This window comes from Microvirga terrae, from assembly GCF_013307435.2.
Lineage (GTDB): Bacteria > Pseudomonadota > Alphaproteobacteria > Rhizobiales > Beijerinckiaceae > Microvirga > Microvirga terrae.
In genome coordinates this window covers 3138358-3194523 of record NZ_CP102845.1, presented here as the reverse complement: position 1 = coordinate 3194523, position 56166 = coordinate 3138358, and the positions used below count along the sequence as shown (strand labels likewise).

Genomic DNA, 56166 nt, shown 5'->3' with positions numbered 1-56166 from the left:
GCTGCCGGACCTGGTAGTTCCGTTCAAGCGCGCCGTCTACGAGCACGTGGCTCGTGAATTCGCGCCGTTCGCGTCCCCGTCCTGAGATGCGCTTTCCAACGAGCGGAGCATCGGGCCTAAAACCGGGTCCGGTGCTCTAGGGCTGCTGACGGAGCAGCGCCAGCACGCCGTCGATGATGAACTGCACCGCCAGCCCGGCGAGGATCACCCCGAGGAGGCGCGTCAGCACCACGTTGCCGGTGACGCCGAGCCAGCGGGAGACGCGGTCGGCCGCGGAGAACACCACGAGGCAGCTCAGGATGCCAAGGGCAATCAGGATCAGCAGCGCCGTCAGATAGACGAGGTTGCCGTCCGCCCGTCCGGCGAGCAGAATCACGGCCGTGATGGCGCCCGGGCCGGCCATCAGCGGGATGGCGAGCGGGAAGGCCGCGACATTGCGGATGTGGTCCTCGGTGATGGCGATGTCGGCCGTGTGCTGCTTGCGCTCGTTGCGGCGTTCGAACACCATCTCGAACGCGATCCAGAACAGCAGAAGGCCGCCGGAGATGCGGAAGGCCGGGATGCCGACGCCCAAGAGCCGCAGCAGAACCTCGCCGCCGAGCCCGAAGAAGGCCAGGATGCCGAAGGCGATCAGGCAGGCGCGCACGGAAACGCGGCGGCGCTCCGCGGCGTTCATTCCCCGTGTCAGCGACACGAAGATCGGCGCCAGCGCCACCGGGTCGAGGGTGACGAGAAGAGTCACGAGGGCAGCGGAGATGTAGTCGAGAAGCATCGGCTGGACCTTCCTGCAAGCTTTGCTTTATGGGGTGATCGAACCGGTTTGACGAGGGGCGATGCGACGATGTTCACGGTTATGGATCGGATCAGCCGGCCGGGCCACCCGGCCAAGCCCAACGAGGATATCTGCGGCGTCTCGGGAGATTGGGCCTGGGTGATCGACACCTCGATCTTTCCGGGCACGACGCCCGTCATGCGCGGGACGAGCGACGCCGCGTGGCTGGCGACATTCGCCGACGAGCGTCTCTCGAACCTCGCCCCGGCCGCCCAGGACGGCGTGGCCCTCCTGCGCCACGTGATGGAGGAGGCGCGCACCGCCTACCGGGCGGTTGCGCCCAGGGAGCGGCACGAGGATTTCATCACCTGGCCGCTTGGGGCCATGACCCTGGTTCGCCGCAGGGGCGACGTTCTCGACGCCTGGACCTTCGGCGACACCACGGCCTATGTCCGGCAGCCCGACGGCTCCGTCGCGACGCTTGGCGACGCTCCCGGCCTGCGCGCTGCCGAATCGTCCAAGGCGGCGGAGCTGATCGGGCAGGCGGGATCCCGCCCCACGACCATCCTCGATGAGCCCGTTTTCCTCGCGTGGCTCGGCGAGCGTCGGGAGCGGCAGCGGAAGAGCGGCATCCCGGCCGCTCTTCTGAGCTTCAATCCTGACGCCGCCGACCGGCTGCGGCACGAGACGGCGCCGTGCCGCGACGGCACCGCGATCCTCCTGGCCTCGGACGGGTTTTCGGCCCTCGTCGATCTTTATCGGGCCATGGACGCACCGGCCCTCATGGCGGCCGCCCTGTCGTCCGGACTCGAACCTCTCGTGACCCTGGCGCGCGAGATCGAGACGGAGCGCGATCCGGACGGCCGGCTTTATCCCCGGTTCAAGGCGAGCGACGATGCGACGGCGATCCTGCTGAGGGCCTAGTCCGGTTGTCGTCCCTGCCCGGGTCAGATGGCCTCCCGCTCCGGGACGGCCTCCGCCACGCCGGGGTTTGCGACCTGCAGCACCGTCAGGCGCCGCGATTCGCCCGTGCGCGTCGTCCAGCCGATGGACTGCCCGACGGGCAGGCCGATCAGGGCGGTTCCGATCGGCGTCAGCACCGAGATCCTCCCCTTCGAGATGTCCGCTTCATGCGGATAGGCCAGGGTGACGGTCTGCACCCGCCCGGTCGTGTCGTCCCGGAAATCGACCGTGCAGCCCATATGAACCGCGTCGGGGCGGAGCCTCCCTTCCGCAAGAACATGTGCCCGGTCGAGCTCCGCGCTCAGGTCCCGTGCCACCTCCGGCATGGTGTGCTTGGCCGCCTCGGCGAGGGTCGACAGCTTCTCAAAATCGGACGAGGTCAGGGTGATCCGCGGCTTTGCGCCGGCTGATGCTTTTCTGGTCATGGGTGTCTCCTGGATTTGAGGATGCCGCAGAGCGGGATGCTGCGGCGGAGCCGGGATCAGGGATCCCGTTGGCTGGTGAGGGGCATGGCGCGTCGTGTGGGTGGAGGCCTCACGGCGCGCCACGACGAGGAGCCCTGGTGACTGGCGGCGCGGACGGGATTCGGCTTTTCAACGGGATCCAGGACCTGAACGGCGATGACGCGGCGTGGCGCCGGAGGAGCCGGCGTTCTGCCTCACAGGATGTCCGGATGCGCAGCTGTCTTGAAGCGCCCCGAGCCCGGAACGCCGACGCGCGTTGAGCTCGGGGCTAATGGCCCGCGATGAGGTTGCCTGCCCGATGCAGGCCGCGACGGTGCGTTAAGAAGCTCAACATGACCCGGGGAGGCTCCTACACCCGGCGGGCTTTGTCAAATGACGGCAAGGCTGCGCGGCAGTCGTCGCAATCGCTGGTCCCACACTCACAGGCCTCCGGTCATGGGACGGCGCCCTCCCGTGATCCCATCCTCCGCCTGTGCCGGCCAGCCACCACGTCATCACCGGGCTTGTCCCGGTGATCTCGATTGCTTGAGGTGAGGCGCTTTTCCGATCGGGATGGCCGGCACAAGGCCGGCCATGACGTGGCAGGGTCGGATGACGGTGAGTTGATCTGTGCGCTGTCAAAGAGCAGCACCTGTGGGCCCGCAGCTTGCGCTGCGAGCCTGTCAGGATGATCGAGGGTGGCGCGAGTGGCAGCCCGGCTCGATGTCTGAGGTGATAAGCGAGAGCCAAGCTGCTCGTCGCGCACGGTTCTTTTCAGGCGGACCAGCTGGACGGAGCCCAAGGTCGGCCTCCTGCGCGCCCAGGGGTGCGAAGCCTGTCGCAGGACCGTGCCGGCTCCCACACTTGCGACGCCTCGCGAGCGCGCCCCTCGCAGGAACCGATCTGTCCAACGATATAGCTTAGCTTGGCACCCCTGTCAAGAACAAAGTGAGAACACATCGTTGCACAGACCCTGCCACGTCATCACCTGCCTTGTGCCGGTGATCCCGACCCGTAAGGCACACTGCTCTTCCAATCGGGATGGCCGGGACAAGCCCGGCCATGACGTGATGGGTGCCATGACGGGCGGAGGGTGGCCATGACGTGGTGGGTGTCAGGACGAGCGGGGGTCAAGAAACGGCCGTTGGAAAACGGGAGAGGGTGCCGGCCATGAGAGCAGCGCGTCCGTTCCGAACGAAGCTTTGCTTTTTTCGTCTAACGGACAGAATTCCTGTCGGCATTAACGGAATAACGACAACTCGTGCCGAATGGTGACGGAGAGCGTCGCGTGGAATGAATCGAAGCCCGTTGTGCCGGATTATGTGATCATCTCTCTCAGCATCGTGACGGCGGTGGCCGGGATCCTCGGCGCGTTCTTTCTTTTCGTGCGCGGGTACAACGACGATCTCGCGCAGGCCGAGGCCGATCTGACGAACCTCGCGCTCGCGCTCCAGGAGCGGACGGACGGAGTCTTCCAGTCCACCGAGAACGTTCTGCGCGACGTGGTCAGCCGCATCCCGCAGGCCTGCCTCCAGGCGCACGAGTTCGACGGTTTCGCCGCCGCGCAGACGACCAAGGCCACCTTGGTGGGCGCGTGCCACTCGCTGCCCCAACTCGTCCGGATCGACCTCGTCAATGCCCGCGGAAGGATCGTCGGCTCCTCGACGCCGCGCCCCATGTCCGATCCGATCTATCTGAAGGACACGTCCTATTACCGGGCGCTCGCGACCGAGCCGGCCCTGACCCTGTATCTCGGCGAGCCGATGAGAATCCGGGCGATGGACAAGAAGGTTCTCTCGCTGGCCCGGAAGATCCTGGATGCCGACGGCAATTTTCTCGGCGTCATCGTGGCCACGATCGACCTCGATCATTTCGAGAGGATCTTCAAGGATCACCTTCGCACACACTCCCAGGCAATCACGCTCTATCGCCGCGACGGCATCATCCTGGCGCATTGCCCGGTTTCCGAGAGGGCGCTCGGCCGGCGGGTGTGGAGGCCCAACACCCCGCTGCAGCGCCTGATCGCCAAGAACATCCCGACTCTCATCCGCGACGTCAGCTGGATCGACCGGAAGGAGCGCGTCATGGCTCTCCATCCGCTCGCCCATTATCCGGCCGGCCTCGCGGTCAGCCGGACGGTCGCGGAGATGATGGCCGGACGGCGCCTCGAGAGCCGCGTGGTCGCGTTCTTCGCCTATCTGATGGATATCGGAATCGAGGCCGCCACGCTGCTCGGCCTCCGGCATGTGCGAACCGGCATCCTGCGTGCGGCGAGCGAAAGCTACCTGTCGCGGCACGACGTGCTGACCAAGCTTCCCAACCGGTTCCAGTTCGTCGAAGATCTCAAGCGGACGTTCCTCGCGTCCCAGCGATCGAGCACGGACTTCGCGCTGCATCTCGTCGACCTCAACCGGTTCAAGGACATCAACGACAGCTTCGGCCACGCGGTCGGCGACGAGATCGTCCAGGCCGTGGCGCGGCGCCTGCGCGAGCGCTTGCGGAAGACCGACCTCATCGCGCGCATCGGCGGCGACGAGTTCGCGATCATCCAGCGGCCGATCCGCAACCGCCAGCAGGCCATCGATCTCGCGACGGCCATCCAGTCGGCCATGCGGATCCCGTGCACGGCCGGCAACACGGAGATCGAAGTCGGGCTCTCCATCGGCATCGCCATCGCGTCGACCGACGGCAAGACCTCCAACGAGATCCTCAAGGCCGCCGACATCGCGCTCTATGCGGCGAAGTCGGATTCCAGCTGCAGCTACCGGATCTTCGATTCCGGCATCAAGGACGCGCGGGCGGAACGCCGCGCCCTCGAAGGGGCGCTCAAGGCCGCTCTGGAGAACAAGGAGCTCGACCTGTTCTATCAGCCGATCCTCGACCTTGCGACGAACCAGATGTGGGGCTGCGAGGCGCTGGCGCGCTGGAAGCACCCGACCAAGGGCATGATCTCGCCGCTGCAGTTCATCCCCACGGCCGAGGAATCAGGCCTCATCGGCCCGATGGGCGATTGGATTCTCGAGGAGGCCTGCACGACGGCCATGACCTGGCCGCAGCCGCTGAAGGTGGCGATCAATCTCTCGCCCGTGCAGTTCCGCAGCCGGGATGTGGTGGCGAGCGTCCGCACCGCCCTGGAGATCTCCGGCCTGCCGGCCCACCGCCTCGTCCTGGAGATCACGGAATCCGTCAAGCTCACCGAGGAGGCCACGGCGGCGCTCAAGAAGCTCAAGGCGCTCGGCGTTTCCATCGCGCTCGACGATTTCGGCACCGGCTACGCGTCGATGAGCTATCTCAGCAGCTTCCCGTTCGACAAGATCAAGATCGACCAGTCCTTCGTGCGCAACATGCTGACCTCCGCGGACAGCCGCGCGATCATCAAGGCGACCATCGGCCTCGCCAAGGACCTGAACATGAGCACGACGGCCGAAGGGGTCGAGACGGAGGAGCAACTCAATGCCCTGCGTCTCGCCGGCGCCTCCCAGGCCCAGGGCTACCTCATCGCCAAGCCCATGTCCCGCGAGGCCATTGCATCCTTCATCGCGGACGTCCCGAAGCCGCTGGCGAGGAAGCGGGACGAGTCGTCCCGCGCCGTGGCGTAGCGGCTGCGCCATCCCGTTCAGCGTCGCCATCAGCCCAGGGGGCTGGCCCTTTTTGCGGTGCAGCAACCCTTTCCCGCCCCGGGCGTTCCCCGTCTGCAAGCAGAACGGAGATTGCGGATGCGCATCGTGGAGACAGCCGTCGACCTGAACTCATCCGGCCGTCATGGCTATGACGGTGATCGGACCGTCATGCCGGACCCGGTGCGTGATCAGGATCCGGCCTCCCACGGGCCGGATCGGAAGCCGGACAATGCCCGCGGGTCGATGACAGGGGGCGCTGGCAGGGCACCGCGCTGGCTCGTGCCTGCGCTTGCGAGCGCCGCCGCTCTGGGAGCAGCGGCCCTCTACAACCGCCGGCGGGCCCAGGAGGCCGAGCGCCGGTACCCGCCGATCGGCCGTTTTCTCGACGTGGACGGCGTGCGCCTGCACTACATCGACCGCGGGCGGGGCAGCCCGCTGGTGCTGATCCACGGCAACGGCACCATGATCCAGGATTTCACCGTCAGCGGCCTCGTGGACCGACTCGCTGACCGGTACCGGGTCATCGTCATCGACCGTCCCGGCTATGGCTACAGCGCGCGGCCGCGGCAGCTCTGGACGCCCCGGGCCCAGGCCCGGCTGTTCAGGAGCGCCCTGGCCCGGCTGGGGGTCGAGCAGGCGGTGGTTTACGGACATTCCTGGGGCACCCTGGTCGCGGTGGCCCTCGCGCTCGAATCCCCCGAACTTGTCCGTGGCCTCGTCCTGGGCTCGGGCTACTACTACCCGACCCTGCGGGCGGACACGTTCCTGCTCTCGCCGCCGGCCATCCCCCTGGTCGGCGATGTCATGCGCTACACCGTCTCGCCGCCAGTGGCACGAGCCATCCTTCCGGGCATGATCAAGCGCGTGTTCCAGCCGGCGCCGGTGCCGGAGCGCTTCGAGCGCGAGTTCCCGAAGGCGCTGATGCTGCGGCCCCTGCAGCTTCGCGCAGCCGCCGAGGATGCCGCTCTCATGCCGCCGTCGGCGATGGACCTGGAACGGTATTATGCCGAACTGAGGGTGCCGCTCACGATCATCACGGGCGCCGACGATCAGATCGCCGATGTGGGCCGCCAATCGGCACGTCTGCACCGGGAACTGCCGCACAGCGAGTTCATTGTCCTGCCCGGCCTTGGGCACATGATCCATCACCTGTCCTCGGGGGCCGTCGCCGATGCGATCGACCGCACGGCCCAGCAATCCGCCCGGATGTGGGCCTTCTGATCCCGGCAAGGATCGTTCCGGCCCGCACCGCCGTGCGCCGCCCCGCGACGGCAGCCGTTAACGGAGCGCTCACCATGTCGAGCGGAAGTCCCGATCGGGTGTGAACGCCGCCTTTCCTTTCGGAGTTAGCCAGCCGAACTCCGAAAGGAAAGGGCGTCGCATGAACCTGATCCCGACACGCTGGTCGAGAGCCTCCCAACCCGAGTACACGGGCTATGAGGCGGGCCCAATCTGCATTCTCGTGGTGGAAGATGATCTGATGATCGGCGCTGCGGCGGCGGGAGCCCTGGAGGATGCCGGGTTCCTGGTGTTGACCGCCGCCAGCGCCGAGGAAGCGGAGGTCATCCTCGGCCAGGAGGTGATCGACGTCCTGTTCACGGACATCGACCTGGGAGGACGGGACGGCTGCGACCTCGCTCACAGAGCACTCAAGGCACAGCCCGGCCTTTCGGTCGTCCTGGCCTCCGGGCGTTCGCGAAGGTGCCACGGTGACCGCATCCCGGCCGGCGCTCGCTTCCTCCCCAAGCCCTACCGCCTGTCCCAGATGGTCGGCGAAGTGCATCTGGCCGCACAGGAAAAAACGGCCCCGTAACCGTCAGGCCCGCAATTGCCGGACCCGGGTCCGGTCCCATCGACATCCAGGAAGGAAACATCCATGCGCTATGGTCTCGCCGCTCTCGCCGGTTCCATTCTGATGACCACCTCGTCTCTCGCTCAGGCGCCAGCGGAGGTCGAGGCCTGTCGACTCTCCGGGCTGGCGGCTCTCAAGGAGCGCTCGCCGTCCCTCGAACACCTGACCTTCGACATGGAGTCGCTGGCCATCTCGAAGGCAGCCACCCGGGTGGAGGATACGCCGATCCGCATGGTGGTCATGGGCGAGGCTTATCTTCAGCGGGAGAAGAGCGACAAGCCGAACCGCTTCGTGTGCCTCGTCAGCGACAAGGGCAAGGTTGTCCTCACCTTCTTCACCGAGCAATGAGGACAGACGTCCGGTAGTGACGGGGCTGATGCCGGGAACGGCCGTTGCAAGGAGCGGCCCGCGCCGCAACGGGCGGGCCGGTCAGGCCCGCGCGAGCACCAGGCAGTCGAGCACGGCGCCATAATGGCAGCCGGCGGCAACGAGAACGAAGGCGTGCCAGATCGCATTCTGAAAGCGCAGGCTCTCCCACAGATGGAACACCACGCCGGTCGTGTAGAGAATGCCCCCGATGGCGAGAAGCCAGAGGGTCGAGGCGGGGAGGGTGCCGAACACCGATTCGTAAGCCATGACGCCGCTCCAGCTCAGGAGCAGGTAGAGCAGGATCGAAAGGCGGTCGAAGCGTCCCGGGAATCGGAGCTTGAGCGTGATGCCGACCATGGAGGTGAGCCACACGCCGGCCAGCAGCGCCAGGGATTCGGCGCTTGCCTTCATCTGCGTGATGAACGGCGTATAGGTGCCGGCAATCAGGAGGTAAATGGCCGAATGGTCGAACCGCCGCAGCATCCATTTGACGGGCGAGACCGGCCAGAGGTTGTAGAGCGCCGAGACGGTGAGCACCGTCAGAAGACCGATCCCGTAGATGAGCAGGGACGTGAACTCCCAGGCTCCGACGGCGGGAGCCGCCACGACGAGCAGCGCCGCGATGGAGACAACCCCGATCGTCACGCCGACAACATGCACGATGCCATCGGCAATGATCTCCTTCACGTCATAGTCCCATCTCAAAGCCGTCATCCTTGGAAGGTTGGCGCAGGCGACGCCCACAGAGCAGGACGTCCATACTCGGTCCGGCCTAGTGGTCGGACCATCGAACCAAAATTGTAGTGCCGCCGCACTCCGGAGCCAGGGCCTGCGACAGCCTTGCAGCCCGGCTTTCTCCCGAGCCACCTCGGCCGGTAACAGCCTCCCCAGGGGGATTTGCACCCGCTAAGAGGCCGGCGTGCTGGTGACCTAACGTTAATCTATGTTAGTATGCCGCAGACTAAGGTGATGGGGCCGGCTTCGTTCGCTGTGCGGTGCCGGAGGGCTCTGGGGACTCTGCGAAGGAGCTCACGATGGCCGGGAAAGTCGTGTTTCCGTCTTCAGGCATCCACATGCCGGTCTCGCGAGATGCATCATCCGGCGGGCGGACCCTTCCTCCGGGCTATATCCATCTTGGGGTGGCCCGGGAAATCGAACCGATGTTGCGCGAGTTCGGCCTTGACCCTGATCCGATCATCCGCGAGGCCGGGCTCGACCCGCGCCTGTTCGAGGATGGCGCGAACGTGATCCCGCACGCGGCCCTTGGCCGGCTGCTCTCCCTCAGCGTGAGCCGCACGAACTGTCCCCATTTCGGGCTGCTCGTCGGCCAGCGCGCGACGATCCTGTCGCTTGGACTGGTCGGCCGCCTGATGCAGCAGTCGGACACGGTGGGTGACGCCATGCGTGGGCTCGTCTCCAACCTGAGCATCCAGAACCGGGGCGCCGTCCCGTCGCTCACGATCGTCGGGGACACGGCCCTGTTCACCTTCTCGGTCTACCAGCCCGAGGCCCAGAGTGCCGGCCAGATCTCGGACGGGTCGCTGGCGGTGTCGGTCAATGCCCTGCGGGCCCTGTGCGGGTCCGAATGGAACCCGAGCGAGGTTCTTCTGCCCCGGGCCGCCCCGGCGGATCAGGAGCCCTACCGTCGGCATTTCCGCGCGCCCGTCCGGTTCAACCAGGAGAGCGCCACGATCGTCTTCCCGGCCCGTGACCTGGAGATCCGGATCGCCGGAGCCGATCCGGTCTTGCGGGCCATGCTGGAGCAGCGAATCCAGCAGATGAAGGGGGCTCCGGACTCGGCCTTCTCCGATGACATCCGGCGGCTGCTGCGCACGCGGCTGACCAGCAATCACTGTTCGGCCGACGACATCGCGCATCTCCTGGCGATGCATCGCCGCACCCTGAGCCGCCGCCTGAAGGACAGCGGCATGGGCTACAGGGCGATCACCAACGAGATCCGGTTCGAGATCGCCCGGCAATTGCTGACGGACACGCAGGTGCCGCTTTCCCAGATCGCCGCCGCCCTTGGCTATTCCGAGGCCAGCGCCTTCACCCGCGCCTTCCGGCGCTGGTCTGGCCAGACGCCGACCGCCTGGCGCGGCGATGGCCATTGAGGCTGATGAACGATCGATCGGTAGGGAACGGACGGTCGTCGCTCAGAAGTCGCGCTGCACGCGCAGGCGGCCTTCCCATGCATCCTCCGAACCGGTCGGCCGGAAGGTGCCGGTCGGTTCGCCGGAAGCGGTCGTGAGCGGAATCGCCATCCGCTCGCGTGGATCGACCCGGATGTAGAGCGCCTCGACACCGATGAGGAAATCCTTCACCGGCGTCCAGATCACGTTGGCGCCGACGCGAATCTCGTCGAAGTCGACGAGGCCCGTCGTGGTGCCGGCCGAACCATTGGCCAGCGTCGCGACCGTCGTGGGCACCACGTATTGCGCGACACCGGGCGCATCGAAGCGCATCCAGGAGCCGAACACGTTCGTCTGCCAGGTCGGGCTCCAGTTGTGGTTGAGGCCGCCGGCGATGGCATAGGCCTTGTTGGTCTTGTACTCGCCCGTGAAGATATCCACGAAGGCATCCGTGAAGGGCATCGCCAGCGAGCCGGCGCTGACGAAGCCGTTGCTGATCGCGCTGGTCTGTCCGGTGTTGAGATAGCCGATCGCGCCATCCGTGTAGGTGGCCATCATCCAGACGGTATCGCCAACCCCGAGGGCAGGCACGTTGACGTAGCCGAGAGCCGCCAGGGCGAACCCGTAATCCGTGTCCGCATGGGTCGGATTGGGCAGTCCCGTGATCGGGTTGATCACGGGCGTGGTCACGCCGTCGACCGTCGTGAGACCCGCCGCCACGTCGCGGATCTGGTGCAGGGCGCCCGACAGCTGCACTTCGCCCCAGGTACCCTTGTAGCGGATGTTGGCCACCACATCCGGCACGATCTCGCCCGCGTAGGTCGAGGCGATCGGCGCAAAGACCGAGGTCGAACCAACTCCGAACAGGGGGAAATCAAGCTCGTTGTTGATCCGGCGGCCGATCCCGTCCTCGAGCGACAGGGTGGCCGAGAGGCCGTTGCCGAACGAGAATGTGTAGGCCAGAAGGTTCACCTCGGCGTTCGCGGGGTCGTCGAAGCGCAGGTCACCGAAGTTCGGGGCCGGCAGGTCCGGGCTCGTGAAGAACGACACCGCACGACCGGCCGTCAGGCCGCCGAACTGGACGAAGGCCTGCTTCACGAGGGCGCTGTCGCTGCCATAGACGCCGGTGTTGTGGGTCAGCTCGAAGCGGATGTAGGTGCGCAGCATGCCATATTCGGTGGCGGTGCGCGCATCTAGGTTGATGCGGCCGCGGCCGCGGAACCCGATGGAGTCGTCCTCCCGGTCGGCAGGTTCGATATAGGCGTACTCGGCCCGCACACGCCCGCCGACGCGCAGGCAGGTTTCGGTGCCGGGGATGTAGAAGAACCCGTTGCCATGAGTGGAGCAGACCCGGACATAGTCGACCGGAGCTGCGGTCTTGGCCGGCAGATCGGCGGCCTGCGCTCCGCCGGAAAGGATCGCCGCGCATCCAAGCAACAGGGTTCGCACAGACGCCATGATACACGCTCCACGACAAAGCCCAGCCCTATGATGAAAGATTGTGCAGACGCGAGCGGTACCGTCAAGCAGACCGCGACGGACGGCTCCATGGCAGCGCCCAAATCCAACCCGGTGTGGCCGGCCGGCATCATGTCGAGGGCTCGTCTCAACTCAGCAGAACCTGAACGGCGATGATCTTGACGATGGTCATGCTCGGGAAGCAGATCGCATAACCGATGTCCGTCCGCTCGGTCGGAGCGAGGCGTCCCGCCGCAACCACGATGGCAGGGTTGCCGGTCGAGCCGGCGCAAACGCCGAGCAGATCATCGAAGGGTATGCGCAACAGGTAGCCGACCACCAGCACGATCAACACGAGGGTCAGAAGAACGAGCGCACCGCCAAGGAGGATCTGGACACCGTTGGTAGCCACGGTCTGGACGAACGGGCTGCCTGCCCCGATGGCGACGGAGCCGATGAACACCGACAGGCCGAGATTCCGCAGGACCAGATTGGCGACGACCGGGATCCGCCAGCCCATCGGGCCGGTGCGACCGAGCCAGCCCAGGACCAACGCCATGACGAGGGGACCGCCGGCGACGCCGAGGCTGAAGGTACCGCCCCCCGGCAGCGGCACGGGAATCATTCCCAGCAGGAGACCGAGCGCGATCCCGACGCCGACCGACACGAAGGACAGCTCGGCGTTGCCCTTGACGCTGTCGCCGAAGTGACGCTGGAGGTCTGCCTTCCGGTTCGACGGGACCGCCGCCACCAGCAGGTCGCCGAACTCGAGCGTCAGGTCGGACGACGCCATGATGTCGACGTCACCCCGGCGGACATGGGAGATGACGACGGGAAAATCCGGAAGCGGAATATCGTGGACGCCTTTGCCGACGAAGGCCGCCTTCGACACGTAGACCCGCGCCACGTCGTAATTGGCCCGGTCGCGGCTGATGCGCCCGGGTTCCTCGTAGCCCACGGCCGCCTTCGCCTTCTCGATGCTGGCCGGGTTGCCGACCAGCAGCAATCCATCGCCTTCGTGCAACCTCGTTCCGGCAATCGGCGGTGCATTCACGTGATGCTGACGGACCGCGACGATCTTCAGGTCCGATGGGAGGATTGCGGAGACCTCCTCGACCGTCCGATCCTCGCAGGCGGATTCGAGGGTCAGCTCGGCCACTCGGACGCTCTGGGACGGGGCCTTGAACGTGGGTTTGACCCAGGCGGCCATGATGGTCATCAGGATGATCGGCCCGACGACGCCGAACGGATAGGAAACCGAGTAGCCGATGGCCGGATCCTGGTTGCCCGCAGCCGCCAGGGCGGCCTGCAAGGTCGGCGTGCTGGTGCCGGAGCCTGCGAACAATCCGGCCGCCGTTGCTATCGAGATGCCGAGCGGGCCGGCGAGCGACATCGCGACGATGAGCGAGGCGATCACCGCCGCGGCCGACAGCGCGATGTACTTGAGGCCGGGTCCTTTGAGGCTTGAGAAGAATTGCGGCCCGTACTGGATGCCGACACCGTAGACGAACATGACGAGGCCGAGGGTGCCAACCAGTCCGGGAGGCGCCGACTTCGGAGCGATGGCCCCGATGATCAATCCGGTGAACAGCACCGCACCGGCCCCGAAGGAGACGCCGGCGATCGAGATCTGTCCGAGCGCATAGCCGGTCGCAATGGCGAGGAACAGCGCCAGCAGAGGCGAGGCTTCAAGCAGTGTGCGGACGATATCGACCATCGGTTTCCCTCATCTTGCGCGGCAGCCGGCATCGCGAAATTGGTTCAGGACCCTCTCCACCAGCGCGGGCGACGGGGAGGGCGTATCGGAGAGCTCGTAGTTCAGGCCCATGGCGTTCCACTTGAAGGCACCCATCTGATGGAACGGGAGGACTTCGACCCACTCAACGTTGCGCATCGGGGCGACGAACCGGGCGATGCCCTCGACATTGTCCGGATCATCGGTCAGCCCCGGGACGAGGACGAACCGGACCCAGACCGGCTTGCCGAGGGCCGCCAGCCGCTCCGCAAATTGCAGGGTCGGCTTGATGTCCTGGCCCACGGCCCGGCGGTAGGTCTGCGGATCCCAGGATTTAATGTCGAGCAGCACGAGATCCACCTGGCGCAGGTACTCGTCATCGGCCCGCGCGCCGAGGAAGCCCGACGTATCCAGGGCCGTGTGGAGGCCCATCCCCTTGGCGGCCGCGAAGAGCCGCTTGGTGAAGTGCAGTTGGACGAGGGGTTCCCCACCCGATATCGTCAACCCGCCATCCATGGCACGCAGCGGCGCCGCGTAAGCTTCGAGCGCGGTTCTGGCGCGCTCGAACGACACCCGCGTCCCGTCCTTGAGATGCCATGTATCCGGATTGTGGCAATACAGGCAGCGCAGCAGGCAGCCGCTCATGAACACCACGACCCGGATTCCCGGCCCGTCGAGGGTGGATCCCGTCTCGTACGAGTGAATCCACCCGACGTCGCCCCGAGGGTCGTTGAACGAGGCCGTGTCAGGTGCGTCCGGGGAGCGCGCCTGCTGCAGGTCGTACCGGCTCTTGGCCCAGGACTCATCGGCCATGACGTCACGCCTCACTCACCGTGGAATGTCCGGCTGATCACATCCATCTGCTGTTCCTTCGTGAGGCGCACGAAGTTGACCGCGTAGCCGGAGACCCGAATGGTCAGTTGCGGGTACTTGTCGGGATGCTCCATGGCGTCGAGCAGGGTGTCCCGATTGAGGACGTTGAGGTTCATGTGGAACCCGCCCTGGCCGCAATAGGTGTCCATGACCTTCACCGCCTGCTTGATCTTCTCGCCCTGGTCGAGACGGTTGAGGCTCGGCGTGATGGACACGGTGTAGCTGATCCCGTCCTGCGCATCCGCATAGGGGAGTTTTGCCACCGACAGGCACGAGGCGAGCCATCCATGGCTGTCGCGGCCATGCATTGGATTGGCCCCGGGGGCGAAGGGTTCCCCGGCTTTGCGGCCATCCGGCGTATTGCCCGTGTTCCTGCCGTAGACGACATTGCTCGTGATCGTGAGCACGGATTGCGTGTGAACGGCATTCCGGTAGGTCGGATGCTTGCGGATCTTCCTCATGAAGGAGGAGACCAGATCGGCCGCAATGGTGTCGACCCGGTCGTCGTTGTTGCCGTATTTCGGGAAGTCGCCCGTAATCTCGTAATCGACGATCAGCCTGTCCTCGCGCCGGATGGGTTTCACCTGCGCGTGCTTGATCGCCGACAGGCTGTCGGCGACGACCGACAGGCCGGCGATGCCGAAGGCCATCGTGCGCAGGATCTGCTGGTCGTGCAGCGCCATTTCAAGACGCTCGTAGTAGTACTTGTCGTGCATGTAGTGAATGCAGTTCATGGCATGGACGTAGGTTCGCGCCAGCCATTCCATCATGGCGTCGAACTTTCCCATGACGTCGTCGTAGTCGAGGACGTCACCTTGGACGGGCGTTACGGTCGGACCGACCTGCTCGCCGCTGACTTCGTCCCGGCCGCCGTTGATGGCATAGAGCAGACACTTGCCGAGGTTCACCCGTGCCCCGAAGAACTGCATCTGATTGCCGATGCGCATGGCCGAGACGCAGCAGGCGATGCCGTAATCGTCTCCCCAGTAAGGGCGCATGAGATCATCGTTCTCGTACTGGATGGACGAGGTCTCGGCCGACACCTTGATGCAGTAGCGCTTGAAGCCGTCCGGCAGCTGTTTCGACCAGAGCACGGTCATGTTGGGCTCCGGCGCCGGGCCGAGATTCGTCAGCGTGTGCAGCATGCGGAAGCTCGTCCGGGTCACCAGAGGGCGGCCGTTGAGATCCATGCCGCCGACGCACTCGGTCGCCCAGTAGGGGTCGCCCGAGAAAAGCGCGTCGTAATCGGGGGTGCGCAGGAAGCGGACGATGCGAAGTTTCTGAACGAGCTGGTCGATGAGTTCCTGGGCGCCCGCCTCGTCCAAAGCTCCGCTCTTCAGATCGCGCTCGATGTAGATGTCGAGGAAGGACGAGATGCGGCCGATCGACATGGCCGCGCCGTTGGCCTCCTTGATGGCACCGAGATAACCGAAATAGGTCCACTGCACAGCTTCGCGGGCGTTCGCTGCCGGACGGGTGATGTCCAGGCCGTATATCTTGCCCATCTCGGCCAGATCGGCCAGAGCCCGCATCTGCTCGGACAGCTCCTCGCGCTCGCGGATGACATCGTCGCTCGGCCACTTCGCGTCGAGCAGGGCCCGCTCGGCGCGCTTGGCGGCCAGCAGTTTGTCCGTCCCATAAAGAGCCACCCGGCGGTAATCGCCGATGATCCGGCCGCGGCCGTAGGCATCGGGCAAGCCCGTAATGATATGGCTGCGCCGGCAGGCCATGATTTCCGGCGTGTAAGCATCGAAGACCCCGTCGTTGTGGGTCTTGCGATACTTGGTGAAGACCTCGTGCACGATCGGATCCGGCTCGAAGCCGGCCGCCTTCAGCCCGGCCTCGACCATGCGCAGCCCGCCATACGGCATGATGGCGCGTCTGAACGGAGCATCGGTCTGAAGCCCGACGATCACCTCGTTGTCACGGTCGATATAGCCGGGTCCATGGGAGGTCAGCGACGAGGGGGTCTTGGCGTCCACGTCCAGAACACCCTTGCGGATCTCTTCCTTGAAATACGGCTGCAGCTTGCTCCAGACGGCCTTCGTGCGCTCGCTCGGGGCCACCAGGAAGCTCTCGTCTCCGTCGTAGGGCGTGACGTTGCGCTGAATGAAATCGCGGACGTCGATGGCGTTCTGCCAGCGACCGGGCGCGAATCCAACCCATCCCTCCGTGCGATCAGCGGCCTCGGAGGCGTCGGCCCGCGGGCGGGCTCCGGCCTTCTGTCCCGCCTGTTGCTCCGGTGTATCGGCGTATCTCCGGGTGGCAGTGGCTTCATCGGGCATGACGGCCTCCTCCCACGACATCCGTGGGACATTCCTGCGACAGGTCAGCGGCCGCTCACACGCGCCCGCAGGGCGGTTCAGCAGAGCACGAGGTTCTGGGCGAGGCCGGCCTCGCTCGTCTCCTTGTATTTCGGGTTCATGTCCTTCGCGGTGTCGGACAGCGTCTTGATCGTCGTGTCGAGATCGACCCGGTGCCGGCTCGCGATCTCGTTGGTGGCGATCATGGCGGCCGCCCAGGCTTTCACCGCCCCGAAGGCGCAGCGCTCGATGCAGGGAACCTGCACATAGCCCGCGACGGGATCGCACGTCATGCCGAGGTGGTGCTCGAGGGCCGACTCGGCGGCATTCTCGATCACGTGCGGCGGCTGGTTCAGCACCTGCGTGATCAGGGCCGCGGCCATCCCGGACGCGACGCCGATCTCGGCCTGGCATCCGCCTTCGGCGGCGGCCAGCGTCGCGTTGTGCTTGCACAGGTAGCCGACGGCCAGGCCGGCCAGCAGGCCCTGGCGGATCTTGTCCAACGGCACCGCGCGTCCGCTCTGGGTCAGGGCGTAGACGATCGCCGGCATCACCCCGGCGGACCCGCCGGTCGGCGCCGTGATGACGAGGTGCCCGCGGGCATTCTCCTCGGAAGCGGCCAGGGCAAAGGCCGAGACCAGCCCGATGGCGCGGTCGCTCATGTAGGTGTCATCCATCGCCCGCTCGTAGACCGTGGCCGCCTTGGAGTGGAGCTTGATCGGCCCGGGCAGAACGTCGTCCTTGTAGGACAGACCGGTCTTCACCGTGGCGATCATCGCATTGGCGATCTTGTCCAGGAAGGCGTTGATCTCTTCCTCGTTCTTTCCGGATACGGCAATCTCGTTCGCCATCATGACGTCGGCAATCGAGAGATTATTCTTCTCCGCGTGCTGGCGCAGTTCCTTCATGGTGGCATAGGGGTATTTCGGCGCTCCCTTCTTGGGAGGCTCATAGCCCTTCCACTCGATGAAGCCGCCGCCGACCGAATAATACTCCTGCTCGTAGAGCACCTTGTCGCCCGCCATGAGGCGGGCCGTCATGGTGTTCGGGTGCGGGAAGTCCCCTTTGGTCGCGTCATAGACGATATCGGCAAGGGACAGGTTGAACGACTTGCTTCCGACCTTCACCGGATAGGTCTGATCCGGCTTGGCGATCATCTCGTCGAGAAAGCGCGGATCGACGGTCGCCGGCTCCTTGCCGACAAGGCCGGCGAGGGCCGCGCGTTCGGTGCCGTGGCCCTTGCCCGTGGCGCTCAGGCTGCCGAAGAGATGGACCTTGAGGCCGGTGGCCTGTGCCAGTTGATCCGCGGGCAGCTTCGTGACGCGCTGATAGAAGTCATAGGTGATCCGCATCGGCCCGATCGTATGCGAGCTCGAAGGGCCGGGGCCGACCTTGTAGAATTCGTCCGCCACCGTCATGACCGGGCCCTTCGACGACTTGACGACGTCGAGATCGGGCGAGAGGGCCGAGCTCATCTTGAGGCCGGCATCGCCGCCTGCGGCTTCCTTCTTGGCCTGCTGCGCGGCGGCTTCCGTCGCGGCCTGCTGGGCGCGAGCCTCAGGCGCCCAGGTGGTGCCGGTCATCACGGCCGCCGCGCCGATCGCGGCATGGCGGACAAAGAATGTCCGGCGGTCGATGCCTGCGGGCAGACTGGCCGGATCGGGCGGTGTGGAAAGCAGCTCGTCATCCTTGCTGGAGCGAGTCATGGCGTGTCCTCCTATTCGGATTTAGGAGGCGCCGCGGGATCGGCGCGCATCTCCGTTTCCGTTCTCGCCGGAAGGGTTTCCTTCCCTTGGGCATCATCTTAGGATTCCCGGATGGCAGTGCTTGACTGAAAGGGACAATCTCTTGACACTTTGAGATGCCTGATCGCGGATCGACGAGACCGGCCGGGCTCCAGCCAAGCCGAAATTTTGATGTTGCTGCAGTCGATCTGACGCGTGTCCGGGGAGGTGGCCCAGCGTGATGCGGGATGTCGTCGCCGCGGACGGCCTGCGGCGTAAACTGTCAAGAGATTGTCCAGACTGGTCAAGCATCCCATTCCCGCTGGCCTAGAATGCTTCCGCGCGCCGTCGACCCGGCAGGGCGGAACTCGGCCGTTCCCGTGACGTCGCGTGCAAGAATGCCCAGATGGGATCACACCCGTGCTCTGTGGATTGTTCGCGGGGATGAACGGTACAAGAATGGTGCAGGAAAGGGGAAGGAGCGATGGAGATGTCGTTCACCCGCCGGGCAGACGAAGCGCCCTCGGCCTCTGGACTCGACTCCCTCACCGAAGACCTTCGCCGGGTGCTTCGGATTGAACTGTTCCGGGACACCTGTTCCGCGGTGAGCATCGCGCGTCTCTTTTCCATGCACCGCCGCACCTTGAGCCGGCACCTGCGCAATGAAGGCCTCGCCTTCCGACAGGTGGCGAACGAGATCCGGTTCGAGATCGCGTGCGACCTTCTGAAGAATACCGACATGCCGCTGAGCCAGATCGCGGCGGTCTTGCGGTACTCCGAGTTGAGCGCGTTCACGCGCGCCTTCCGGCGCTGGTCGGGACACACGCCTTCGGCATGGCGCAGCGATCACCCCGGTCTTCGGAAGGCGCCGCGAATCCACAGGCGGCGCGACCGAGAGTCCAGCATTCCGTCAACCCGCCGCTCGGGCGACCCCTCCTGACATGGCCGTGCGGGATGGCCGGTCATTTCGGGACGGCAGTCCAAAACTGTCAACACGATGGCCCAACAGGTCAAGCAGCGCGGGTTGAAACGGCCATACTCCCACCTCCGGCAACCAGTGGCGACCGTCAATCGGGAGCAAAGAGCGGAGGCCAGCATGACGGTTGCGGTTCAATCCCAAGATGTGTCCCAGGATCGACGGCGGCATGACAAGTACGATCGGCTTGTGGCAGTCGCCCAGTCCCTCCCGAAGTTGAAAGTCGCGGTGGCTCACCCCTGCGATGCAGCCTCCCTGGGGGCGGTGTTCGAGGCAACCGATCTCGGCCTGATTGAGCCGATCCTGGTCGGGCCGCAGGCCCGGATCGCGGCCGCCGCGGCGGCGCTCGGCAAGGATGTGTCCACGATGCGCATCGTCGAGGCCCGGCACAGTCACGCGGCCGCGGAGGAGGCCGTCAACCTCGTACGGTGCGGTCAGGCGGAAGCGCTGATGAAGGGCAGCCTGCACACGGACGAGCTCATGGGCGCCATCGTCCGTCGCGAGGGAGGACTCCGCACCGCCCGCCGGATCAGTCACTGCTTCGTCATGGACGTTCCAACACACGAGACCGCGCTGATCATCACCGATGCGGCGGTGAACATCGCACCGACCTTGGAGGACAAGGTTCACATCGTGCAGAACGCCATCGACCTCGCCCGGGCCCTGCGCGTCGACCCCGTGCGGGTGGCGATCCTGTCGGCCATGGAGACCGTGAACCCGAAGGTGCCTTCCACCATCGAAGCCGCGGCGTTGTGCAAGATGGCCGACCGCGGGCAGATCACCGGCGGCATTCTCGACGGACCTCTCGCGCTCGACAACGCCATCGACCTCGGCGCCGCCAAGATCAAGAAGATCGAGTCCCCCGTCGCAGGGCAGGCCAATGTCCTGGTGGTGCCGGATCTCGAAGCGGGCAACATGCTGGCCAAGAGCCTGACCTTCCTGGCCGACGCCGATGCCGCCGGCATCGTGCTCGGCGCCCGCGTGCCGGTCATCCTCACCAGTCGGGCCGACTCGACCATCACCCGCCTGGCCTCCTGCGCGGTCGCTTCGCTGGTCGCCGACGCGCAGCGCGCGAAGCTCGCCATCCCGGAGGTCTGAGCCATGATCCCCGTCCTCATCGTCCTCAATGCCGGATCGTCGAGCCTCAAGTTCCAGGTCTTCGACATGGTGGACGATGCGGAGCCGCAACTCGTCTGGAAGGGCTTGTATGAGGGGCTCGGAGGATCAGCGCACTTCGTCGTCAAGGACAATGACGGGGCGGCCCTCGACGAGATGACCTGGAGTTCCGGTGACCGGATCGGGCACGAGGAAGCGCTGATGCATCTCGTGTCATGGCTGCGCTCCCATCAGGAGGGACGAAAGCTTGCCGCCATCGGACATCGGGTGGTTCATGGCGGGCAATCCTTCTCCGCTCCGGTGCTGGTCGACGATTCCGTCGTCGAGGCCCTCGAGGCTCTGGTGCCGCTGGCTCCGCTGCATCAGCCCCACAATCTCGAGCCGATCCGGATCGTCCGCCGCCGGCTGCCGGGGCTGCCGCAGATTGCCTGCTTCGACACGGCCTTCCACCAGACCCAGTCCGACATCGCGAGCCTGTTCGCACTGCCGCGGGAGATGCGCGATCTCGGCGTGCGGCGCTACGGCTTCCACGGATTGTCCTACGAATACATCGCATCGACCCTCCGCGATTACGACCCTCGTCTGGCCGACGGCAAGGTCATCGTCGCCCATCTCGGCAACGGCGCGAGCCTGTGTGCGCTCAAAGGCGGGGTCAGTGTCGCGACGACCATGGGGTTCTCCGCGCTCGACGGTCTGCCGATGGGCACCCGCTGCGGCGCTATCGATGCGGGCGTCGTCTTTTTCATGCTCCGCGAGATGAAGCTCTCGCCGGAGGAGGCGGAGCGCATGCTCTACACCAAGTCCGGCCTTCTCGGGGTGTCCGGCATCTCGAACGACATGCGGGTTCTTCGCTCCAAGGCGGCGAGCGACCAGGATGCCAGGCGCGCCATCAACCTTTTCGTCTATCGCATCACCCGCGAGATCGGCTCGCTCGTGGCGGCGCTCGGCGGCATCGACGGGCTCGTCTTCACGGCCGGCATCGGCGAGAACGACGTGGCGACCCGCGCCGAGGTCATCTCCGGCCTGTCCTGGGCAGGGTTCAGCCTTCATGAGGCGGCCAACAGCGCCGGGGGACCCCAGATCACATTCGGTACCGGGCCGACCGCGTGGGTCATTCCCACCAATGAGGAGCTGGTGATCGCACGGCAGACGGGCCGCGTGCTCGACGCGACCCGTGAGCGGCTCGCATCTTGAACAGGGAGATCGATGTCATGGAAACGCTGAACACCAAGCCGGACGAAGGCAAGACCCAGGATCAGCTTGGGGACGAGACGTTCATGTCCGCCGCGGACCTGCGCAACTACATGACCGAGATGAAGACGGCGAAAGCGTCCAAGTCTACGGAAGGCATGGACCGGGCCGAGAAGGCGCGTCAGGATCTGATCAAACGGATGTCGGAGCCGCTGGAACTGACTACCGAGCAATTGAGGGACATCCTCGTGCCGCTGAAGGCGAAGCTGCGCGCTGCGGCGGAGCGCGGCCAGACGGAGCTGATGGTCATGCGGTTCCCCAATGACCTCTGCTCGGACCATGGGCGGGCGATCAACAATGCCGACCAGACCTGGCCGGAAACGCTGACCGGACGTCCGCGCCAAGCCTACGAGCTGTGGCGAGACCAGCTCCGGGATGCGGGCTTCAAGCTGAACGCGATGATCATCGAGTGGCCGGGCGGAATGCCGGGCGATGTCGGCTTCTTTCTCAAATGGGGCGAAACCAAGCGGTGACCCCCGACTGAGGCCCTCCCGTGCGGAACACTATGATGCGAACAGCGAAACAGCAGGCCGAACCTCGAACGGGACCCGATGACAATCCAGCGCTGACGCGTGTGGAGAAGGTCGCCCGTGCACAGGCGACGGTCACGCAGGTCTATCATGAGCGATGCGCAAACGCATGGCGGCGCTACCTCGGCGCGATGAAGGTCGCCGGCGAGCCGTTGCGGGACGGGCCGACCCGTCCCGCGACACCGCTCGAATTCTGGCGCGATGCAAGCTCCTACTGGCTCGACTTCACGCAGCGCTCCATCCTGTTCTGGGACACCCTGCGCCAGCGCGGCAACAACTGGATCGAGCACGAGAAGGCCGGCAAGCCGCCGCTTCTCGACTTCGGTTGGGAGATGATCGCCGATGCCCGGACGTTCGCGCGTCCCGTGAACTACGCTCTCGTGCGCATCGCCCCGCCGGACGGCGTCACGACGGATCCGGAGCGCCGCCCCTTCGTTATCATCGATCCCCGGGCCGGCCATGGGCCGGGGATCGGCGGCTTCAAGCAGGACTCGCAGGTCGGCGTGGCGCTCAAGGCAGGCCACCCGGTCTACTTCGTGATCTTCTTTCCCGAACCGATGCCGGGGCAGACCCTTGCGGATGTCTCCCGCGCCGAGGCCGAGTTCCTCCGCATCGTCGGCGAGCGCCATCCCAAGACCCGCAAGCCGGTGGTGATCGGCAACTGCCAGGGCGGATGGGCCTCGATGCTGGTCGGGGCACTGGAGCCCGATCTGGTCGGTCCCATCGTGATCAACGGGGCGCCAATGTCGTATTGGGCCGGCAATGATGGCGAGAACCCGATGCGCTATGCCGGCGGGATGCTCGGAGGCACCTGGCCCGCGCTCCTGGCAAGCGATCTCGGGGCAGGAACCTTCGACGGGGCCAACCTCGTCGAGAACTTCGAGTACCTCAACCCGGCCAACACCTATTTCGACAAATACTACACGCTCTTTTCCAAGATCGACACCGAGCCGGAGCGCTTCCTCGAGTTTGAGCGCTGGTGGGGCGGATTCTTCCTGATGGGGCGGGAGGAGATCAGGTGGATCGTCGAGAACCTGTTCGTGGGCAACAACCTCGCCGACGGCGACGCCGAGTGGTCGGAGGGGCGTGCCTTCGATCTGCGGGCAATCCAGTCGCCCATCATCGTATTCGCGTCGCTTGGCGACAACATCACGCCGCCGCAACAGGCCTTCAACTGGGTCGCCGACCTCTATCCGACGACGGAGGCCCTCAAGGCGAACGGGCAGGTCATCGTCGGCCTGATGCACAAGAGCGTCGGCCATCTCGGCATCTTCGTCTCCGGGGCGGTCGCCAAGCGCGAGCACACCCAGATCGTCGACCTGATCGACTACATCGAACATCTGCCGCCCGGCCTCTACGGCATGCAGGTCGAGGAGCAGAAGGTGGACGGGAGCGTGCGCTACGACGTGCTGCTGACTGAGCGTCAGGTCGAGGACCTTCAGGTCCTGCAAAAATATGGCCGCAAGGACGAGATGCCGTTCCAAGCCGTCGAAGCAACCTCCGAGATGCTTGCCTCCACCTACGAGACCTTCGTCCATCCCGCCGTTTCCGCCGTGGCGACGCCTACGGGGGCGGCCATGAGGCGGGCGCTGCACCCGCAGCGGGCGCAACGCTGGGCGGTGTCGGACCTCAACCCGTTCCTGTGGCCGCTAAAGGGCATGGCCGACATGACCAGGGCGAACCGGGCTCCGCGCGACACCGAGGGGCCGATGGCCATGATGGAACGCTGGACTGCCGCCCTGACCTCCGCCTCGTGGGATCTCTATCGTGACCTGCGCGATGCCACCGTGGAGAACACTTTCTTCCGGACCTATGGTCCGGCCGGAATCGGCATGGCGGCGGAAGAAGCGGCGGGCGTCCCGGATGAACCGTCCATCGCTGTCCGAGATACCCGTTTGGTCAAGGAGGCGCTCTCCCGCATCGAGGAGGGCGACCGGACGAGGGCGTTCGTCCGCACGGCGCTCCTGCTGATGAAGGCCGGTACGGGCCGTCGCAGGCTCTCGGCCATGAAGCGGGCCCGCGATCTTGTCGGCAAGGACATCGGACTCATCGACATGCCGGCGGAAGCGGCTCGCGGGATCATCCGGGAGCAGTCCTATATCGTCGATTACGAGCCGGTGAAGGCTCTGTCGGCGCTGCCGAAGCTTCTGCGAACCTCGGAGGACCGGCGTGGTCTGCTCGACCTGCTCGACCGCGTCGAGGGCCGGATCGAAGCCAACAGCGAGCAAGTCGCCTTGCTGGTCGAGATCAGGCGGCTGCTCGCCGAGGATGGGGCCGGAAGCGGAGAAAAGCGTGAGCCGATCACGGTGGAGTTGACGAAGGATCGGGCGGCCGGCCGTCCAGAGGCCATGACGCGGCCGAGGCGCCCCCGCCAGACCCGCGAAACCAGACGTGCGAGAGCAAGTTCATGAACGATCATCCGGCCGAGCTGCCTCCGGGCGCGCTTCAGTCAAACATACTGCATGGCAAGCGGGCGCTCGTCGTCGGCATCGCCAACGAGCACTCGATCGCCTATGGTTGCGCCAGGGTCTTCCGCCAGCTCGGGGCCGAGCTCGCGATCACCTATCTCAACGAAAAGGCCCGGCCCTACGTCGAGCCCCTTGCGAAGGAGCTGGGCGCCTCGATTCTTGTGCCCTGCGATGTGGGGCGCGACGGTGAGCTTGAAGCTGTCTTCGGGCGGATCGGCGAGACCTGGGGCAGCCTCGACATCGCCCTCCATTCCATCGCGTTCGCACCGAAGGAGGATCTCCAGGGACGTCTTCTGGACAGCTCCGGCGAAGGCTTCAAGGTGGCGATGGACATCTCCTGCCACTCCTTCATCCGCATGGCCCGCCTGGCGGAGCCCTTGATGAAGGAGGGCGGCACGCTGCTCGCGATGAGCTATCACGGCGCCAACAAGGTGGTCCCGAACTACAACCTCATGGGCCCGGTGAAAGCAGCGCTGGAGAGTGCCGTGCGCTATCTCGCCTATGAACTCGGCGAGAAGCACATCAGGGTGCACGCCGTCTCGCCCGGGCCCCTGAAAACCCGCGCGGCCTCCGGTCTGAAGGACTTCGACGTGCTTCTCACCGAGGCCATCGAGAGGGCTCCGATCGGCGAGCTGGTCGATATCGACGATGTCGGCCTGACCGCCGCATACCTGACGACACCCTTCGCCCGACGGCTGACGGGGACAACCACCTATGTCGACGGCGGCCTCAGCATCATGGCGTGATTGGACCGTCCTGGGACCGAAGGGCGACAAAGGGAGGTGCTGATGACGTTCGATGTTCCGTTGCCCAATCCGTCGACAGGCCCGGTGGCGCCCGTCCTCGGGCCGACTGCCTGGATGATCCTGGGAGAGCCTTCATGGCCGCGCCAATGAATCTGCATCCTGCCGCCCCCCACCACCTGCCGGTGTTCATCGCCGCGCCTGGCGAGACCGATGTCCTGATGGTCGTCGTGGCGGTGTTCCTGGTGCTCGCGGTGCTGGCCGTCGGCCTGCTGTTCCTGCGGCTGCACACCTTGCCCGAGCGCATGGCGCACAGGTCGCACAAGCTGCAATTCGAGATCGTCGCCGTGCTCGGACTGCTCGCCCTGTTCACGCATGTGCACCTGTTCTGGGTGGCCGGGCTCCTGCTCGCCCTGATCGACATTCCGGATTTTGGCAATCCACTTCGCAGGATCGCAGGATCGCTCGAAAGGATCGCCGGCCTGAAGCCCGGCGAAGGGGCCGGCGAGGCGCCGGATGAATCGGGGTTGGGCGCCAGCACGACGGAAGCAGCCAGCAGCGACGCGGTTCAGGTGCCGAAAACCATCGCCTTGTCCCGGACCCCGAAGGAGCGGACCCATGCTTGAGCTTCTCCTCTGCTCCCTGCTGACGATCCTGCCGGATTATCTCTACCGCCGGTATGCCCAGGGCAAACGGATCGGCAAGGAGATCACGCTCTTCTCGATGTGGTTCGAGCTGCGCTGGGGCATCATCACCTGCCTGATGCTCACCATCGGGCTGATCACGGTGATCTTCTACAACCACCCCTCGACCACGAACGCCACGGCGTTCTTCCGCACCATCCCGATCCTGCCCGAGACCAATGGGCGCGTCGCCGAAATCTTCGTTAACAGCGTGAGCGGCGCGGTCAAACAAGGCACGCCGATCTTCCGGCTCGACAACTCGAAGCAAGAGGCTGCAGCGGAGACCGCGCGCCGCCGGATCGCCGAGGTCGAGGCCGAACTGGTGGCCGCGCGGACCGATGTCGCGGCGGCCGAAGGCAGGATCATCGAAGCGAGGAGCGCCTATCAGCAGGCCGTCGACGAGCTGGAGACGAAGCAGGAGATCTACCGCCGCAATCCAGGCGCCGTGGCCACGCGCGACATCGAGCGGCTCCAGGTCACCGTGCAGGGGCGCCAAGGCACCATCGACGCCGCCACGGCGGCACGGGCGCAGGCGGAGACTCGGATCTCGACCCTGCTGCCGGCCGAGAAGGCCAGTGCCGAGGCCGAGCTGGCTCAAGCCCAGGTGGAACTGGACAAGACCGTGGTCCGGGCGGGCGTGAACGGGCAGGTGGAGCAGTTCACGCTGCGCGTGGGCGACGTCGTCAACCCACTGATGCGTCCCGCCGGCGTCCTGATTCCGGAAGGTGCCGGGCGAGGGCGCCTGCAGGCCGGCTTCGGTCAGATCGAGGCCCAGATCATGAAGGTCGGCATGGTGGCCGAGGCCACCTGCGCGTCGAAGCCCTGGACGGTCATCCCGATGGTGGTGACGGGCGTGCAGGACTTCATCGCGGCCGGTCAGATCCGCAGCGGCGAGCAGTTGCTCGACGCGCAGCAGGTGGTCCGGCCGGGCACGATCCTGGTCTTTCTCGAGCCGCTCTACGAGGATGGGTTCGATGGCGTCACGCCGGGCAGCAGCTGCATCGCCAACGCCTATACCAGCAACCACGACCTGATCGCTTCGGGGCAGGTCGGCACCCTGAAGGGGTTGGCCCTTCATGGGGTGGATGCCGTCGGGCTCGTGCACGCCATGATCCTGCGCATCCAGGCACTGGTGTACCCGATCCAGACCCTCGTGCTCGGCGGGCACTGACATACACAAGGAGGACGATTCATGGCCATCATGCCGAAGATGTCAGCCACGTCCGAGATGCGGCGCGGCACCGATGCGCTCGTCATGGCGGGCGATGGCGGTCAGGCCTTGGCGAAGTCGGCCGAGACGTGGATCGCCGTCGCTACGGAATGCCATCGCGAGATGATCGAATTCGTCTCGATGCGGCTCGGAAAGGACGGTGAGGCCGCCCGGGACATGCTGGGCTGCAGGAACCCGGCAGACGCGACGGCGATCCAGACCCGCTGGGTCGAGGAGACCCTGCGCGACTACGGATCGGAGATGACCAGACTGATGGCGCTGTGCACCAGGGCCATGAACGACGGGGGTCGGTCCGGACGGTGAGGGCTTCGCCAGAACCCTCGACGCCGGCAAGGCTCCCGGCCGGTCTCAAGCTGAGGAACGCTCCATCCGGAGCGATGGCGCATCCCGAGCCCGGTCAGCCTCCGGGTCGATCAGGACAAACCCGGCGGAGGCCCCGACCACGGCAAGAAGTCCCGAAAGCAGGAGTGCGTTGCGGGTTCCTTCGGGAGTTCCGGCACTGGCATCGACCATCACTCCCATGACCGTCGGGGCAAAGGGACCCGCCAGCGTCGTGATGGCGTTGACCATGCCGAGGGCGGCTCCGCGCTGCGCGACCGGTGTGACGTCGGCAACCAGGACGGGGCCGAGCACGAACATCACGTTGCAGAGAGAGAACGCAACCACCGTACAGACGATCACGAGCACCGAGCCGGTGGAGAGCGACATCAGGATCACCATGAGGCCGGAGGCGAGGACAGCCGCGCATGCAACCCATCCGCCCGCGATCCGGCTCGAAACGCCACGCCGCTTGAGGCCGTCGGAAAGGCTGGATACGCCGGGCAGCAGAATGATCTGGCAGAGAGAAGCCAGCATCATGATCCAGCCGGCCTGGATTGGCGTGTAGCCGAAGGCCTGGTGCAGGAAGGCCGGCAGCCAGACGATCGCTATCGTCAGGAGCCAATAGGCGCTGAAGCCGACAATCTCGACCCCGACCACCGTCCGGCATCCGAGCAGGCGGCGGTATGACAGCTGTTTCTCGGGTTCGACGACGCTGCCCGTGACCCGGCCCTCGGCGACAAGGGGTCCCTCGCGGGCGACCATCAGCCAGGCGACACACCAGACGATGCCGAGCAGACCGAGCAGCCCGAAGGCGGCCTGCCACGACCAAGCGGCAATGACGGTGACGATCACCGGCGCAACGATCCCGTTGCCCGCCAGGGCTCCGACGGCAATGAGGCTTGTCGGCAATGCCCGGTGCTCTCTCGGGAACCACTTGTAGGCGGCATGGACCGCCACGGGGTAGGCGGGGCCTTCGCCGAAGCCAAGCAGCACCCGGTTGGCCACCAAGGCCGTCACGGTGACCGGCAGCAGCATTGGCAACTGGCAGAGGGACCAGATCAGCGCAAGGCCGGCCAGTACCCAGGTGGTGGCGACCCGGTTCACGAGAAAGCCGCCGATCGCCGCGCTCAGCGAGAAGAAGGTGAAGAAGCTCGCTGCGATCAGGCCGAACTCGGAATGGCTCAGCCCCATTTCCCGCATGATCGGAACAGCGGCCAGACCGAGCACCGCTCGGTCGGCGAAGTTGATGAGCATGAGCAGGCAGAGCATGCCCACGACGATCCAGAGGCGGGCGGGATCCGCCGCTCCATCCGTGGACGCGGCTCGTGGGCTCACCTCCGTCATCCGCTTATGCACTTTCCCCATTGCAACGGAGCCGCGGCGACCGGCTCGGTGCGCTGCATCCGAGCCGAAGCGTGACAGACCACGGCCGTTCGCCCGTCATACGGAGGCTCAGCCGGCGTCGGTCCGTGGCGGACGCCGGCGCCCGGCATCCTCAATAATATCGGCGGTAGGCCACCCGGGGCCCCAGATAGCGCGGACCATAGTACCCTCGATATGCGCCATAGTAGCGAGGGCCGTAATAGACGCGCCGTGGATAGACCCGCGGCCCGTAATAGGCCGGGCGGGGATAGTAGCCCGGGCCGTAATAGACCGGCCGGGGATAGTAGTAGGCGGGACGGGGGTAATAGTAGCCCGGCCATGGGGCATAGGCAGGATAGCCATAGGCCGGGTAGCCGTACCCATACCCGTAGGCAGGGGCCGTCGCGGCCGCGGTGATCAGTCCACCGAGGATCGCTCCGCCGACCAGTCCGGCCGCAACGGCACCGCCTCCCCAGCCCGACCGATAGTACCCGCCATAGCCCCAGCCCGGGCCGCGCCAGTATTGTGCGTCGGCCGTCCCGACACTGCCCGTCAGGATCAACGCGGCCGTGGCGAGTGTTGCAAGTTTCTTCATGGCAGCCTCCAAAGGCTTGATGTCCGCTCCGGTTCTCTTGCGTGCCTCCGGACCTGTGCCGCCTCGTTCATCGGCAGCGCACGGGATTGGCTCGGCCACGCGGACCGGACCCCGATCATTCTCGACCCTGGCGGCGACGCCGCAGATGACCCGCAGCCCGCAACGGGCCAGATTATACCCGCCGGAAGGACGTGCTTGATCGCTTGAGACAGAGTCTTGACAGTTTGAGACTGTTACTAAGCCGTCGCAGGGGCGAGCAACGCTCCGCGGTCGGGTTTTTTCGCGAGTCTCAACGGGAGCACTGCTTGTACTCTGTGCCGGTCGTATCCCGCTCGTTGAAATAGCGCCGGAGAGAGCCGTCCGGTTGCAGGGACATGAGAACCCTGACCTCGCTGCCGGCCACCGAATTGGCGCAGTCGAGGACGAGGAGCTGACGATCCCCGTTCGGCCGAGCCGACTTGATGCGGCACGTCGCCTGGGGCGTCCTCAGGCGGCTTCCGGTCACGATGAAGGCGGGGGCGAAGATGTCGACCGGTCGTTTGAACGAGACTCCCTTGCCGGCCGAGGAGTAGACCTCCTCACAATCCACGCTGCCCGACAGCCATGCGCCCTGGAACCGGGCAAGCCCACTCTGCGCCACCGCACCCGACATGGCGGACGACATGATCAAGATCAGGCCAAGTCCGGCAGGGCCCAGGAATCCCGCAAGTCTCATCGTGACCTCCCCGAGGACCGAATCGTCGTCCTCTGCTGCCCGCCAATGCAACATGGTAGGCGGGCTGCAACATCATGCTTGACGGAAGAGGACAAGCGCTTGGCAGTTTGGGCCATGGGCGTCGCGTCGATGGCGGGTGCTTCCTGGTCTGCCGGATACGGTCAGCCTCCAGGAGTCCTATGGAGAGGTAGCCGGTGCATGGTTGGAAGCGGCACCTGGGCGGGCGCTGAGACGAAGGTTGGGAGCAGGGTGGTGCCCTCGCTCCGTCCTCGCTCCTCCGACGCCACCGGGCGGTGATCGGCTCGCCCCATGCGGCGGCGCAAAGTGTCAAGAGGTTGTCCCGTCCGATCAAGCGCTGAGTTCCCGCTCGGCTATGGTGCCTTTCGAGAGGCAGACAAGCCATGAGGGCACTCCTGGTGGCCGCCGTCGCTGCGGGCTTCGTCACAGGTGCCGACGCCCAGTCAGGCTCCACGACCCTTGCGATGACCTGCGCCCAGGTCAGAGGGATCTTGGCTTCGCGGGGTGCGGCCGTGCTGCGTACCGGACCGGCAACCTACGATCGCTACGTTCGCGATGGGAGCTTCTGCGCGTTCCAGGAAACCGCACGTCCCGCCTGGGTCAGGACAGCCGACGTCGCGCAATGCCCGGTCGGAGGGGTCTGCCGCTCGGTCGAGATCGACAACGGGCGGTGAGCCGAGCTGTCCAGACCCACGCGGGAAAGAGACGATATCATGACGGACAAGCCCTATCCCGACGCACGCCTCGCGCCCGTGGCCTCCTGGCTGAAGCCATCTCTTCTGTGGCTCCTGGTTCTCGCACCCATCGCCGCGAGTCTCGATCATGCAGGCATCGCTCCGGCCGGAATCATCTTCTTCTGTGCCGCCTTGGCCATCATGCCGTTCGCCAAGCTCATCGTTCAGGGAACCGAGCAGGTCGCCGCCCATACCGGGTCGACGATTGGAGGTCTGCTCAACGCCACCTTCGGCAACCTCCCGGAGCTGATCATCGCCATGACGGCCCTGCGCGCGGGCCTCGTGGAAATGGTGCGCGCCTCCATCGTCGGAGCCCTACTCGCCAATCTGCTGGTGGCGCTCGGCCTGTCCTTTCTGCTCGGCGGCCTCCGGCATCACACGCAGAAATACAATCCAGACGCAGTGAGAACCTACTCGTCGACCATGGTGCTCGCCTGGATCAGCCTGGCGCTCCCTAGCGCCTTCCACCGTGTCCTGGAAGAGGAATCGCACCTCGGGGTGCACGCCACCCTGGATCTCGTCGTGGCCGCCGTCCTGCTCGGCCTCTACGGGCTCTTCCTGCTCTACTCCCTGAAGACCCATCCGGAAACCTTCGCCGAACTGAGCTCCCCCGCCGCCGACACCGGAACGCACGATCATCCCAGCCTCGCATGGGGTGTCGCGACGCTGCTGGGCGCGTCCCTCGGTGCCGCATGGATGAGCGAGATCCTCGTGGGCGCCGCCGAGCAGGCCGGCCATGCGCTGGGCATGTCGCAGATGTTCATGGGGGTGATCGTGCTCGCGCTCGTCGGCGGCGCCGCCGAGTCCGGCTCGGCGATCGCCATGGGTCGGGCCGACCGTGCCGACCTGAGCATCGGCATCGCCCTGGGAAGCTGCGTGCAGATCGCCCTCTTCGTCGCCCCCGTCCTCGTGCTGCTCGCACCGGCCATCGGACCGGCGGAGTTCCGCCTGGTGTTCTCCCAGGCCGAGATGTGGATGCTGTTCGGGGCGGTACTCCTGGGCGCAACTGTTGCGACGACAGGCCAATCCAACTGGTTCAAAGGCGCCCAGTTGGTGGCACTCTACGTCATCATCGCGGCCATCCTGTACCTCATCCCGTCCCCGACGCCGCAATAGGTGGACCATGTTGCGACAACTCCTCGTGGGTGGCGCCGTCAGCCTGGGCAACATTGCCATCCATGCCATCGTGATGGCGGCAGTCGTGGCAACTGGCCGCCGGGTGCTGAAATGGAAGCACAGTTCGGGACAGACCTGGCTTTCCGTCCTCATGGTGGCGGTCGTCGGAGTGCTCCTGGTCGCTCATGTGGCCGAGGTCATCACTTGGTCGCTCGCTTATGCGATCCTGGATGTCGCTCCTCCCGGGGCCGACGTGCTGTACTTCGCGTTCGTGAACTACACGACGCTGGGCTACGGTGACGTCTTGCCCGGAGAGCACTGGCGCCTGCTCGGACCGATGGCGGCCATGAACGGCGTGCTCTTGTTCGGCTGGTCGACTGCGGTCATCTTCGAGGTGATGAGGCAGGGTATGCGGCTCCGCGACCAGACGACCGGGGCGTGATCGCGTGCAGATGGGCGAGACGCCTTGATAGGGTTCGCACCGGTCTTCCAGCGCCTGGACTAGCCGCATTTCCGCGGTAGCGCGTTCGGCTGCATCGTCCGGCCCATACGCCGGTCCAAAGCCGATCATCCTCGGCGGCCGCGAACATGACTTCTGATGCGGTGGTTGATCGGGGCTGAACCAAAACCGCCTTCGGTCTATTGACGTGGGGCCCGGGAACGCTTCGGTCGGCTTTCCCGTGGACGCTCGAACGTGGCGGGTGTAGGTGACCGTGATCGTAGCGAATGGACCGAATGGATGGGCATCGACTGGGACGTCGTCATCATCGGAGGTGGCGCCGCAGGGATTGGGGCCGCGCGTCGTTCGGCGGATCATGGACTGTCCACGCTGTTGCTGGAAGCATCGCAGCGGATCGGTGGCCGTGCCCTAACGGTCAACATCGCCGGGCATGCGCTCGATCTCGGCTGCGGCTGGCTCCATTCAGCCGATCGCAATCCGTGGGTCGGCATCGCCGAAGCGTCCGGTTTCGCCGTGGACCGCAGGCGGTCGGCCTGGAACCAGCAATATGGCGACCTCGGCTTTTCCCAGGCGGAGCAGGAAGCCGCCGATGAGGCTTATGCCGCATGGCACGAGCGCTTGGTCAGCGAGCCCACGCCAAGGGACTGCGCGGCCGATGCGCTGCAGCCGGGCGGGGCATGGAACGCCTATCTTCAGGCGATCAGCGGCTATATCAGCGGAGCCAGCCTCGAACGTCTCTCGGTTGCCGATTATCTCGCCTACGACAGGGCTTCAACCAGGTATAACTGGCGGGTCCCGGCGGGATACGGCACCCTCGTCGCGGCAGGCCTGCCGGCTACCGTCGCGCTGCGCGTCGCCACTCCGGTTGAAGCCATCGATCTTGATGTCGACGGTGTGAGCATCGTGACACGCGCCGGTTCGATCACGGCGCGAAGCGCCATCCTCACCGTTTCGACCTCGGTGCTCGCCGGTGGGATGATCAGGCTGCCGGCCTCACTCGACGATTGGCGACATGCCGCCGGAAGCCTGCCGCTCGGCCGGAACGAGAAGGTGTTCCTGGAAATCGTGGGCAACAGTCCCTTCGAACCGGAGACCCATGTGATTGGTGATCCACACGACGCCCGCACGGGGTCCTACTATATCCGCCCGTTCGGTCGGCCTGTGATCGAGGGATTCTCCGGCGGGGAGGGTGCCCGTGCGTTGGCCGAGAGCGGCCCTGCGGCCGGCTTCGTCCATGCCGTCGATCAGCTTGCGGCGCTGTTCGGCTCGGAGGTCCGCGCCACGCTCCGTCCGCTGGCGGTGTCCGACTGGAGCCGCATGGAGCATGTGGGAGGCGCCTACAGCTATGCCCTGCCCGGGTGCGCCGGCGCGCGGGATCGGCTCGCCCGTCCCTTCGACCAACGGCTGTTCTTCGCCGGGGAGGCGACGGAGCGGTACGACTTCTCGACGGCCCACGGCGCTTACCAGAGTGGGCTGCGGGCTGCCGAGGAGGTCATCGCTGCGCTCGGTGCTCGCGCGTCCTAAGTTTACGGCGTCAAGGAACAGGGGGAGCGCCATGGCTTTGATCTTCATTACCGGCAGCACGGAAGGGCTGGGCCGCGCAGCCGCTCAGGCTCTGATCGGGCAGGGGCACCGGGTCGTTCTGCATGCACGATCCGCGCAGCGCGCCTCAGCGCTCGTGGATCTTTCACCGCGTGCGGCCGGCGTCGTGGTCGGTGACTTGGGCAGTGCAACAGAGACCCGCTCAGTCGCGGCTCAGGTCAATGCCCTCGGTCGCATGGATGCCGTGATCCACAATGCAGGCATCTATGCGGTGAAGGACCGGTCGGCGACCCCGGAGGGGCACGCGGCCATTCTCGCGGTCAACACGCTTGCCCCGTACATGCTGACGGCCCTGGTCGAACGCCCTCAACGGCTGATCTACCTGAGCAGCGGCATGCACCGGGGCGGCACCGGGCCGCTGCACGATATCGACTGGACCGAGCGCCGCTGGGATGCAACCCGCGCTTACTCGGAAAGCAAGCTCTACGTTGCAGCGCTCGCTCTTGCCGTCGCTCGGCACTGGCCGGAGGTCTTGAGCCATGCGGTCGATCCGGGCTGGGTCCCGACCCGAATGGGTGGTCGTGGAGCGCCGGACGATCTGGAGGAGGGCCATCGCACCCAGACTTGGCTCGCGACGTGCAACGATCCGGCCGCAATGGTCAGCGGTGGGTACTGGTACCACCGCGAGCGGCAGGCCCCGGCCACGGAAGCGTCCGATCCCGTGTTCCAGGACGCGCTCATGACCAGACTTGCTGCTCTGACCGGCATGACGCTGTTCTGAATCGAGACGAGGCCTCCGGCTCAAGGCTCGGATTGAATATCGCTGGATCTGTCCGGGCCAGACCTGACGGTAACTTACGCCTTGGCCGACGCCCCGTACTGCTCGTCGGTGACGTGCTCCATCCAGTCCACGGGTGAACCGTCGAGCTTCTCCTGGATGGCGATGTGACTCATGGCCGTGGTCGGAGACGCGCCGTGCCAGTGCTTCTCGCCTGGAGGGAACCAGACCACGTCGCCGGGCCGGATCTCTTCGACCGGACCGCCCTCGCGCTGAACGAGGCCGCGGCCCGTCATGACGATGAGGGTCTGCCCGAGCGGATGGGTGTGCCAAGCGGTGCGGGCGCCGGGCTCGAAGGTCACGAGGGCACCGGCGACCCGCGCCGGATCGGGCGGGCTGAACAGGGGGTCGATGCGCACTGTCCCGGTGAAGTATTCGTGCGGTCCCTTCCCGGATGGCTGTGATCCGGCTCTCGTGATGTCCATGGTCGAAGTCCTTGTGTTCGGAATCAGTGAGGCTGCTGTCGGCGATGTATCTAGGTCCGTTCCGCCGAAACGATGAGAGGCCTGGGTCTGCATGGACCGATGAGCCTCAGTCATGTATGGGCCCCATGAATGGAACCAGGTTGGCAGTGCCGTGGACGGCAAGCCTGCTGTCACGCCTGTATCGCCTCGATGGGTCTGCCGACAGTCGGCCGACCGCTGGTCGATCCCCCAATGAGCCTTATAACTCGTCCATCAGCTCGGGAATTCGCCCAATGCCTCGCCCCTGTGTCCGGTCCGGGTGGCGATGAGGCCGGCGTCGGTACAGCGAATAGGAGGAGAACACGGTCATGGATTACGTGAGGCTCGGCCGCTCCGGCCTTGAGATTTCCCGCCTGTGTCTCGGCTGCATGACCTACGGGGTTCCCGGTCGCGGAAGCCATCCCTGGACTCTGGACGAGGAGCAGAGCCGGCCCTTCATCAAGCGTGCCCTTGAGCTCGGCATCACGTTCTTCGACACGGCCAATGTCTATTCCGACGGCACAAGCGAGGAAATTGTCGGCCGCGCGCTCAAGGATTTCGCGAGACGGGACGAGGTGGTGATCGCCACAAAGGTGCATGGGCGCATGCGCCCGGGGCCGAATGGAGCCGGGCTGTCCCGCCTTGCCATCATGACCGAGATCGACAACAGTCTGCGCCGGCTCGGCACCGATTATGTCGACCTCTACCAGATCCATCGCTGGGACTACTCGACACCCATCGAGGAAACGCTCGAGGCCTTGCACGATGTCGTCAGGGCCGGCAAGGCTCGCTACATCGGAGCCTCATCCATGTATGCCTGGCAGTTTGCCAAGGCGCTCTACACGGCGGACCTGAACGGCTGGACACGGTTCGTGTCGATGCAGAACTACTACAATCTCCTCTACCGTGAGGAAGAGAGGGAAATGCTGCGTCTGTGCCAGGCCGAGGGCATCGGCGTCATCCCCTGGAGTCCGCTCGCCCGCGGCCGCCTGACCCGTGACTGGGATGAGAGCAGCGCCCGTTCTGAGACGGATGAATTCGGCAAGTCGCTGTATGCCACGACCGCGGAGGCGGATCGCAAGGTGGTGGAGCGGGTGGCTGAGATCTCGGCCCGACGGGGCGTTCCGCGGGCGCAGGTCGCATTGGCTTGGCTGCTGCACAAGCCGGTCGTGACCGCACCGATCATCGGCGCCACGAAGCCGCAGCACCTGGACGATGCCGTAGCTGCTCTGTCCCTCGAATTGACACCGGAGGAGATTGCGCAACTGGAAGAGGCATATGTGCCGCACGCTCTCGCCGGGTTCGTTTAAGCGGCAGCATGCCATGCGCCACCGCGTAACCGATGTCCGTCGGGACTGCCCCAGCCATATCCAGCGCGCGGATGCGTACGCCCGATGGTCATGATCCAGGGGTTTCGAGACCGGAGCGAATCGAAGTCTGCGCTCTTAAGCGGCTGATGCACTGAGCTTTTCTGCTTTGGGGCGTCTGGGTTGGACCAGAAGTTCGCTCGGGTCCGTCGGGAGCAGGAGCATCCCGCCGTCGTCGAGCGACACGCGCAGGCGCGGGAACACCTCCTTGATATGGGCCAAGTCTCCCTTGAAGGCCTGCTTGAAGCTCCGGATGCTGGCGTTGTCGGAGCCGAATTGCTGATGAAGATTGTCCCAGCTCAACTTCAACGGCCGTTGCACCGTCCGCAGGCGATATCCGAGCCAGAACAGCATGTCGAGCTTCCGGGCTGAGCCGGAGAACGCCCGCGCGGCCCGGATGTCGACCGGAAGCGCGTGCTGAATGAGATTGTCATAGAAGTCGGCGTGGAACTGAACGGTGTTCGACCAGAGCAAACCCTGATCGGAACTGCCGGTCAGCCAGATATCGAGCTGCCGGAACGGTGGGACGTTCAACGTGCTCGATCGCGATGCGCCGTCCCAGAGACCGATCTGCATCGTACAGGCTGCCAGCCGGTTCAACTGCTCTTTGAACTGCCGGAGCGTCCCGCGCTCGCCGCCCGTCACGGGGAAGCCCATCTGCTTGATGAAGCCGGAGAGACTGTCTGCAACCTCGATCCGGGCGCTGCGCTGACGAACGGCCTCGGTGCAGAGGTGAAGCAGAACGAGACGAGCCTTTGGCCCATAGGGGAGCCCCTGAACCTCCATCTGGCCCGTCTTCGGGTTCTTGAGGCGACCAGCCATGATGCTGAGCGTGTTCCGACCATACTCGCGGAAGAACTCGCGCTCACCCTTTGGTTCCCTATACGGGAGCCCGCACAGGGCCAGAACGCTGTGAATGTTCTGGATGTTTTCCGGGGAGCTCGGTGCGGCTTCGATCACTTCACGCACGGCATCGCGACGTCTTTGATCTCGGCTCATGGCCGCACGCCGGGCCTCGACGGCAGATTGCTTCGCCTGCTGGGCGTCGCGCTGTTCCTGTTTATGGGCGATGTGCTCGACAATAGTCTTGAACATGAAATGGCCGCGCGCGCGCTCGACCTCTTCCAGGAGATCGGCATCACGGATCGTGGCAAGATGGTCTTCAGCGGTCATATTGCCTCTTGAACTCGTCGGGCGTGGAGGTGGCTCGCGGACTCGCAACGCCCCAATGCCGGGATCGGGTTCCTCGTGATGACCGGAGATCGAGAGTTATCCAGAGCTTTCGTCGCGCCTCCGCGCAGGAAGGGTCAACCGAGATCATTGGGAACAGATCGGACTTCTCCGATGCCCGCGTCCCTAGCGTAGCCCAGTCAGGACCACGCAGAGTTCAATACGCCCAGCAGGGTAGGAAAAGGCTGCTGGGCCTCCGGCGCACCGGCCGGAGGTGCGCTGAGTTCGATACGCTCTGGTCAAAACTCCGGCCCATAAGAAGTTCGAACTCCTTCCAAGCGGAGAGGCTTCAAGCCTGCGCAGAGTTCGATGCAGGCTTCATGAAAATTTCGACTTAATCGACAGGCCTTTAGCCCGATGGCCTCGCCGAGTCCGATGCGCGACTGCGCAGATTCCTATGTGGCCGCGTCGTTTTTCAACGCCGAGTCCGATGCGGCCGAGCGCAGAGTTCGATACGGGACCACGCAGACTCCTATGCGGACTTCACGACTAAAAGTCTGATGCGATTGAGCTTTCGCCTCCTGCATATACCTGACTCATAATCTTGCTGAAACTGAGTCAATTCAAATACTTACCTATGGGTCTGAAAGTCTCTTTTTTGGAGGGAATGTTCATCCCGCAATCTCGGGTGTCATGAAGGCTCTGCGGCTCTGACCCGCCGATTCGAGGGCGAATCGAACTCTTCGTAGGTCCGGAATGGAGCGCGACTTGGGCTATCGATCTCTCAGTCCCGGTATTCACGCACCAGCCGCGCAATCCTCTTGAGATGCTGGTCGTGGATCTCAAATCCCTCCAGACCGTGGATCGTGTCGAAGAGATAATCCCGGCATGAGCCGAGCGCCCCATGGGCGGTGGCGATCACCCGGGCCGTGTCGGCCTCCGAGACGGGACGCACATAATTCGGTGCTGCCCGGTTGATGGTGAAAGCGATGCCCGCGGTGCCGGTGGGCAGGTCCGGGCCGGACAGCGTGACCCAGCGCGGCACATACGCTCCCGTCACCATTTCGCGCCGCCAGACCAGCTCGAGTTCCGTTTCCGCCTCGGAACGCGGGATGCGAAATGCCACACCCCTGCAGGAGCCTCCTCGATCAAGTCCCAGAACCAGGCCGGGGCGCTCCGGCGTTCCGCGCCCGATGGGGGTGGCCAGACAGAACTGGCGATGCCAGCCCCGGATCAGGACGGGTCGACGCTCGGCATAGTGGAAGGCGGGGTTCCAGATCAGGGAACCATAGCCGAACAGCCAGACATCATCGCCCGGAGCGGGTTGAGCAGCGAGCGTCGCTTCCAGGGATCGCCGCCGCTCTTCGTCGCCAAGCACCCGAAGGTTGCTCCCCGATCGCGCGATCATCTCGCTGACGAAGCCGTTCTGCAAAGCTTCCCGGGTGAGGGGATGCTTGTTCTTCCCGATCGATCCTTCCATTCCGTTCTCCGCTTTCGCGGCCGAAACCGAGCCGCGAGCAACTTGCGTCCCGAAGAGGATCCACTTGCCCTCGATCCGAGACAGTGGATGATATGTAGGTGTTGAAGCCCCCGTATGTTCATGTCCCAGACGCATGGCAGTGCCACGTAATGGGCCGGGTTCTTGCATAAGGGTAGCGCATTCAATGGACCGGCGCGGCAGGGAATATGGGGGTAATCCCGGGCAGATGTCTCCCGCAGGATCCCCGACAATGAATCCTTCTAGGAACCGCCCTTGACGTTTGGCGGGAACCTGGGAGGCGGTCCCGAGTCGCTCTGCCTTGCTCGGCCAGGCACTCGGTGACGCTGTCGCGTGGGTCCCGATCCATCCTTCATCATGGCCTATTCCAGCTTGGACCGGCGGCCTCAAGGGGCCATCACCGTCGCCCATCGAGCTCTCATCGGCCTTCTGGCAGAGAGCTTCCCGAGGAACTCGATCGGAAGCTCTGAGCCAAGTCGTCGGCGCCTTTGACCAGAAGTCCCAGATCGGACCCGACGGCAACGAACCCATAGCCCCATTCAATGTAGCGCCGGGCATCCGCCTCTCGCGGGGCAAGAATGCCGGCGGGCTTCCCGATAGCCTGAAGCCGCCGAACGGCATCTCGAATGGCAGCCTGTACCTCGGGGTGCTGAGGGTTTCCGATATGGCCCAAGGATGCGGACAGATCCGCCGGTCCGACGAACACGCCGTCGACACCCTCGACATTGGCGATTGCCTCCAAGTCTGCCAGAGCCTGAGACGTCTCGATCTGCACAAGAACGCAGGTCTCTTGATCGGCCTGCTTGAGGTAGGCCGGCAGCCGTCCGTAGCCGCTGGGGCGGCTCACCGACGTGATGCCGCGGATGCCTGCCGGAGGATAGCGACAGGCCGCGACGGCTTGTTCTGCTTCCTGAGCAGTTTGAACAAAGGGGATCAGAACGGCGGGCGCCCCGATGTCGAGGAGACGTTTGATGAGGACGGGATCATTCCAGGCGGGACGCACGATGGGTGTCGCCGTTCCGCCAGCGAGTGCCTGAAGCTGGCTCAGGATCCCCGGAACTTCGTTCGGGGAATGCTCCATATCGAGAAGGATCCAGTCGAATCCGCTCTGGGCGATGATCTCCGCCACGATGTTGCTGCAGAGGCTGCTCCAGAGCCCGATCTGCAGCTTCTCCGCCTTGAGAGCGGTTTTGAAAGCGTTGCGCTGAAGGTCCATCGTTGATCACCCTTGTGTTTGAATCATTGCTTCGGTTGCTTTGATGGTAATACCGGCCACTTTCCGGTCGAAGCCGGAGCTTCTCCCAAAAGCAGCGCATCGCTCGGAGGGTACAAGCGACAGACCTTCCGCCTCATGCGCTTGCACTCTGTCTCGCCTGCCATCACGTTGAGGCCCGTCATCGACAGTGATCATCAGCCAGCCTTGCCGAAGCGTTGCTCCACGGAGGCGATGTAGGCCTCCCGAGCCGGTCTGAGGTGATCCTGGCAAAGCTGAATCAGCCTCTCCCGATCGGAGGCTTCCAGTGCCTCGATCATCGCTTGATGGTCGTCCCTCGCCCTGGCGAGGAGCATGGGATTTGCCGCCGTATAGGAGCGAACTCCGTGAGCCTTCTGCGCGAGGGTGCGGATCGCTTCGATGAGGTGCGGATTGCCACAGGCTTCGAAAAGCGCAGTGTGGAACGCCATGTTCGCCCTGAACGCGGCCCGGGCATCGCCATTCTCGACTGCAGCCGAATGCTGCCCATGGATTTCGATCAGCCTCGCAATCGTCTCCGGTCGGGGCGGCAGCGGGATTTCTCGCGCCGCCAGGGTCTCCAAAGCCTCCCGGACGAAATAGATCTGGCGGACATCCGTCGGGCTCATCATGCGCACCGTCGCGCCCTTGTTCTGAACGCGCTCGACCAGCCCCATGCGTTCGAGTTCGGCAATCGCCTCGCGCACCACATGCCGCTTGACGTCGAAACGAGCTGCGATGTCTTCCTCGATCAGTCTCTCCCGCGGCTGCAGCCATCCCAGGACGATGTCCTCCTCAAGGGCATTGGCTACCAGTCTCACACGATCGGTCGAAGCCTGACGTTCCCCGCCATCCATGCGATCCTCGCTTGGTCTCCGACATTATTGTTGACAATCCTGTTAGCACACCAATGATCTGTCGTCATGACCAATAATCCCAAGCCTTCCGCTTTCGGCCTGCGACGCAATCTCACCAGTTATGGCGACCCCGGCTTCTCCTTGTTCCTGCGCAAGGCTTTCATCAAAGCGGCCGGCTTCTCCGACGATGCTCTGGAACGCCCCATCGTTGGAATTACCAATACCTTCAGTGACTTCAATCCCTGCCACGGCAACGTGCCCCGCCTGATCGAGGCTGTGAAACGGGGCGTCATGCTGGCCGGCGGACTGCCGATGGAGTTCCCCACGATCTCCATCCACGAATCCTTCGCCAGCCCGACCAGCATGTTCCTGCGCAACCTCATGGCCATGGACACGGAGGAGATGATCCGCGCTCAGCCGATGGATGCGGTGGTGCTGATCGGAGGCTGCGACAAGACCGTGCCGGCGCAGCTCATGGCGGCTGCGAGCGCCGATGTTCCGGCGATCCAACTGATCACGGGCCCGATGCTGGTCGGCTACCACAAGGGCGAGATGCTGGGGGCTTGCACCGATTGCCGCCGCCTTTGGGGGCAGCACCGGGCCGGGGCTATGGACCAGGACGAGGTCGAGGTCGTCAGCGGCCGTCTGGCCCCGACCCAAGGCACGTGCATGGTCATGGGTACCGCAAGCACCATGGGCTGTCTCGTCGAGGCGCTCGGCATCGCCCTGCCGGGAACCGGCTCGATACCGGCCACGCATGCCGATCGGATCCGGGCCGCCGAGGCGAGCGGCCGCCAGGCTGTTTCATTGGCAGAGGGCGGGATCCGCCCCAGCGAGCTACTGACCGAGGCGGCTTTCCGCAATGCCATGGTGGTGTTGCAGGCCATCGGCGGTTCGACGAACGGCCTCATCCATCTGGCCGCGGTCGCGCGTCGGCGCGGCCTGAAAATCGACTTGGAAGAGTTCGATCGCATAGGGCGCGACGTTCCTGTCCTCGTGGACCTGAAACCCTCGGGGGCCAAGTACATGGAGCACTTCCACTGGGCCGGCGGCGTTCCCCGCCTGCTGCAGGAACTGCGCGATCACCTTGATCTGGACGCCGTTACGGTCACGGGCGAGACCATCGGGTCCATTGCCGATCATGCCGAGAACGTGCCTGGGCAGACGATCATCCGGAGCCGGGACAATCCTCTCAAAGGGACAGGTGCCATGGCCGTCCTGCGCGGCAATCTTGCTCCCCTCGGGGCGGTGATCAAGCACTCGGCGGCCTCGCCCGAGCTCCTGCAGCATACCGGCCGCGCGGTCGTGTTCGAGTCTGTCGAGGATCTCGTCGCCCGCATCGACGATCCGGAGCTCGACGTGTCGGCGGACGACGTTCTCGTCCTGCGCAATGCCGGCCCGAAAGGCGCCCCCGGAATGCCCGAGGCCGGCTATCTGCCGATCCCGAAGAAGCTCGCCCAGGCGGGCGTGACGGACATGGTCCGGATCTCGGACGCGCGCATGAGCGGCACCGCCTTCGGGACGATCGTGCTCCACGTCGCTCCCGAATCCGCGACCGGCGGCCCCTTGGGGCTCGTGCGCAGCGGAGACCTGATCCGGCTGGATGTGTCCGAGCGGCGTCTCGAGCTTCTTGTAGACGAAGTCGAACTCGGGCGCCGCGCCCAGGAATGGCGGCCGCCGCACCACCTGTTCGAGGAGAAGCGAGGATACTGGGGCCTCTATCTCAGGAGCGTGTTGCAGGCCGACGAGGGCTGCGACTTCGATTTCTGCTGACCCCATTCTCGAACGCACACGAGACCATTCCCTTGCCGGTCTTGCGACGCCCGATCGGGCGGACTAGGCCTTCCCCTTTCCATCAGCCAGGATATCACTCCATGAAGAAGCGCTCATTCGGCAGAACAGGTCAGCAGGTCGGGGAGGTCGGCTTCGGCGCTTGGGCCATCGGCGGCAGCTGGGGCAACGTCTCCGAGCACGACGCCGAAGCCGCCCTCCATGCGGCCCTTGATGCCGGCGTCACCTTCATTGACACGGCTGACGTCTATGGCGGCGGTCGCTCCGAACGATTGATCGCTCGCGTCCTGAAGCAAAGACACCAGGATGACGTGATCGTCGCGACGAAGGCCGGTCGTCAGCTGAACCCTCATGTGGCGGGCGCCTATACGGCCGACGCGCTGACGCGCTTTGTCGAAGGCTCGCTGGAACGGTTGCAGACCGATGCGCTCGACCTGGTGCAGCTCCATTGCCCGCCCACGGACGTCTACTACCGTCCTGAGGTGTTCGAGGCCCTCGACCGGTTGGTCCAAGCAGGCAAGATCAGACACTACGGCGTGAGCGTCGAAAAGGTCGAGGAGGCCATCAAAGCTCTCGAATACCCGATCGCGAGCGTGCAGATCATCTACAACCTCTTCCGTCAGCGTCCGGCCGAACTGTTCTTCCGCCTGGCTCAGGAGCGCCAGGTGGCGGTGATCGCCCGGGTGCCGCTCGCCAGCGGCCTGTTGACCGGCAAGTTGAGCGACAGCAGTCAGTTTGCTGCCGATGATCATCGGGCCTTCAACCGGCACGGAGAGGCGTTCGACGTCGGCGAGACGTTCTCGGGCGTCCCGTTCGAGGTGGGCCTGAAGGCCGTCGAGGAGTTGCGGTCGGTGGCCGGCACCCTGCCGATGGCGCAGTTCGCGCTTCGATGGATCCTGATGAGCGAAGCCGTGACGGTCGTCATTCCAGGGGCGCGCAATCCGGACCAGGCGGTCTCGAATGCGCGGGCGGCTGAGCTGCCTGCATTGACGGCAGACCAGATGGATGCCGCCCGGAGCATCTACGACCGTCTGATCCGCCCGCATGTGCATCAGCGCTGGTGAGGGCCTGCATCGGATTGGGCGCCGGGTCTGAGCCTGTCGAAATGGCCCGCGGAGGCTCAAAGCGTCCGCGATGCCCCAATCGACGCGCGGTCATGCGCCGGCCGAGGCTTGCTCAAGTTCGGCGGCGATGCCGCGCAGCGCCTGCTCGAAGGCACCGGCCGGCTGGCCGCCCGAGATCAGCCAGGTTCCGTTGATCACGATGGCCGGGACCGAGCGGATGCCGCGGGCACTCCACTCCCGCTCGGCACCGCGGACCTGCTCCGCATAGCGTCCCGACGCCAGGATCTCGCGCGCCTCATCCCCATTGAGGCCGGCCGCGACCGCAGCATCCACGAGCACTCCATGGTCGGATAGGTTTGCGCCATCGGTGAAGTTCGTCTTGAACAGCGAGAGCTTCAGCTCCCGCTGGCGTCCGACGATCCCCGCCCAGTGGAGCAGCCGGTGGGCATCGAACGTATTGTAGATCCGGCTCTCCTCCGTCATGTTGAACGTGAAGCCAACCTCGGCGCCGCGCGATCGGATCATCGCGCGACTGGCGGCCGACTGCTCCGCCGTGGACCCGTACTTCTCCATGATATGTTCGACAAGATTCTGCCCCGTTGCGGACATTCCCGGATTGAGCTCGAACGGCTGAAAGGTGATGTCGGCCTCCACCGCGTCCGCGGCATCGGCGAGCGCCTGCTCGAGCCCCCGCAGGCCGATGACGCACCACGGGCAGGCCACGTCGGAGACGAAGTCGATCTTCAGGTGCTGGGTCATGGCGCTGCTCGCGGTTGTTCGGGATTCGTGAGGTCACGGGGTTGCCGTGATAGCACAACGCGGACGCCTCGCGGGGACGATCCCGTGAGACGTTCGTTCACGTTCAGGCGATCCTTGCCGCGACGATCGCCTACTGGCAGATGCGGTAACGGTCGCTCGATCCGTGCTGCTCGATGTCGACGTGCAGGTGGTCGTGGTGCGCCTCGTCCGAACCGGGACCGAGGATCGTCGTGAACCAGCCGCAGGCCGCGGTCCGCAAGGCTGCGAGCGCCGGATCCGGTGCGGCGTCGGCTTCAGGCTTGATCCGCAGGGTGGTGCCGTTGGCGAGCTCGAAGCCGGCGATGTCGATCGCAAGCCCTTGCGCATGTGCCGAGAGCTTGCCCGTGGCGGCTCGGTTCCGGTTGCGGCATTCGAAGCCGGGGCCGGTCTGGACGGCTTTCATGTCGCTCCCCTTGATGCCAGCGACGAGCGGGGCGACGAGGGCGCCGATCCAGTGCCCGAACGGTCCGGCGAAGCGGCAGGCCAGGATCGGCTGGTTGGCGAGCCGGACAGCCGTCTCCGGCTTCGTCGGAACCGGCACGGCCTTGAGCCGCACGGGCGTCTCGATCCGGCAGAGGTCGTTCGAGACCTGGGGCGGCTCCGCTGGCTCGATCTCGAACCCGGCCGCCTTCAGTCCGGCCAGGCAATCGTCGGCTGCCGGAGGGGCCGGTGGCGCGCCGGCGGTGGGCGCCGGGGAAGGCTCGGGCCGAGGGGCAGGAGAGGGTGCGGGAGAAGGAGTCTCGACGGGCCGTGGAGGCGGCAGAGGGGGAAGGGGCTGCGCCGCGGCGCCCTGGGCCATCAGCACGGAAACGAAACCCGCGGCGGGTCTAATCAACATCGGCTCCTCCAGCCTTCAAGATCAACGCCAAGCTGAGTTGAAGGGTTGCGGCCTGTGCGAAGCGGCCTCGGATCCCCAATTAGAGGGCATGAGCCACGACCTTCGACCCCAGACACCGCCGCCACCAACCGCAGATCGCGCCGCGCCGCCGGAGATCGCCCTTTCGGACGAGGATCGCGAGGCGCTGCGGCAGGCCGTGTTCGCCCTTGAGGGGCCGAGCTACGTGGCCCGCCTTTCGGCCCTGGCCGGTCGGCCGGTCGAGCTGCTCGGGCAGGCGCTTCCGGTGCCGGTCTCGGACGTGATCTCGAAGGCAACCCAGACGGCGCTGACCCGCGCCCTGCGCTATGCGCTGAAGACGATTCCAAAGGGGGGTAGGGACCCCGAGACCCGCGTTCACAAGGCGCTGGCGGCCCTGTCCGGTGCCATGGGCGGGGCGCTCGGCATCTCGGCGGTTCTGGTGGAGCTTCCGGTCTCGACCACGATCATGCTGCGGTCGATCGCCCGCATCGCCCAGAGCGAGGGCGAGAACCTCGAGGATCCCGAGACGGCCCTGGCCTGCGTCCAGGTCTTCGCCCTGGGCGGGCATTCCGGCTCCGACAACCTGCACGAGGCCGGCTACTTCGCCGTGCGGGCCGCCATGGCGAAGTCCGTCACCCGCGCTCTGCAGCAGATGGCCGGGCGCGGCGTCGTCGACGAGAGCACCTCGGCCATCCTGCGCCTGCTGGCCCAGATCGGAGCCCGCTTCGGGGTGGTCGTGTCGCAGAAGGTCGCCGCCCAGGCGGTTCCGGTGATCGGGGCGATCGGAGGCGCAGCCGTCAACGCTGCCTTCATCGATCATTTCCAGACGCTGGCCCGCGGGCATTTCACCGTGCGCCGGCTGGAGCGGATCTACGGCAAGGGGACGGTGCGGGCGGCCTATGACCGGATCCGGTCTCAGGAAGGCGTGTGAGCCCGTGCACATGCCCAAGTCCTCGCCCAAGTCGTCGCCCAAGTCGTCGCCGAAGTCATGGCCGAAGTCATCGCGCAACGCCGGGATCCTGTCGTCGGCGTTCTTCGCCCGCGACGCCGTCACTATCGCCCAGGATCTTGTCGGGGCAACCCTGTTCGTCGAGGGAATCGGCGGCGTGATCGTCGAAACCGAGGCTTACACGGGCGACGATCCGGCCTCGCACAGCTTCTGCGGCCCAACCGTACGGAACGCGGCCATGTTCGGTCCGGCCGGTCATGCCTACGTGTACCGATCCTACGGGATCCACTGGTGTCTCAACGTGGTCTGCCTGCCGGGTAGCGCGGTCCTGATCCGGGCCCTGGAGCCCACCGCCGGACTCGGGACGATGACGGCGCGGCGAGGGCTCGACGATCCTCGCCTTCTCTGCGCGGGCCCTGGTCGGCTCTGTCAGGCCCTGGGCGTGACGATCGCCCATGACGGGCTGCCGTTGGACCAGGCGCCCTTCCAGGTCTTCGGCCGGGAGGAACCGGTCGAAGTGACCGCGGGGCCAAGGATCGGGATCTCGCGCGCCACCGACAGGCTCTGGCGCTTTGCGCTCGCCGGATCGCGCTTCGTCAGCCGGAAGATCTGATCGGGATTTCGGGCCGGCCCGATCACCACCGGGGCCTTGGCTCGTCCCGGCCCGGATCGTCGGTAAAGCCGGGCTGGGGCCCATAGGGCTCACCCCGCCGGGTGTGCTCCCGCTCGTCCGGCCAGCGCGGCTCCCGCCCCGGCTCGGGGTCCGAGATGCCGTTCAGAAGGGCCAGGCTTCCCTGGAGCACGGAGCGCACCGCGTCGACCGCCATGTCGGCGATGTCGCGCAGGCGCAGGTCGCCGATGGCGGCAGGGCGATGCTGGGCCTCTGCGTACGGCCCATAGGGGTCGGCGGCGGAGCGCTCCGGCATCAGGCCGGAGAACACGCCGGCTCCGCCCAGGAGCACGAGAATGACCATCGGAACCACGAAGCGGAACGCCAGGCCGACGATCCTCGACACGATGACGTAGCCGATGATCAGAACGATTGCAGTCGCGACGATGCCGGTGCTCAAGGAACTCGTACCCCATGATGGTCGATGCGGAGCGGGGTCATCCGGAACATCGACGGCTTTTTTATGAGTCTGACGAATGCGAGGGCACGGACCCCGGCCGCGCCCCTTGCCCCAGGCCCGCCGCTAGACGACCCGGGCCGCGACAGCCAGGGCGGTCTCGAGGAGGTTCTGCACGCGCCGCCGCCGCGCCGCCTGCCGGAATGCCGCCGCCACGCAGGGGCAGCCATGCCCGTCCAGCGCCGAGGCCAGGAGGGCAAGCTCGTCCGCCAGGCCGTCCGGCCCGAAGGCCGCGTCGTCCAGGGCGGCGTTTTGGCCAGAGGTCGCATGCGATCGGCACGGGTCGTTCATCGGCAGCATCTCGTTGTGGTGGGTGGGGGCCTGCCGCAGATGTGATCGACACCTCCGGAGCGCAAGGCCGGGGCTTGCCGTCGGCGCTCCGATCCTCTAGCCAATCCAAGCGCGGCCGTGGCGGAATTGGTAGACGCACTACCTTGAGGTGGTAGCGGGGAGACCCGTGGAGGTTCGAGTCCTCTCGGCCGCACCATTGCTCCCGTTCGTGGCGAGCGCCTCGTGCGGAGCAGGCCGCCGGATGGGGCCGCCGCCGGACATGATCCCGTCCGTGAGGGGATCGAAGCTGGTCAGGCGACTGGAATCGAGCCGGGTCCCGTTCCGGCTGCCGACGATCGTCCCGATGGGGTCGAAGCCGGTGATCTCGATCCTCGTATTGGCCGGTCCTTCGGCCTCGACGAGAGCGAACAGGATGCGCGCATTGGTCGGCGACAGCCGGATGCAGCCGTGGGACGCCGGCGAACCCAGAAGGCCGGTGGCCCGGCTGCCATGAATGGCGTGACCGGAATCCGTGAAGAAGATCGAGTGCGGCATGGGCGCGTCGTCCCATTCCCGCGAGTAGTGCTCCCTCGCCAGGCGCGAGGGCGTGAAGGCCCCGGTGGGCGTGGAATAGTCGATCGTGCCCGTCGAGACGGGCCACGCGTAGCGTTCGACGCCGTCCACCGACACGGTCATGCGCTGGGTCGTCTTGTTCACCGCAATGGAGACCTCCGCGCTCGCGGCGGGAGCCGCGATGCCGATCGCTCCCAGGAGCAGGCAAGCGGACGTGATCCATCCTCGCATCGGTCGGTCTCCCCGGGTCGGCCGCGTCGGCGACGAAGGCCGCTCCTGGAATGACGGCCACGAAAGGCTAAGGTTCCCGCTCCGGCAAATTTTGTCCGCGCGGGGCGGGTCGAGTTCCGGATCCTGGCGACCACGCCGCGCCGCGCCTCGTGCCGCCCCGTCCCAAACGGTCCGTTCCCGGGCGCTTTCCGCCGGGCACCTGCGGGCGTAGAATCGCTTTGTGCTGTTGCGTCGAGTGGCCCATGGAAACGAAGGGAGACTCGTCATGCTGTACGTGATCATGGGGAAGGCGAAGGCCGCGGGCACCATGAAGGAGAGGGTGGCGCGCCGGGTCGCCTGGCAGTACCCGCCGGGCATCCGCGTGAAGGCGGAATACTGGCTGATGTCCGGCGAGCCGGCCCTCGTGGCCATCGCCGAGGCGGACGATCCCGCGCCGATCATGATGGGCATCGCCGCATGGGACGACTTCCTCGACCTGACCGTCGTCCCGGCCCTGACGGCCGAGCAGGGGCTGGAGCTGGCGCGACGGATGCAGCCCGGCGGGTGAGATCCGCCGGCACGGGCCGCGAGGGCTGACCGGTCCCGCTCACCTGTCCCGTCGGCCGAGCAGATCGCGCAGGAACGGGATGTGCTGCGCGGCGGGCAGGGGCTCGCTGTTCGGCCCTCTCGGCCGGATCGACTCGACGGTGAGCGCTTCCGGATGCCGGGTGGGCGCGGCCGCGAGATCGATCAGCAGCCGCTCCTCGCCCGACCCGCACGCGACCACGGCGCCGCGCTCGTAGGCCTCGGCCCGGCAGGCGCGGCCGGCCCGCGCCAGCCCGGCCATGACGGCGCGCATCCGCCCGAAGGACCGCCATTCGTAAGGCTCCGTCACCTCGACCACCGGGTCGAGCGCCCAGAACGGGTGCCGGCCGGGCGAGAGGCTCTGGGCATGGACGTGCGATGCCGGGGCCACGAGGGCGAGGAGGAGGGCGAGGAGTAGGAGGGCGAGACGCGGGATCATGGGCGAGGCGGGCCTCCGGCGCGACGGCGGTGGAGCGGGATGCGCGAGGCATTGACCCTATACCATGTCCGCGTGTTATCTCGGAACCGGAGCCGGGCGCACCCGGTTCCGGGGCGTGAGAACCCCGACCTGTAGCGGCCGGTATCGGCCGTGAACGATGCCTTCCCAACCTTACGGTCGGGGAGGCGATGGCGCATGTCCAGGGCGAAAGCCTAAAGGTCATCGCGGTCGTCTACAGGCGGCTTCTCAACTCCCCGGCCACCAGGAGCCCTGGTGGCCGCTTCACCGGAGGGGAGTTTAGCGCGATGGACCAGCCCTACAGTCTCTGGGCCGATTGGCTCTCGAAGTTTCAAAGCTCCTCCGAGCCGATCCAGGCCCTCTGGCTCGTCGCCGTGCCGGCGACCTTGCTCGGCCTCGCCTGGCTGGTGGCGCGGGGCGTCGGCGAACTCGTCGGTCCCGCCCGGCGCGAGCGGCGCTGGCGCGGCCACAGCGGGTGGCGCGGCCACGGCGAGTGGCGCGGCCACCTGATCTACGGCGTCTACCAGGACGACCAGGGCCGCTGGATGGTCTATTGGCACGGCCGCGCGCCCGAGCCGGTCGACTGGGAGAACCCGCCGCCGGAACTCGTCGGACGCGGCACGGTGGTGCAGGGCGTGTTCCGCAGGCCGGAGGGGTGAGGGGGCCACGACACTCTCCGTCGTCGTCACCGGCCTTGTGCCGGTGATCTCGATTGTCTGAAGCGCCGCGCTTTTCCGATCGGGATGGCCGGGACAAGCCCGGCCATGACGGTGAGGTTCATTCGGCAGAATTAAATTGGGAAGAATGCAGATGCTCGCATCGGACGCAGCGGCTCGATGGCGGCGCACAGTTTTGCGAGGAGATGACATTAAATGCTACCACGGTGGTTCGCTTCCAAGCTGCTGTAGAGCTAGTGCTTCGCGCATCTCTACACATGAGAAAACGATATGCTGAAGCACGCGAGTAAGCTTCCTAAAATCGTATTCACTGCTATAGCTTGTCAGGTCATAAAATTTTCTGGCGAATTCGGTCTTGCCCACCAGCTCGCCTTGATAATCTTGTGTGTCCTTATTGAAATTATTCCATCTGACGATCGGATCTGATCCAAGATCTAAGTAGCACTCAATCGCTGCGGCACGGCCATTGATGTTAGCGAGCCGAGTACCGTGAGGTCCAATGGTCTTGAAGCGTTTGAAGTCTTGCAGATCGGGAAGCTTCAAGACACGCATATTATGCGGCAAATTAAGCTTTAGGCTTCTGACATAGCTCGCCGTTCCCTCTGCATCATTATCATACAGAATAATTACCTTGTTTTGGATTCCAATGCTTATTAGGCCCTGGGTAAAGCGGTAGAGGTTGCCTGTGCCGGTGAACGGGTATCCCTCTTGCATATCCACGAACTGGAAGAAGTCAGCAATATGAGGCATGAGCAGGTTGAATGCGTGTTTTAGGATACCTGCGTCAGAACTACCTTCTGTAACAATCAGAAAACGATTCTCCGTGTCCAAATCTTTGACAAACTGTGCTCGCTTAGCCCAGCCTGCATACTCAACATCTGCAAACTGCCAATTTACGGGTAGTTGGCGTGCATCAGGATTTTCTGCCAGCAATCGCAATATTGCGTACGGCGACAAATTCTCCATCGCCTCAGCAGCGGCAACCTTTACCTCATCTGGGTCTTTGACAAATTTGGCTAAGCCGATCCGATCGAATATGTGGCGTCGAAAAAAATCTCCGAAGTCTTCCCCATCGCCATAGTCGGCCGAAATTTCATAGACATCGACTGTTGAGAGGGCTGCCGCTAAAGCTTCAAAAGGGAACTCATACGTAGAAAAGCTATTAAATTCCGATAGAAAATCGAACTCACTCCTTGCCTGTCTCAAGGTGTATCCAAGAAGTTCTAGTCGATCAACTACTTGTCCGAGAGGTTTAGAAAGTCCGTCCTTATACTTTGTGAATATTTCGTATTTTTCTTCAACTTTGTTGTCGATCTCTGAAGGGCCTTGACCCACATAATAGTATGGAATCTGTACCAGGTCAGTTTGCTGAAACAGAGCGCTATGATCAGTAAATCCTGAGTTTTTGCCCCAGTCAACTTCAAGACGCCCTACGGCCAAATGGATCATCGAGCCCATTCAAAGGCTCTCCGTGTTTATACAGATTGCAGTTCCAACCTGTATTTGGTTCGAGCGGATTGAGTCCGTCTTAAGACAGAGGATCAATTTGTGACTCTGCCGCTTTGAAAGGCCTTCAGCACTTTCTCGTTGATGTTGACGCGGGTTGTAGCCTGCCTACCGGAGAGGTTCCTCTTGCGCCACGTGTCCATATAAAACTTGCGTTCCCAAGTGGTAATGATGTTTTTCCCATGAAAGAACTCTACAGCATCTGGATTGAGAGCTTTCCCGATGTCATCACGAACACGTTTAAGGGAGTCGAAGATCTTACCCGAATTGAGGCCAAGGAACTTCTTGACACAAACGTTGCCTACTTCTGCAGATTTGCCATTCCTTTTGTTCTGGAGAACGCACATCTCTATAATTGGAGTGTGACCACACAGACAGCTCTCTGGCTCTTCAGCCTCGTAAATGTCTACAAGGCGCCATTCGAGGCGTGCTTCATCCCAGTTGTCAGCGACACTTCTTGAAATGATAGCTTCGCTCAGCTGGCGAAAATTGTAGCCTTCACCTGACATTCGGCATGCTTTGGTTGAGGCCCTGGACTGGGATTTTCCCCAGTCCAGGGCCTAGTTCATTTTACGAGCACCCCGTCGTCGATCCACACGTATCGCACTTCAAGCACGTCCCGTTCCGCACGAGCGTGAAGTTCGCGCATTCGGGGCAGGATTCGCCCACATAGCCCTTCATCTTGGCCTCGGCGCGCCGGTCCGCGACCGACGGTGCAGAGAACCCAAGTTTAGCCATCTCGGCTTCGCCGACCTGCTCCTCCACCTGCACGGGGGCTTGAGCGAGTTCGCCCTTCAGGGCGTTCGCGCCGACCGTCAGGCCGGGCGAGCGCTGCGTCGTGCTTCCGGCGCTGCCGCCGCCGCCCGGGATGAGCATGAGGCGGTCGACGGAGCCGCGGGTGAAGCCGCGGGACACGATGGCCGTGGCGGGCGCCGGTTCCGGGGCCTTCGACTGGGCTTCGCCCGACCCGATGGTGGTGGGGCCGGCTTCCGACGGGTCCACGTGGGCGAGGTCGTTGCGGGCGAGATACGAGACCGCGAGCTCGCGGAACACGTAGTCGAGGATCGAGGTCGCGGACTTGATGCGCTCGTTGCCCTGGACGAAGCCGGCCGGCTCGAAGCGCGTGAAGGTGAAGGCCTCCACGTATTCCTCCAGCGGCACGCCGTATTGCAGGCCGAGCGAGATCGCGATGGCGAAGTTGTTCATCATGGCCCGGAAGGCGGCGCCTTCCTTGTGCATGTCGATGAAGATCTCGCCGAGGCGTCCGTCGTCGTACTCGCCGGTGCGCAGGTACACCTTGTGGCCGCCGACCACGGCCTTCTGGGTGTAGCCCTTGCGGCGGTCGGGCATCTTCTCGCGGTCGCGCAGGGCCACCACGCGCTCGACGATCTTCTCGACGATCTTCTCCGACACGTGCGCGGCTTTCGCCGCGGCCGGGAGGGCCGCGAGGGTTTCGGCCGCGTCCTCCGCATCCTCGTCCTCATCGGCGATGAGGGCGGAGTTCAGCGGCTGCGAGAGCTTGGAGCCGTCGCGGTAGAGGGCGTTGGCCTTCAGCGCCAGCTTCCAGGACAGCATGTAGGCGTTCTTGCAATCCTCGACCGTGGCGTCGTTGGGCATGTTGATCGTCTTGGAGATCGCCCCCGAGATGAACGGCTGGGCCGCCGCCATCATGCGGATGTGGCTCTCGACCGAGAGATAGCGCTTGCCGATCTTGCCGCACGGATTGGCGCAGTCGAACACCGCGTAATGCTCCACCTTCAGGAAGGGCGCGCCTTCGAGAGTCATCGCCCCGCAGATGTGGATGTTCGCGGCCTCGATGTCGGCCTTCGAGAAGCCGAGGAAGGACAACAGGTCGAAGGACGGATCGTTGAGCTTGTCCGCCGGCACCTTGAGCGTGCCGGTCAGGAAGTCCTCGCCCAGCGTCCAGCGGTTGAAGACGAACTTGATGTCGAAGGCCGATTTCAGGCCCTTTTCCACCGCGTCGATCTTCTCGTCCGTGAAGCCCTTGGAACGCAGGGAGCCCGGGTTGATGGCGGGAGCCTGCTTCATGGAGCCGTGGCCGACCGCGTAGGCCTCGATCTCGGCGATCTCGTGCTCGCGGTAGCCCAGCGCGCGCAGGGCGTCGGGCACCGCCCGGTTGATGATCTTGAAGTAGCCGCCGCCGGCGAGCTTCTTGAACTTCACCAGGGCGAAATCGGGCTCGATGCCGGTGGTGTCGCAATCCATCACGAGGCCGATCGTGCCGGTGGGCGCGATCACGGTGGCCTGCGCGTTGCGGTAGCCGTTCTTCTCGCCGAGCTCCAGGGCCTTGTCCCAGGCGGATTTCGCATGGGCGACGAGATCCTGGTCGGGGCAGGAGGCGTGATCGAGCGGCACCGGGTCGACCGCGAGGCCCTCGTAGCCCGTGGCCTCGCCGTGCGCGGCGCGGCGATGGTTGCGGATCACGCGCAGCATGTGCTTCGCGTTGGCCTTGTAGTTCGGGAACGGCCCGAGCTCGCCGGCCATCTCGGCGGAGGTCGCATAGGACACGCCGGTCATGATCGCCGTGAGCGCGCCGCCGAGCGCGCGGCCGGCGTCGCTATCGTAAGGCAGGCCCATGGTCATGAGCAGGCCGCCGATATTGGCGAAGCCGAGGCCGAGGGTGCGGTACTCGTAGGAGAGCTGCGCGATCTCCTTCGACGGGAACTGCGCCATCATGACCGAGATCTCGAGCACGATCGTCCACAGGCGGCAGGCATGCTCGAACGACTCGGCGTCGAGCTTGTGGTTCTGACGGTCGAAGAACTGCAGCAGGTTGGCGGAGGCGAGGTTGCACGCCGTGTCGTCCAAGAACATGTATTCCGAGCACGGGTTCGAGGCGCGGATGCGGCCGCCGGCCGGGCTGGTGTGCCAGTCGTTCATGGTGGTGTTGAAGTGCAGGCCGGGATCGGCGGACGCCCAGGCGGCGTGGCCGATCTGCTCCCACAGGTCGCGGGCCTTCAGGGTCTTCACCACCTTGCCGTCCTTGCGGGCGGTGAGGTGCCAGTCGGCATCGTTCTCGACCGCGCGCAAGAAGTCGTCGGTGAGCGACACGGAGTTGTTGGAGTTCTGGCCTGAGACGGTCAGGTAGGCGTCGGAATCCCAGTCGGTGTCGTAGATCGGGAAGTCGATGTCGGTGTAGCCCTGGCGGGCGAACTGGATGACGCGCTTGATGTAGTTGTCCGGGATCATGACCCGGCGGGCGAGCTTGATCTCCTTCTTCAGGGCCGGGTTCTTCTCCGGATCGAAGCAGGCGTCGCCCTCGGCCTCGCAGTTCACGCAGGCCTTCATGATGGCCTTGAGGTGCTTGTTGCCGAGCTTGGAGCCGGTCACGAGGGCGGCGACCTTCTGCTCCTCCTTCACCTTCCAGTCGATGTAGCTCTCGATGTCCGGATGGTCGACGTCGACCACCACCATCTTGGCGGCGCGGCGGGTGGTGCCGCCCGACTTGATGGCCCCGGCGGCGCGGTCGCCGATCTTGAGGAAGCTCATGAGGCCGGACGAGCGGCCGCCGCCGGAGAGCTTTTCACCCTCGCCGCGCAGCTTGGAGAAGTTGGAGCCGGTGCCGGAGCCGTACTTGAACAGGCGCGCCTCGCGGACCCACAGGTCCATGATGCCGCCCTCGTTCACCAGGTCGTCCTCGACGCCCTGGATGAAGCAGGCATGGGGCTGCGGGTGCTCGTAGGCGGATTTCGACTTGGTCAGCTTGCCGGTCTTGTAGTCCACGTAGAAGTGGCCCTGGCCTGGGCCGTCGATGCCGTAGGCCCAGTGCAGGC

The 56166-nt window shown here is 65.2% G+C and carries 52 protein-coding genes, 1 tRNA gene and 1 pseudogene (2 of these 54 cut by a window edge); 31 read left to right on the top strand and 23 right to left on the bottom strand.

What is annotated here, in order from left to right; all coding sequences use genetic code 11:
- Positions 1-85, top strand: partial view of an RNA pyrophosphohydrolase gene (locus HPT29_RS15020; RefSeq protein WP_173945039.1) — the 3' end only. The gene continues 419 nt to the left of window position 1, outside the view; the window shows 85 of its 504 coding nt (coding positions 420-504); its start codon lies beyond the left edge, outside the window; it ends in the stop codon at positions 83-85.
- Between the two features lie 51 nt (positions 86-136).
- Here the strand turns inward: HPT29_RS15020 and HPT29_RS15015 are convergent, their stop codons facing one another.
- Positions 137-772, bottom strand: coding sequence for a MarC family protein (locus HPT29_RS15015; RefSeq protein WP_173945038.1), 636 nt, complete (start codon positions 770-772; stop codon positions 137-139).
- A gap of 69 nt (positions 773-841) precedes the next feature.
- Between HPT29_RS15015 and HPT29_RS15010 the strand changes: the two genes are divergently transcribed.
- A complete protein-coding gene (locus HPT29_RS15010; RefSeq protein WP_173945037.1) occupies positions 842-1696 on the top strand; it encodes a PP2C family serine/threonine-protein phosphatase in 855 nt (284 codons plus the stop codon).
- A gap of 23 nt (positions 1697-1719) precedes the next feature.
- Here HPT29_RS15010 and rnk read toward each other — a convergent pair whose 3' ends face one another.
- On the bottom strand, positions 1720-2160 hold the full coding sequence (gene rnk / locus HPT29_RS15005) for a nucleoside diphosphate kinase regulator (RefSeq protein WP_173945036.1): 441 nt from the start codon (positions 2158-2160) through the stop codon (positions 1720-1722).
- 1286 nt (positions 2161-3446) lie between these two features.
- Here rnk and HPT29_RS15000 point away from each other — a divergent pair.
- The 4 genes from HPT29_RS15000 (at position 3447) to HPT29_RS14985 (ending at position 7998) form a co-directional block, all read left to right on the top strand.
- Entirely contained in the window at positions 3447-5777 is a 2331-nt protein-coding gene (locus HPT29_RS15000) for a putative bifunctional diguanylate cyclase/phosphodiesterase (RefSeq protein ID WP_173946799.1), read from the top strand.
- 264 nt (positions 5778-6041) lie between these two features.
- Positions 6042-7019: an alpha/beta fold hydrolase gene (locus HPT29_RS14995; protein ID WP_173946843.1), complete on the top strand. Its 978-nt coding sequence runs from the start codon at positions 6042-6044 to the stop codon at positions 7017-7019.
- A gap of 160 nt (positions 7020-7179) precedes the next feature.
- Positions 7180-7611: a response regulator gene (locus tag HPT29_RS14990; protein WP_173946800.1), complete on the top strand. Its 432-nt coding sequence runs from the start codon at positions 7180-7182 to the stop codon at positions 7609-7611.
- A gap of 63 nt (positions 7612-7674) precedes the next feature.
- Positions 7675-7998, top strand: coding sequence for a hypothetical protein (locus HPT29_RS14985; protein ID WP_173946801.1), 324 nt, complete (start codon positions 7675-7677; stop codon positions 7996-7998).
- Positions 7999-8079: 81 nt separating this feature from the next.
- On the opposite strand, the gene trhA is transcribed toward HPT29_RS14985, so the two are convergent.
- Entirely contained in the window at positions 8080-8733 is a 654-nt protein-coding gene (gene trhA / locus HPT29_RS14980; RefSeq protein ID WP_173946802.1) for a PAQR family membrane homeostasis protein TrhA, read from the bottom strand.
- A gap of 320 nt (positions 8734-9053) precedes the next feature.
- On the opposite strand from trhA, the gene HPT29_RS14975 reads away from it, so the two are divergent.
- Complete coding sequence (locus HPT29_RS14975) at positions 9054-10133, top strand: AraC family transcriptional regulator (RefSeq protein ID WP_173946803.1); 1080 nt, start codon at positions 9054-9056, stop codon at positions 10131-10133.
- 42 nt (positions 10134-10175) lie between these two features.
- On the opposite strand, the gene HPT29_RS14970 is transcribed toward HPT29_RS14975, so the two are convergent.
- The 5 genes from HPT29_RS14970 to HPT29_RS14950 form a co-directional block, all read right to left on the bottom strand.
- The gene (locus tag HPT29_RS14970; protein ID WP_173946804.1) at positions 10176-11609 is read right to left on the bottom strand and encodes a porin; all 1434 of its coding nucleotides are present in this window, start codon (positions 11607-11609) and stop codon (positions 10176-10178) included.
- 148 nt (positions 11610-11757) lie between these two features.
- Positions 11758-13326 carry an aspartate:alanine exchanger family transporter gene (locus HPT29_RS14965; RefSeq protein ID WP_173946805.1) on the bottom strand — a complete coding sequence of 523 codons (1569 nt, stop codon included), beginning with the start codon at positions 13324-13326 and terminating at the stop codon, positions 11758-11760.
- 9 nt (positions 13327-13335) lie between these two features.
- The gene (gene pflA, locus HPT29_RS14960; RefSeq protein WP_173946806.1) at positions 13336-14157 is read right to left on the bottom strand and encodes a pyruvate formate-lyase-activating protein; all 822 of its coding nucleotides are present in this window, start codon (positions 14155-14157) and stop codon (positions 13336-13338) included.
- Between the two features lie 11 nt (positions 14158-14168).
- On the bottom strand, positions 14169-16502 hold the full coding sequence (gene pflB, locus HPT29_RS14955; protein WP_173946807.1) for a formate C-acetyltransferase: 2334 nt from the start codon (positions 16500-16502) through the stop codon (positions 14169-14171).
- 77 nt (positions 16503-16579) lie between these two features.
- Complete coding sequence (locus tag HPT29_RS14950) at positions 16580-18226, bottom strand: L-serine ammonia-lyase (RefSeq protein ID WP_173946808.1); 1647 nt, start codon at positions 18224-18226, stop codon at positions 16580-16582.
- Positions 18227-18734: 508 nt separating this feature from the next.
- On the opposite strand from HPT29_RS14950, the gene HPT29_RS14945 reads away from it, so the two are divergent.
- The 9 genes from HPT29_RS14945 to HPT29_RS14905 all read left to right on the top strand — a co-directional run bounded on the left by HPT29_RS14945 (position 18735) and on the right by HPT29_RS14905 (position 27545).
- On the top strand, positions 18735-19184 hold the full coding sequence (locus tag HPT29_RS14945; protein ID WP_259060042.1) for a helix-turn-helix transcriptional regulator: 450 nt from the start codon (positions 18735-18737) through the stop codon (positions 19182-19184).
- 156 nt (positions 19185-19340) lie between these two features.
- Positions 19341-20318 (top strand): phosphate acetyltransferase, encoded by a 978-nt coding sequence (locus tag HPT29_RS14940; protein ID WP_173946810.1) that lies wholly within the window; start codon positions 19341-19343, stop codon positions 20316-20318.
- 3 nt (positions 20319-20321) lie between these two features.
- On the top strand, positions 20322-21530 hold the full coding sequence (locus tag HPT29_RS14935; RefSeq protein WP_173946811.1) for an acetate/propionate family kinase: 1209 nt from the start codon (positions 20322-20324) through the stop codon (positions 21528-21530).
- A 17-nt stretch (positions 21531-21547) separates the two neighbouring features.
- Positions 21548-22060, top strand: coding sequence for a hypothetical protein (locus HPT29_RS14930; protein WP_173946812.1), 513 nt, complete (start codon positions 21548-21550; stop codon positions 22058-22060).
- A gap of 35 nt (positions 22061-22095) precedes the next feature.
- On the top strand, positions 22096-24528 hold the full coding sequence (locus HPT29_RS14925; protein WP_173946813.1) for a DUF3141 domain-containing protein: 2433 nt from the start codon (positions 22096-22098) through the stop codon (positions 24526-24528).
- Positions 24525-25331 carry an enoyl-ACP reductase FabI gene (gene fabI, locus HPT29_RS14920; RefSeq protein ID WP_173946814.1) on the top strand — a complete coding sequence of 269 codons (807 nt, stop codon included), beginning with the start codon at positions 24525-24527 and terminating at the stop codon, positions 25329-25331. Before HPT29_RS14925 ends, fabI begins: the two co-directional genes overlap by 4 nt.
- A gap of 134 nt (positions 25332-25465) precedes the next feature.
- Positions 25466-25954, top strand: a complete 489-nt coding sequence (locus HPT29_RS14915) for a hypothetical protein (protein ID WP_371823178.1) — start codon at positions 25466-25468, stop codon at positions 25952-25954.
- Positions 25947-27182, top strand: a complete 1236-nt coding sequence (locus HPT29_RS14910) for an HlyD family secretion protein (protein WP_173946815.1) — start codon at positions 25947-25949, stop codon at positions 27180-27182. Before HPT29_RS14915 ends, HPT29_RS14910 begins: the two co-directional genes overlap by 8 nt.
- Before the next feature lie 21 nt (positions 27183-27203).
- Positions 27204-27545 (top strand): phasin family protein, encoded by a 342-nt coding sequence (locus HPT29_RS14905; protein WP_173946816.1) that lies wholly within the window; start codon positions 27204-27206, stop codon positions 27543-27545.
- Between the two features lie 45 nt (positions 27546-27590).
- On the opposite strand, the gene HPT29_RS14900 is transcribed toward HPT29_RS14905, so the two are convergent.
- The 3 genes from HPT29_RS14900 to HPT29_RS14890 all read right to left on the bottom strand — a co-directional run bounded on the left by HPT29_RS14900 (position 27591) and on the right by HPT29_RS14890 (position 30235).
- Positions 27591-28898 carry an MFS transporter gene (locus tag HPT29_RS14900; RefSeq protein ID WP_173946817.1) on the bottom strand — a complete coding sequence of 436 codons (1308 nt, stop codon included), beginning with the start codon at positions 28896-28898 and terminating at the stop codon, positions 27591-27593.
- Between the two features lie 160 nt (positions 28899-29058).
- A complete protein-coding gene (locus HPT29_RS14895) occupies positions 29059-29520 on the bottom strand; it encodes a hypothetical protein (protein ID WP_173946818.1) in 462 nt (153 codons plus the stop codon).
- A 289-nt stretch (positions 29521-29809) separates the two neighbouring features.
- Positions 29810-30235 carry a hypothetical protein gene (locus HPT29_RS14890; protein ID WP_173946819.1) on the bottom strand — a complete coding sequence of 142 codons (426 nt, stop codon included), beginning with the start codon at positions 30233-30235 and terminating at the stop codon, positions 29810-29812.
- A 401-nt stretch (positions 30236-30636) separates the two neighbouring features.
- On the opposite strand from HPT29_RS14890, the gene HPT29_RS14885 reads away from it, so the two are divergent.
- The 5 genes from HPT29_RS14885 (at position 30637) to HPT29_RS14865 (ending at position 34886) form a co-directional block, all read left to right on the top strand.
- Complete coding sequence (locus HPT29_RS14885) at positions 30637-30927, top strand: hypothetical protein (RefSeq protein ID WP_173946820.1); 291 nt, start codon at positions 30637-30639, stop codon at positions 30925-30927.
- A gap of 39 nt (positions 30928-30966) precedes the next feature.
- On the top strand, positions 30967-32103 hold the full coding sequence (gene cax, locus HPT29_RS14880; protein ID WP_173946821.1) for a calcium/proton exchanger: 1137 nt from the start codon (positions 30967-30969) through the stop codon (positions 32101-32103).
- 7 nt (positions 32104-32110) lie between these two features.
- On the top strand, positions 32111-32545 hold the full coding sequence (locus HPT29_RS14875; protein ID WP_173946822.1) for a potassium channel family protein: 435 nt from the start codon (positions 32111-32113) through the stop codon (positions 32543-32545).
- A gap of 297 nt (positions 32546-32842) precedes the next feature.
- The gene (locus tag HPT29_RS14870) at positions 32843-34087 is read left to right on the top strand and encodes a flavin monoamine oxidase family protein (RefSeq protein WP_173946823.1); all 1245 of its coding nucleotides are present in this window, start codon (positions 32843-32845) and stop codon (positions 34085-34087) included.
- Positions 34088-34118: 31 nt separating this feature from the next.
- On the top strand, positions 34119-34886 hold the full coding sequence (locus tag HPT29_RS14865; RefSeq protein ID WP_173946824.1) for an SDR family NAD(P)-dependent oxidoreductase: 768 nt from the start codon (positions 34119-34121) through the stop codon (positions 34884-34886).
- Positions 34887-34960: 74 nt separating this feature from the next.
- Here the strand turns inward: HPT29_RS14865 and HPT29_RS14860 are convergent, their stop codons facing one another.
- Entirely contained in the window at positions 34961-35368 is a 408-nt protein-coding gene (locus tag HPT29_RS14860; protein ID WP_173946825.1) for a (R)-mandelonitrile lyase, read from the bottom strand.
- A 347-nt stretch (positions 35369-35715) separates the two neighbouring features.
- On the opposite strand from HPT29_RS14860, the gene HPT29_RS14855 reads away from it, so the two are divergent.
- Positions 35716-36696: an aldo/keto reductase gene (locus HPT29_RS14855; protein ID WP_173946826.1), complete on the top strand. Its 981-nt coding sequence runs from the start codon at positions 35716-35718 to the stop codon at positions 36694-36696.
- A gap of 135 nt (positions 36697-36831) precedes the next feature.
- Here HPT29_RS14855 and HPT29_RS14850 read toward each other — a convergent pair whose 3' ends face one another.
- From HPT29_RS14850 to HPT29_RS14835, 4 genes are all read right to left on the bottom strand, one after another.
- Positions 36832-37926, bottom strand: a complete 1095-nt coding sequence (locus HPT29_RS14850; RefSeq protein ID WP_173946827.1) for a replication protein RepA — start codon at positions 37924-37926, stop codon at positions 36832-36834.
- Positions 37927-38707: 781 nt separating this feature from the next.
- Complete coding sequence (locus tag HPT29_RS14845; protein ID WP_173946828.1) at positions 38708-39403, bottom strand: gamma-glutamylcyclotransferase; 696 nt, start codon at positions 39401-39403, stop codon at positions 38708-38710.
- A gap of 436 nt (positions 39404-39839) precedes the next feature.
- Positions 39840-40637, bottom strand: coding sequence for an HpcH/HpaI aldolase family protein (locus HPT29_RS14840; protein WP_173946829.1), 798 nt, complete (start codon positions 40635-40637; stop codon positions 39840-39842).
- A gap of 194 nt (positions 40638-40831) precedes the next feature.
- On the bottom strand, positions 40832-41509 hold the full coding sequence (locus HPT29_RS14835; protein WP_173946830.1) for a GntR family transcriptional regulator: 678 nt from the start codon (positions 41507-41509) through the stop codon (positions 40832-40834).
- Positions 41510-41575: 66 nt separating this feature from the next.
- On the opposite strand from HPT29_RS14835, the gene HPT29_RS14830 reads away from it, so the two are divergent.
- Complete coding sequence (locus tag HPT29_RS14830) at positions 41576-43282, top strand: IlvD/Edd family dehydratase (protein WP_173946831.1); 1707 nt, start codon at positions 41576-41578, stop codon at positions 43280-43282.
- A gap of 101 nt (positions 43283-43383) precedes the next feature.
- Entirely contained in the window at positions 43384-44364 is a 981-nt protein-coding gene (locus tag HPT29_RS14825; protein WP_173946832.1) for an aldo/keto reductase, read from the top strand.
- Between the two features lie 90 nt (positions 44365-44454).
- Here the strand turns inward: HPT29_RS14825 and HPT29_RS14820 are convergent, their stop codons facing one another.
- Complete coding sequence (locus HPT29_RS14820; RefSeq protein WP_173946833.1) at positions 44455-45123, bottom strand: DsbA family oxidoreductase; 669 nt, start codon at positions 45121-45123, stop codon at positions 44455-44457.
- Between the two features lie 130 nt (positions 45124-45253).
- Positions 45254-46000 (bottom strand): extensin-like domain-containing protein, encoded by a 747-nt coding sequence (locus HPT29_RS14815; protein WP_173946834.1) that lies wholly within the window; start codon positions 45998-46000, stop codon positions 45254-45256.
- 88 nt (positions 46001-46088) lie between these two features.
- Here HPT29_RS14815 and HPT29_RS14810 point away from each other — a divergent pair, with 88 nt between their 5' ends.
- Together HPT29_RS14810 and HPT29_RS14805 are read left to right on the top strand one after the other, a co-directional pair.
- Positions 46089-46949: an EcsC family protein gene (locus tag HPT29_RS14810; protein ID WP_173946835.1), complete on the top strand. Its 861-nt coding sequence runs from the start codon at positions 46089-46091 to the stop codon at positions 46947-46949.
- 88 nt (positions 46950-47037) lie between these two features.
- Positions 47038-47580, top strand: coding sequence for a DNA-3-methyladenine glycosylase (locus tag HPT29_RS14805; RefSeq protein ID WP_259060722.1), 543 nt, complete (start codon positions 47038-47040; stop codon positions 47578-47580).
- Positions 47581-47602: 22 nt separating this feature from the next.
- Here the strand turns inward: HPT29_RS14805 and HPT29_RS14800 are convergent, their stop codons facing one another.
- Positions 47603-48037, bottom strand: coding sequence for a hypothetical protein (locus HPT29_RS14800; protein WP_173946837.1), 435 nt, complete (start codon positions 48035-48037; stop codon positions 47603-47605).
- Between the two features lie 63 nt (positions 48038-48100).
- On the opposite strand from HPT29_RS14800, the gene HPT29_RS14795 reads away from it, so the two are divergent.
- Complete coding sequence (locus HPT29_RS14795; RefSeq protein WP_259060036.1) at positions 48101-48430, top strand: hypothetical protein; 330 nt, start codon at positions 48101-48103, stop codon at positions 48428-48430.
- Positions 48431-48496: 66 nt separating this feature from the next.
- Positions 48497-48581: transfer RNA gene (locus tag HPT29_RS14790), tRNA-Leu, on the top strand.
- Positions 48582-48838: 257 nt separating this feature from the next.
- Here HPT29_RS14790 and HPT29_RS14785 read toward each other — a convergent pair.
- Positions 48839-49060, bottom strand: a pseudogene (locus HPT29_RS14785) (L,D-transpeptidase); the annotation flags it as partial.
- 373 nt (positions 49061-49433) lie between these two features.
- On the opposite strand from HPT29_RS14785, the gene HPT29_RS14780 reads away from it, so the two are divergent.
- On the top strand, positions 49434-49715 hold the full coding sequence (locus HPT29_RS14780; protein WP_173946839.1) for a DUF3303 domain-containing protein: 282 nt from the start codon (positions 49434-49436) through the stop codon (positions 49713-49715).
- 39 nt (positions 49716-49754) lie between these two features.
- Here the strand turns inward: HPT29_RS14780 and HPT29_RS14775 are convergent, their stop codons facing one another.
- A complete protein-coding gene (locus HPT29_RS14775) occupies positions 49755-50171 on the bottom strand; it encodes a hypothetical protein (RefSeq protein ID WP_173946840.1) in 417 nt (138 codons plus the stop codon).
- A 188-nt stretch (positions 50172-50359) separates the two neighbouring features.
- On the opposite strand from HPT29_RS14775, the gene HPT29_RS14770 reads away from it, so the two are divergent.
- A complete protein-coding gene (locus HPT29_RS14770) occupies positions 50360-50848 on the top strand; it encodes a hypothetical protein (protein ID WP_259060034.1) in 489 nt (162 codons plus the stop codon).
- A gap of 216 nt (positions 50849-51064) precedes the next feature.
- Here the strand turns inward: HPT29_RS14770 and HPT29_RS14765 are convergent, their stop codons facing one another.
- Complete coding sequence (locus tag HPT29_RS14765) at positions 51065-52324, bottom strand: HEPN/Toprim-associated domain-containing protein (protein ID WP_173946841.1); 1260 nt, start codon at positions 52322-52324, stop codon at positions 51065-51067.
- Positions 52325-52554: 230 nt separating this feature from the next.
- Here HPT29_RS14765 and HPT29_RS14760 point away from each other — a divergent pair, with 230 nt between their 5' ends.
- A complete protein-coding gene (locus HPT29_RS14760) occupies positions 52555-52833 on the top strand; it encodes a hypothetical protein (protein WP_173946842.1) in 279 nt (92 codons plus the stop codon).
- A gap of 109 nt (positions 52834-52942) precedes the next feature.
- On the opposite strand, the gene HPT29_RS14755 is transcribed toward HPT29_RS14760, so the two are convergent.
- On the bottom strand, positions 52943-56166 hold the 3' portion of the coding sequence (locus HPT29_RS14755; RefSeq protein ID WP_259060030.1) for a vitamin B12-dependent ribonucleotide reductase. Its footprint extends 478 nt past the window's final position; the window shows 3224 of its 3702 coding nt (coding positions 479-3702); its start codon lies off the right edge, out of view; it ends in the stop codon at positions 52943-52945.

Excerpts from the sequence above, each read along its gene's own strand:
- HPT29_RS15015 (WP_173945038.1), bottom strand. The coding sequence starts at position 772 with ATGCTTCTCGACTACATCTCCGCTGCCCTCGTGACTCTTCTCGTCACC.
- HPT29_RS15010 (WP_173945037.1), top strand. The coding sequence starts at position 842 with ATGTTCACGGTTATGGATCGGATCAGCCGGCCGGGCCACCCGGCCAAG.
- rnk (WP_173945036.1), bottom strand. The coding sequence starts at position 2,160 with ATGACCAGAAAAGCATCAGCCGGCGCAAAGCCGCGGATCACCCTGACC.
- HPT29_RS15000 (WP_173946799.1), top strand. The coding sequence starts at position 3,447 with ATGGTGACGGAGAGCGTCGCGTGGAATGAATCGAAGCCCGTTGTGCCG.
- HPT29_RS14995 (WP_173946843.1), top strand. The coding sequence starts at position 6,042 with ATGACAGGGGGCGCTGGCAGGGCACCGCGCTGGCTCGTGCCTGCGCTT.
- HPT29_RS14990 (WP_173946800.1), top strand. The coding sequence starts at position 7,180 with ATGAACCTGATCCCGACACGCTGGTCGAGAGCCTCCCAACCCGAGTAC.
- HPT29_RS14985 (WP_173946801.1), top strand. The coding sequence starts at position 7,675 with ATGCGCTATGGTCTCGCCGCTCTCGCCGGTTCCATTCTGATGACCACC.
- trhA (WP_173946802.1), bottom strand. The coding sequence starts at position 8,733 with ATGACGGCTTTGAGATGGGACTATGACGTGAAGGAGATCATTGCCGAT.
- HPT29_RS14975 (WP_173946803.1), top strand. The coding sequence starts at position 9,054 with ATGGCCGGGAAAGTCGTGTTTCCGTCTTCAGGCATCCACATGCCGGTC.
- HPT29_RS14970 (WP_173946804.1), bottom strand. The coding sequence starts at position 11,609 with ATGGCGTCTGTGCGAACCCTGTTGCTTGGATGCGCGGCGATCCTTTCC.
- HPT29_RS14965 (WP_173946805.1), bottom strand. The coding sequence starts at position 13,326 with ATGGTCGATATCGTCCGCACACTGCTTGAAGCCTCGCCTCTGCTGGCG.
- pflA (WP_173946806.1), bottom strand. The coding sequence starts at position 14,157 with ATGGCCGATGAGTCCTGGGCCAAGAGCCGGTACGACCTGCAGCAGGCG.
- pflB (WP_173946807.1), bottom strand. The coding sequence starts at position 16,502 with ATGCCCGATGAAGCCACTGCCACCCGGAGATACGCCGATACACCGGAG.
- HPT29_RS14950 (WP_173946808.1), bottom strand. The coding sequence starts at position 18,226 with ATGACTCGCTCCAGCAAGGATGACGAGCTGCTTTCCACACCGCCCGAT.
- HPT29_RS14945 (WP_259060042.1), top strand. The coding sequence starts at position 18,735 with ATGTCGTTCACCCGCCGGGCAGACGAAGCGCCCTCGGCCTCTGGACTC.
- HPT29_RS14940 (WP_173946810.1), top strand. The coding sequence starts at position 19,341 with ATGACGGTTGCGGTTCAATCCCAAGATGTGTCCCAGGATCGACGGCGG.
- HPT29_RS14935 (WP_173946811.1), top strand. The coding sequence starts at position 20,322 with ATGATCCCCGTCCTCATCGTCCTCAATGCCGGATCGTCGAGCCTCAAG.
- HPT29_RS14930 (WP_173946812.1), top strand. The coding sequence starts at position 21,548 with ATGGAAACGCTGAACACCAAGCCGGACGAAGGCAAGACCCAGGATCAG.
- HPT29_RS14925 (WP_173946813.1), top strand. The coding sequence starts at position 22,096 with ATGCGAACAGCGAAACAGCAGGCCGAACCTCGAACGGGACCCGATGAC.
- fabI (WP_173946814.1), top strand. The coding sequence starts at position 24,525 with ATGAACGATCATCCGGCCGAGCTGCCTCCGGGCGCGCTTCAGTCAAAC.
- HPT29_RS14915 (WP_371823178.1), top strand. The coding sequence starts at position 25,466 with ATGGCCGCGCCAATGAATCTGCATCCTGCCGCCCCCCACCACCTGCCG.
- HPT29_RS14910 (WP_173946815.1), top strand. The coding sequence starts at position 25,947 with ATGCTTGAGCTTCTCCTCTGCTCCCTGCTGACGATCCTGCCGGATTAT.
- HPT29_RS14905 (WP_173946816.1), top strand. The coding sequence starts at position 27,204 with ATGGCCATCATGCCGAAGATGTCAGCCACGTCCGAGATGCGGCGCGGC.
- HPT29_RS14895 (WP_173946818.1), bottom strand. The coding sequence starts at position 29,520 with ATGAAGAAACTTGCAACACTCGCCACGGCCGCGTTGATCCTGACGGGC.
- HPT29_RS14890 (WP_173946819.1), bottom strand. The coding sequence starts at position 30,235 with ATGAGACTTGCGGGATTCCTGGGCCCTGCCGGACTTGGCCTGATCTTG.
- HPT29_RS14885 (WP_173946820.1), top strand. The coding sequence starts at position 30,637 with ATGAGGGCACTCCTGGTGGCCGCCGTCGCTGCGGGCTTCGTCACAGGT.
- cax (WP_173946821.1), top strand. The coding sequence starts at position 30,967 with ATGACGGACAAGCCCTATCCCGACGCACGCCTCGCGCCCGTGGCCTCC.
- HPT29_RS14875 (WP_173946822.1), top strand. The coding sequence starts at position 32,111 with ATGTTGCGACAACTCCTCGTGGGTGGCGCCGTCAGCCTGGGCAACATT.
- HPT29_RS14870 (WP_173946823.1), top strand. The coding sequence starts at position 32,843 with ATGGGCATCGACTGGGACGTCGTCATCATCGGAGGTGGCGCCGCAGGG.
- HPT29_RS14865 (WP_173946824.1), top strand. The coding sequence starts at position 34,119 with ATGGCTTTGATCTTCATTACCGGCAGCACGGAAGGGCTGGGCCGCGCA.
- HPT29_RS14860 (WP_173946825.1), bottom strand. The coding sequence starts at position 35,368 with ATGGACATCACGAGAGCCGGATCACAGCCATCCGGGAAGGGACCGCAC.
- HPT29_RS14855 (WP_173946826.1), top strand. The coding sequence starts at position 35,716 with ATGGATTACGTGAGGCTCGGCCGCTCCGGCCTTGAGATTTCCCGCCTG.
- HPT29_RS14850 (WP_173946827.1), bottom strand. The coding sequence starts at position 37,926 with ATGACCGCTGAAGACCATCTTGCCACGATCCGTGATGCCGATCTCCTG.
- HPT29_RS14845 (WP_173946828.1), bottom strand. The coding sequence starts at position 39,403 with ATGGAAGGATCGATCGGGAAGAACAAGCATCCCCTCACCCGGGAAGCT.
- HPT29_RS14840 (WP_173946829.1), bottom strand. The coding sequence starts at position 40,637 with ATGGACCTTCAGCGCAACGCTTTCAAAACCGCTCTCAAGGCGGAGAAG.
- HPT29_RS14835 (WP_173946830.1), bottom strand. The coding sequence starts at position 41,509 with ATGGATGGCGGGGAACGTCAGGCTTCGACCGATCGTGTGAGACTGGTA.
- HPT29_RS14830 (WP_173946831.1), top strand. The coding sequence starts at position 41,576 with ATGACCAATAATCCCAAGCCTTCCGCTTTCGGCCTGCGACGCAATCTC.
- HPT29_RS14825 (WP_173946832.1), top strand. The coding sequence starts at position 43,384 with ATGAAGAAGCGCTCATTCGGCAGAACAGGTCAGCAGGTCGGGGAGGTC.
- HPT29_RS14820 (WP_173946833.1), bottom strand. The coding sequence starts at position 45,123 with ATGACCCAGCACCTGAAGATCGACTTCGTCTCCGACGTGGCCTGCCCG.
- HPT29_RS14815 (WP_173946834.1), bottom strand. The coding sequence starts at position 46,000 with ATGTTGATTAGACCCGCCGCGGGTTTCGTTTCCGTGCTGATGGCCCAG.
- HPT29_RS14810 (WP_173946835.1), top strand. The coding sequence starts at position 46,089 with ATGAGCCACGACCTTCGACCCCAGACACCGCCGCCACCAACCGCAGAT.
- HPT29_RS14795 (WP_259060036.1), top strand. The coding sequence starts at position 48,101 with ATGAGTCTGACGAATGCGAGGGCACGGACCCCGGCCGCGCCCCTTGCC.
- HPT29_RS14780 (WP_173946839.1), top strand. The coding sequence starts at position 49,434 with ATGCTGTACGTGATCATGGGGAAGGCGAAGGCCGCGGGCACCATGAAG.
- HPT29_RS14775 (WP_173946840.1), bottom strand. The coding sequence starts at position 50,171 with ATGATCCCGCGTCTCGCCCTCCTACTCCTCGCCCTCCTCCTCGCCCTC.
- HPT29_RS14770 (WP_259060034.1), top strand. The coding sequence starts at position 50,360 with ATGGCGCATGTCCAGGGCGAAAGCCTAAAGGTCATCGCGGTCGTCTAC.
- HPT29_RS14765 (WP_173946841.1), bottom strand. The coding sequence starts at position 52,324 with ATGGGCTCGATGATCCATTTGGCCGTAGGGCGTCTTGAAGTTGACTGG.
- HPT29_RS14760 (WP_173946842.1), top strand. The coding sequence starts at position 52,555 with ATGAAAGAACTCTACAGCATCTGGATTGAGAGCTTTCCCGATGTCATC.